The following is a 57,671-nucleotide window of genomic DNA, read 5'->3' on the forward strand; positions in this document are numbered from 1 at the left end:
ACGCCTCCTCGATGGCGTACTCGTCCATCTCGTTGATGACGTTGTTCGCCGAACCGCGGTCGACGGTGTTGTCGTCAGGACGCAGGTTGCGGTCCACGCCCGAATCGGGCACCTGCTTGACGAGTACGACGATGTTCATCACACTTTGACATCCTTCTCTGTATAACTCGCCGCGCCGGGCAGGGGCGCGTTACCTGGCTCAGTTGGACAGCGACTCTTCGCTTCCGCCAATGGACAGTTCGGCGAACGCCGGACGATGGCTGGCCGCCCCGCCGGCTTCCGCGACACCCTCCAGGGCGCGCACGATGTCCTCGACCCGCTCCCTGGCGTCGCCGAAGAGCAGTTGACTGTTGTCGCGGAAGAACAATGGGTTCTGCACCCCGGCGTAGCCTGTGGCCATCGACCGCTTGAAAACGATCACATGGCGGGCGTTCCAGACCTTCAGCACCGGCATGCCGGCAATCGGCGAGGAAGGATCCTCCGACGCCGCCGGATTGACCGTGTCGTTGGCGCCGATCACCAGGACCACGTCGGTGGTGTCGAAGTCGTCGTTGATCTCGTCCATCTCGAACACGATGTCGTAGGGCACCTTCGCCTCGGCCAGTAGAACATTCATGTGACCAGGAAGGCGGCCCGCCACGGGGTGGATACCGAACCTCACGTCGACGCCCTTGGCCCGAAGCTTCGCGGTCAGGTCAGCGACGGGATGCTGGGCCTGCGCCACCGCCATGCCGTAGCCGGGAGTGATGACGACCGAGGACGCGCCAGCCAGCAACTCGGCGACGGCGGCGGCCTGGATCTCGTGGTGCTCGCCGTAGTCCGTGTCACTTACGGGGCCGGCCGCGACGCCGAACCCGCCGGCAACGACGGAGAGGAAGGAGCGATTCATCGCCCTGCACATGATGTAGGACAGATAGGCGCCGGACGAGCCGACCAGCGCACCGGTCACGATCAGTAGATCGTTGCCGAGCAGGAACCCCGAGGCCGCCGCCGCCCACCCCGAGTAGCTGTTGAGCATCGACACCACGACCGGCATGTCGCCGCCACCGATCGAGGCGACCAGGTGCCAACCCAGGGCCAGCGCGAGTACCGTCAATGCGACGAGGACGGTGTCCTGGCCGGCGGTGTCGACGTCCATGGCGCAGTACACGACGGTGAGGATCACGAAGAGGACCAGCGAACCGACGTTGATGACGTTCTTGCCCGGCAGCGTGAGCGGGGCGGACCTCATCCTCGTCGAGAGCTTCAGGTTGGCGACGATCGAGCCGGTGAACGTGACCGCGCCGATGAAGATGCCGATCGAGACCTCGGCCTCGTGGATGTTGTCGAGGCTCGCCAGGCCGTGGTGCGAGCCCTTGAGGTGGCCGTTCCAGCCGATCGCGACGGCCGCGAGGCCGACGAAGCTGTGCAGCAGGGCGATGAGCTCAGGCATTCCGGTCATCTCGACGGCCCTGGCCCGCCACAGTCCGATCCCGGCACCGATCGTGATCGAGGTCAGCATGATCGGGACAGCGATCATGCCCCCGTCGAGATCGGCGGTGACGCCGGCGACCAGGGCGACGGTCGCGACGAGCGCCATCGCCATGCCGGCGATGCCGTAGACCAGCCCGCCCTTGGCGGACTCGTGCTTCGACAGCCCTGCCAGCGAGAGAACGAACAGCAGCGAGGCGACCAGGTACGCCGCGCCAGTGGCAGACACGATGCCCATGCCTCAGGCTCCCTTGGTGAACATGCCGAGCATGCGCCGCGTGACCGCGAAGCCACCGAAGATGTTGATCGAGGCAAGCAGGGTCGCCGCGGCGGAGAGAATCCGGATGGTGGTGTTCGTCGACGCCACCTGGATCAACGCGCCGACCACGACCACGCCGGAGATGGCGTTGGTGACCGCCATCAGCGGCGTGTGCAGTGCGTGCGCGACCTTGCCGACGACGTAGTAGCCGATCACGATCGAGAGCATCAGCGTCGTGAAGTGCCGCGGGATCGGGTCGGGCGCGGTCGCGTTTACCAGCCACAACAAGACGACGCCGCTCAGCACCAGACCGATCTTCGCCCCTGTGGGAAACGCCGCCTTCCCGCCTCCGCTGGCAGCCGCCGTGGGAGCCGCCGCCGGAGCCGCCGAGACCCGCACGGCCGGCGGGGGCCAGGTGGGCTCGCCCTCCCTGACGACGGTGATGCCACGCTGTACGACGTCGTCGAAGTTCAGCGTCAGGTTGCCGTCTCTCCCGGGGGTCAGCAGCTTGAACAGGTTGACGATGTTGGTGCCATACATCTGCGATGTCTGCGGGGCCAAGCGCCCGGCGAGGTCGGTGTAGCCCAGAATCGTCACACCGTTATCGGTGACGACCCTCTGATCAGCCACCGTGCCCGCGACGTTGCCACCGGCGGCTGCGGCCATGTCGACGATCACGGAGCCGTTCCGCATCCTGGCCACGGTCTCGGCGGTGAGCAGGCTCGGCGCGGGGCGTCCCGGGATCAGCGCGGTGGTGATGACGATGTCGGCGGCACACGCCTCCGCGTCGTACAACGCGGCGGTCGCGGCCTGCTGCTCCTCTGTCATCTCCTTTGCATAGCCGTCGGAGGACGCCTCCGCCTCGAACGCGGACCTGCCCAGCTCAACGAAGTGCGCGCCCATCGACTCGACCTGCTCGGCCACCTCGGAGCGCACGTCGAAGGCGCGTACGACCGCCCCCATCGCCGATGCGGCGCCGATCGCGGCCAGACCCGCGACACCGGCACCCACCACGAACACCCGGGCCGGCGGGATCTTGCCTGCGGCGGTCACCTGGCCGGTGAACATGCGGCCGAACTCGTGCGCGGCCTCGACCACGGCGCGGTAGCCGGCGACGTTCGCCATCGAGGACAGCACGTCCATCGCCTGGGCGCGGGAGATCCGGGGCACCGCGTCCATCGCGAGCGCGGTCACACCCTGCGCTTGCAGTTTCTTCAGCAGGTCAGGGCTGCGGGCCGGTGCCATGATCGAGATGATCGTGGCACCCTGCCGGAGCCGGCCGATCTCCTCGTCGGTGGGGGCGTCGACCTTCACGACGACATCGGCCGCCCACACCTGCTCGGTCGTACCGATGCGGAGACCAGCATCGGCGAAGGCGCTGTCGGGCTGGCCGGCGAGAGCGCCGGCGCCCGACTCGACGAGCACGTCGTAACCGAGGTCGGTCAGTTGGGTAGCGGTCTTGGCGGTCGCCGCGACAAGAGCGCTCTGCTTCGATTCGCTCGGAATACCGATGAGCATCGATACCATCCTTCTCTCGTGCCACCGCGACCACTGCCGTTCCGGGGGCGGAAAGGCAGCGGTGGGTGAGGCGGGTGTCGGGGCTGGAGAGACAGCTAGTAGAGCGCCTTCCCACCATCGAGTCGGATGACCACGCCATTCAGGTAGGACGAACACGTCGAGAGGAAGAGCAGCGCCTCCGCGACATCGTCCGCGTCCCCGTTGCGGAACTCGTACCGCGTGCCGACCCGGTAGCTGTCACCCTCGACGAGCGGTTCGCCGCGATAGCGCCGCAGCGCGTCATTGGTGCCGTCGTCCGAGCGGAAGAACTGGGTCGGCGCCACCGCGTTGCACTGCACCGTCGGCGACAGCGCGACGGCGAGCTGCTCCATGAGCCTGATCAGGGCCGTCTTGGACAACCCATGCGGAATGAGGTTCGGCCACGCCTCGTTGGTCGAGTTCCCCACCAGCGCGATGATCCTGCCGTGCCCCTGCCTCTTCATGACCGCCGCCGCAGCCTGGCTGAGGAAGAACGGACCCCGGATGTTGACCCCGAACGAGGCGTCGAAGTCGTCCTCGGTCACGTCTTCGAACTCCTTCGAGCGCAGGGAGCTCGCGTTGTGGATCAGCACGGAGAGATCGCCACGCCAGGCCACCGCCTGATTCACGAGCTGACGGGCGTCCGCAGTGTTCGACACGTCCGCCTCCACGGCGATCGCCTTGCCGCCCTCGGCGCGGATGAGCTCGACGGTCTCGTCGGCGAGCTGCGCCTGCTTCCAGTGGTTCACCACCACGGCCGCCCCGGCCGCTGCGAACCTGCGCGCGAACACGCGGCCCGCACGTTCCGCCGCGCCGGTGATGAGGACGGTTCGGTCGGTGACGGTTGAATTCATGACATGTCCAATCAGTCAGTGTGAGGGGTGGGTGCCGGTGGCCCCCGCGACGGCGACGGGCCACGAGCGGAATAGAGCTGTTGCGGCGGAAGCAGCGTCAGATCTGACGGACGCCGGCCCGCCACACGGCGCACGTGAGCGGAACCCCGGGACGATAGGCGAGGTGAGTTGCCGAGGGGGCGTCCAGCACCTGGAGATCCGCGCGTCGGCCAGGGCCGAGCACCCCGACTGCCGGCTGCGCCGCACCCCTGGGGTCGAGCCAGCCCGCTTCGTCCATCCCCAACGCGACCGCTCCTCCCAGCGTCGCCGCGCGGACCGCCTCCCGCACGGTGAGACCCAGTTGCAGCACTGCGGTGGCGACCGAGAACGCCATCGAGGTGGTGAAGGACGTCCCGGGGTTGCAGTTCGAGGCGATCGCGACGACCGCGCCGGCGTCCAGGAGCCGCCGGGCGGGTGCGAGGGGCATCCGGGTGGACAGGTCGCAGGCCGGGAGAACCGTCGCGACTGTGCCTCGCCCCGCGCCTGCCCAGGAGGAGGCCAGGGCCGCGATGTCGTCGTCGGTCAGGAAGCCGAGGTGGTCCACGCTGAGGGCGCCGTACTCGACAGCGAGCCGCACCCCTGGCCCGTGCCCGAGCTGGTTGCCGTGCACTCGACGCGCCATTCCCCGCGCCCTGGCTGCGTCGAGGATCCGGCGGGTGGCCGCCTCGTCGAAGGCACCGGCCTCGCAGAAGACGTCCACCGCCGTCACGAAGGGAGCGACGGCATCGAGCATCGGGCCAGCGACCAGCGCGACGTACTCGTCCCGGTCGGCGCCCACGGGCACGACGTGCGCGCCGAGGAACGTCACCGCGTCCGCGTGTCGACCGGCCAGGCGAGCTGCCCGCACCTCGTCGGTCAGGGTCAGGCCGTACCCGGTCTTCGTCTCGATCGTCGTCGTCCCGCCCCGGCGTGCCTCCGCGACGAGCCGCTCGAGATTCCCCTCGAGGTCCGCGTCGCTCGCCGCCCGCGTGGCCTGCACCGTCGCGTTGATGCCGCCCGCCGTGTACGGCTCGCCGGCCATCCTCGCCTCGAACTCGGCGGTGCGATCCCCGGCGAAGACCAGGTGGGTGTGGGAATCGACCCAGCCCGGGAGCACAGCCCGTCCGGCCAGGTCCACCCTTTGATCGGCGGGAGGCGCCGCACGGGAAGGTCCGACCCAGGCGATCCGATCCCCTTCGACGACCAGCGCCGCATCGGGGATGCGCCCCCCGTTGACCTCGTCGTTCGTGGTCAACTCCGAGATGCCGTCGATGAGGACGGTCTGCGGTGGCTCAAGCGCGTCCGGGACTGCCCTGTTCGGTGGGTACGCCTGCGGGCCCCTCATCCCCGGGACTGCCCCTGGCGCGGATCACGCAGCCGGGAGAACTGCGCGGTCGAATAGGCACGCCCGCTGGTCGGGGCGAGGAAGGGCTCCGCGGTGTGGTCGCGACCGTCCAACTCGGTCTCGATGACATGACGGAGCAGCTCGCCCACGATCGGCGCGGTCTTGAACTGCGTGCCCGAGGTCGCCATCGCGACGAACAGCCCGTCGAAGCACGTCCGGTCGTAGATCGGCAGCCAGTCCTCCGCCGCGTCGTAGAGCCCGACGACGCCGGTTCGAGCACGCGGGATGCCCAGCGTCGGGATGCGCCGCGCCAGTCGCAGAGTGGCGCGTTCCCAGCCGCCGGGTGTCACCATCGGGTTGAACTCGTCGGGGTCCTCGATGACCGTCTGCTCCTCGGCGAGATCACCGTTGCTGCCACCGAGGAACGCGTTGCCCGACTCCGGGCGGAAGTTGATGTTGAGATCGCCGTCCACGAGATGCACCCCTTGCAGGGCGAGGTCCAGCCCGGCGGGCGCGGGAACGTGGACCAGCTCCTCCCGTATCCGCCGGGTCCTGACCCGAAAGTCAGCGGTAGCGCCGATCGCGCTGGCAAGCGAATCGGAGTGCGGCCCGGCAGCGAGGAGGACAGCCTCCGCTCGCAGCCTGCTCCCGTCGGCCAGCGTGGCCCCCACGGCACGGGCGCCCTCGACATCGATCCGCGCGACCGTCGTCGAGGGCCGCAGGCGCGCGCCCTCCCTCCGGGCCGCCTGCATCAGGTTGACTGCCGCGAGGGTCGGGTCACCGACGTACCCGGACTGGGGGGTGTAGAGAGCGCCGCGCAGGAACTCCGTCGGCTCCGACCAGAACTCGTCGTCGTCGATGGGTCCAGGCGGCCCGAACCGGTGGAGGTCGAAGTACGGAAAGTTCTCCTCCACCTCGCCGGACGACCATTCCTCGAACGAGACCTCCGCGGCCCTCATCGCCGCTGCGGCCCGGTCGACGAACCCGGTCCCGGCGTCGAGGATCAGCGAGCCACACCGGACGAATCGCGCGAGCGCCTCGGCGCTGTCCGCGCCGAGGAAGTCGCGCCAGTTGTTCCACGCCGTCAGGGAGTCAGCGGCGAGCGCCGAGCTCTGCATGTCGCTCGCGTGGACGCGGATGATGCCCGCCGACGACCCGGTCGAACCGTCTCCGACCCCGCTGTTGCGGTCGACCACGAGCACGTCGTGGCCGGACTTCGCCAGGGCGAAGGCGGCACTGGCGCCGATCACGCCGGCCCCGATGATCAGCACTTCAGCGCGATTCTCTACCTCGGTACCCATGTTCCCTCACAGTCCGGATCAGCACGGCGCTCGACGACCGTTGACAGCCGAAGGCTCAGAGGCCCCAACCGTCGTGGGGCGCAAGAGCGCCCTTCTGCTTGACGAAGGACTCGCGCAGGTCCGCAACCCTGTCGCCGGCGAAGGTCAGCAGGAAGTTGCCCGCCAGGGTGTATTCATCCCCGCCCGAGCGAAGGGTCGCCCACCATTCGACGCCCACCCGGTCTCCCTCGATGACGGGTGTCCCGTAGCGAAAGTCGACGTCGGAGACGCCGGCGAGCGCCGCCTCCCAGAAGCCCGCGATGGCGTCGTGGCCGACGAACGGCTGCTCCAGGAACGGGCTGTTCCGGTAGCTGGCGTCCTCGGTCATGATCGCCGCCGCCCCCTCCACGTCGCCTTCGCGCCACACCCGCCCGAACTCCTCCAGCCAGGCCTTGACGACGTCAGCCGAAACGCTCACTCGATCTTCCTCACTCCTGTCGGCGACGGGCCGCGTCGGTCACGGTGCGGCCGGCGTCGCGGCTGGCGGTCAATCCAGCCGGCACAACTCTATGCGAACTTCCGCTTCCGGCATAGTATTATGCGAGCGGCGGGCGGACCAGCCCTGACACCGCGCAGGAGTGTCGTCCCGCGATACCTACAGACGAGGGGTAGCACCCGAATGGCACCAGCTTCCAGACCTGATGCGGACGGGGTCGATCGGTTCGACGACCTCTACGAGGTCTCCCGGTCCGAAGCGATCGTCGAGGACGACGAGTTCCTCGCGCGGGTATCGGCCGACTCGGAGCTGCCCGTCCTGCTGGCCGCGCTGGCGGCAGCTCTCGGCGACACGTCGATCCTGGCCGCGGACCTTCAGCCTCCGCTGACACCGATCGACACGCAGCCCCACCCGCACGGGGGGATGTCGGAGGAGCAGAAGAAGAAGGCGGTCGCCGTCGCCTGCTCCGCGCTGGCCCTCCTGCGCGACAAGGGGGTCACGACGGTCGACGTGCTGCCGGACGAGACCGTTCGGGAGATCCTCCACTACCTCAGCGGTGGTCGAGAGGAGTGGCGTCGGATGCTGACCCATGAGCTCGACCTCGCCGCCGACAAGGGCGGCCGGCCCTCGTGGAGGTTCGGTGACGTCGCGAACGGCCGGCCGTTCCCCACTCTCATCGTCGGCGCGGGCGTCGCGGGCATCGCCGCCGCTCACCGATTCGCCCAGGCGGAGGTGCCGTTCACCCTGATCGAGGCGGGCACGTCCGTGGGAGGCACCTGGGCGAAGAACACCTATCCCGGGGTCCGTCTCGACACCCCCACGTTCGGATACTCCTACTCGTTCGCGCAGCGTGGGGACTGGCCGCACCAGTTCGCGCAGGGCGGCGAGATCCTCGACTACCTTCGCGACGTGGCCGAGCGGGCCCGGATCACCGACATGATCGAGTTCTCGACCAGGCTCCTCCGCCTCCGCTGGGACGACGACGGCCGGTTCTGGGAGGCGGCCACCCGCGGGCCGGACGGCAGCGAGCAGACCCGCCGGTTCGCCGCGGTGGTCAGCGCGTTGGGCCAGCTCGACAGACCCAACGTCCCGGAGTTCGAGGGCCAGAGCCTCTTCCGCGGAACGACGATGCACTCACAGGAGTGGGACCACGCAGTCGACCTGAGGGGCAAGCGGGTTGCGGTCATCGGCACCGGGGCCAGCGCCTACCAGATCGTGCCGGCCATCGTCGAGAAGGTGGACGCCCTCACCGTCTTCCAGCGCAGCGCGCCGTGGATGCTGCCCGCACCGAACTATCACCACCCGACGACCGAGGCGTTCAGTTGGCTCGTGCGGAAGGTTCCGCACTATGCGCAGTGGTATCGCCTCTGGACGATACTCACGGGCATCCCCGGCCGGACCCACACCGTCACGGCGGAAACAGACTGGCCCGGTGCGCCCCTCAGCGTCTCGGCCAAAAACCAGGAGCTGCGGGAACACCTCATCGCCCGGATCGAGGCCCAGTTCCAGGATGCCCCGGAGATCCTCCGGCACGTCGTTCCGCCCTACCCGCCCGGCGCGAAACGCATGCTGCGGGACAACGAGGTGTGGGCCGCTGCGCTGCGCGCCGAGAAGACGACGCTCGTGACCTCCGGGATCGAGCGGTTCGCCCCGGAAGGGATCGTCGACAAGGACGGACGTCTGCACGAGGTCGACGTCATCGTGTACGCGACAGGCTTCAAGCCGTCCGACTATCTCGACGAGGTCGAGGTCCTGGGACGGAACGGGCTGGATCTCCACGAGTTCTGGGACGGCGACGCACGCGCCCACAACGGCGTCATGGTGCCGGGGTTCCCCAACCTTTTCCTGATCTACGGCCCCAACGTGGGCGGCGTTGTCGCCGGCAGCCTCCACTTCATGCTGGAACGCGCGGTCGAGTACTCACTCAAGGCCATTCACGAGGTTCTCCGCAGGGGGGCCGCCGCGATCGACGTACGCGGGGAGGCGCTCGACCGCTTCGTCGCGTACGTCGACCAGGGGAATCGCAGGATGGCGTGGGGCCAGCCGTACGTGAACACGTGGTACCAGAACCGCCACGGGCGGGTGTCCCAGATCTGGCCCTACACGAACGTGGAGTACTGGGAGATCACCGAGTCGGTCGTCGAGACCGACCACGAGTTCCTCGACTAGACCGACAGATCCGTGACGACCCCCGGCACCGTGCACCGCGACAGGAGACACCGACATGTCGGCAATCAGGCGAGACCAGATCAGCGTCGGCGGGCTTGTGACAAGCTTCCTGTCGGCGGGGCCCCCGGCCGCACCGCCCGTGTTGCTGCTGCACGACGGGGCATGGGGTGGTTCGGCCGAGGCCAGCTGGATCAACGTGATCCCCACCCTGGCGGAGCGCTACCACGTGATCGCCCCGGACCTCTACGGCTTCGGGGCCTCCAGCAAGATGGTGCAGCTCGACGTGGCGCCATACGAGTTCCGCCTCCGCCAGATGGCGGCGCTGCTCGACGCGCTCGGCCTGGGGGACCGCCCCGCCCATCTCGTCGGGAACTCCTTCGGCGGCGCCATGGCACTGCGGGCGACGACCCTGCCCTGGTTCTCCTGGCGCGTCGGCGCCGCCGTGTCGATCGCGGGAACGGGTGGTCCGTACCGCACCAGGGAGGCGCTTGCCGCGCTCTCCCACTTCGACGGCTCCCACGCGGACATGCTGCGGATCGTGCGTCTGCTCACCGGCCACTTCCCGGCGATCGACGACCACGTCGCGCTCCGGCTACGCGACGCGCGCAACCCGGGCCACTACCGTGCCGTCGCCGCCGCGGGACTCGCCACCCCGTTCCCGGGCGCGACCAACTTCCGCGACGACTACCCGGGGAGCCTCCGAGCGGTCCGGACGCCCCTGGCACTGGTCAGCGGACGCCAGGACGATCTTGTCGAGCCGGGCTGGGCGCACAGGATCGCCGAACACGCGCCCGACTGCCAGGTCTACGAGATCGATGGAAGGCATTCGCCCAACATCAGTGACCCCGGGCCGACGGGGGCTCTCCTCCTCACCATCCTGGCGAAGCTCGAGGGCGCTGCGGCAAGGCAGGACCACTCCGCGCCCGCGCCGAGCCGGTGACTGCGCCCCGTGCGGACGGCGGGCCGCCGGCTCCGATGCGCCGATTCAGCCAACTCCGGCCGACGCGGTGGATCACGGGTGCGGGTGTCACCCGCGAAGTGGTGTCCTACCACGAGAGTCAGGAGCTGAGCGTCGGCCGGCCGCCCTGGCGACTGAGCATCGCTGACCTGACCGGACCGGGCCCGTTCTCCCGCCTGCCGGGGATCGCGCGCACCTTCGTTCCGATCGACGGCGCCGTCGAGCTGCGGGTGGATGGGGAGACCCACCGCGTCGCCGAGGCCACACCGTTCTCGTTCGCCGGTGACTCCGACACGACGCTGGTCCGACTGACGACGCCGTGCCGCGCCGTCAACCTCATGGTCAACGCCGACGACCCCGAGCCAGCCGAACTCCTGCCCTGCCGGTCTCCGGGCGCGGAGTTTCCGACGGCCGCCGTCGTCATCGCGCTCACCGCTGGCCGTGGGACCAGCAGGTTCGACGTCTGGCGACCATCGACCGCCCTCGACGGGCTGGGGATTCGGCGGTGGCTCGCGGTGCGGTGACCTCAGCGGCCGGGACGGGTCAGCCGACCGCCGACGATCGTTGCCCGCACATCGCAGGCACGCGCCGCGAGTGGCAACTGCCACGGGTCGACGCCTCGGAGTCTCGCCGACGTCGTGTCGATCTCGACAGCGTCCCAGGGCTCCCCCACGCGCAGTCCGGGGGGAGATCCCAGGCTCCCCGACAAGCCGAGGGACTCGTACCCGCTGACCGTCCCCGCCGCCCAGAGCGTGTCTGGCGGAAAGACCCCACGCCGCTGCAACCGCAGGCGCTGGTCGAACTCCAGACGGCTGAGTTCCTCCAGCGGGTCGATCACCACATGCTGGTCCGAACCGATGGCGAGACGTGCACCCGCTGCCTGGAGTTCGGGTGCGGGGCCGATCCCGTCGCCGAGATCAGCTTCGGTCGTAGGACACATCACGATCGTCGCGCCCGCCTCGCCGAGCAGGCTGATGTCGCCTGTGCTGAGGTGCGTCGCGTGAACTGCGGAGAACCGTCCGGACACCAGTCCGTGCTCCGCGAGCAGTGCGATCGGGGTGAGACCGTACGCCTCAAGGCACGCCTGGTTCTCCGCCGGCTGTTCGGACACGTGGGCGTGCAGCGGCACCTCCCGGGGAAGGCCGCCGGCGATCACGGCCAGGTCGGAGCGGGACACGGCTCGGACCGAGTGGATGGCGGCGCCCAGGGTGACGAGTCCGTTGCCCTGTCCGGATAGGACGTCGCGCAGCCGGTGCCAACGGTCCAGCCAACGATGGGCGTCTCCATCGCCGAACCGCTGCTGTTCCTCGCGCAGTGGCTCGTTGACGCCGCCGGACAGGTAGCAGGCGTCCAGCAGCACCAGCCGAACACCGGCGGAAGCCGCCGCCGCCGCGAGCGCCAGTTCCATCTCGTGACCGCCGTAGGGCGTGCCGTCAGGCTGGTGGTGAAGATAGTGGAACTCGCCGACCGCCGTGTAGCCCGCGTCGCGCATCTCCGTGAAGACCCGCTCGGCGACGAGGTGATAGCCGTCGGGCGTCAGGCGGTTGGCGACGTCGTACATCCGGTGACGCCACTGCCAGAAGTCACCTCCGCTGGCGTGCGTACGACCGCGCAACTCCCGATGGAACGCATGGGAGTGAGCGTTCGCGAATCCCGGCACGACCGTCGTGAGCACGACGTCGCCGGACTGCGGTGGCACGCCTGCGGCGATCCCGACGACCGCCCCGTCCAGCACCTCCACCCGCACCCGCTCGGCCAGCCTTCCCTCCACGAGCGCGACCTCGCAGTGAAAGCGCTGCCGGCCACCGCTCATCGGGAGGCCTCGCCGGCGAGTTCTCGCAGGACGGCGGCGAGGCCCTGCGCTCCGGCCTCGCAGTCCTCTTCGCGGGCGGTCTCCTCCGGGGCGTGCGAGACGCCGGTCGGATTCCGGACGAAGATCATCGCGGCTGGGACGTACGCGGAGAGGACCCCCGCGTCGTGCCCGGCGCCCGTCGGGATCGACGGCACGCCGCCGAGCAGGCCGGCGACCCTCGCCGTGAGCGGCTCGTCGAAGACGACCAGTGGCGAGAACGACTCCTCGTGGACCTGGAGAGCACAGCCCTCGGCCGCGACCCGCTTCTCGATGAGCGCGAGCGTCGCATCCAGCTGCGCACGTACCTCCGAGTCCGAATGAGCCCGGATGTCGAGCCAGGCGTCGACCCGGGAGGCGATGACGTTCGTGCCGTTCGGGGTCACCGCGATGCGGCCGACGGTGCCACGGGCGGACGGCCGTTGCAGTGCGACCTCACGGACCGCAAGAGCTGCCGACGAGGCCGCGACCACCGGGTCTCGGCGTCCGTGCATCGGCGTGCTCCCGGCGTGGTTCCCCTCCCCGACGATCGAGATCCGCCACCTGCCGTGCGCCATGATCGCCGAGCCCACGGCAAGGGGAAGACCACGGTTCTCCAGGTCGAGGCCCTGTTCCACGTGCAGCTCGAGGAACATGTCGATGCCGGCGAGCCGGTCGGGGTCCGGGCCGATGTCGCGGACCTCCAGGCCCGCCTGCCGCCAAGCCTCCTCGAGGGTGACGCCCTGGTGGTCGACGCGGGCGAGCGCGTCCTCCGGCGCGATCTCACCGACCATCAGCCGAGAACCCAGGCAGGGCGCGCCGAAGCGGGATCCCTCCTCCTCCGCGAACGCGCACACGGCGATGGTCCGGGTGGGACGCCACCCCTCGGCCGCGAGGATCGCGACCGCCTCCAGCGCGCTCGCCACACCGAGAGGTCCGTCGTACGGGCCTCCACCGGGGACGGAGTCCAGGTGGCTGCCGGTAACGACAGCTCCCTGCCGGGACTCGCCCCACCAGGCCCACAGGTTCCCGTTCCCATCCACCTCGACGGAGAGGCCCAGCCTCTCCGCCGAGCTTCTGAACCAGCCGCGAAGCGCCACCTCCGCCGGGTCCAGCAGGTGACGTGAGTAGCCGCCACGGACGCCGTCCCGCCCGATCGCGCTGATCTCCATCAATCTGTCACGAACCGACACGGCGTCCGCTCCTTGCGTCGACGTGCGCTGTTGGTCGCCGTCGGCCGATTGCAATGTGGTCATGGAAGGCTGTACTGGGCATGAGTTCTGTCAACGTCGTTTCTGTCGGGGACACGGTCCTCTGCGGCATCCGGAGGTCGTCAACCAGCGCGTTCTACATGCTGGCCTCCGACACCCGGCCTGGCCGCGCCGCGGAGGGCGGGGGTGCGGTCCTGCGCGTTCGAGATGCGGCCTCACCCACGGTCAGCCTCAACGCCGAGGAAGAAGTCGACCAGCAGGCGTGCCACAGTCGAGGGCTGCTCAAGGGGTGCAGCGTGGGCGGCCCCGGGAACGCGCTGGACAACCCCCCGCGGCAGTTCCCGGGCGAGTTCCGTCGACTTTTCCCCGGGAACGATCCGGTCGTACTCGCCCCAGAGCGCGAGGGTACGGACATTCATCCCGGGCAGATCGGCAGAGAGGTCGCGGTCGGCCAGCGCCTCGCACGCCCACGCGTAGCTCCGGTCGTCGGTGCGACGAAGCGCCTCCACCATCGACGCGGCCCGCTCGCCGCGGCGCCGCAGCGTCGCCGGAGCGAACCAGCGCTGCAGCGACCCCGCCGCCAGCGGTTCGGTTCCCGCCAGACGCACCTTGGCGGCGCGCTCAGCCCAGTCCGCTGGGGCGTCGACACGGGCCCCGGCGGAGATGACCGCGAGCCCGTCGACGCGCCCGGCATGGCGGAGGGCCAGGTCCATCCCCACGGTGCCACCGATGGAGACGCCCGCGTACAGGAACGAGGAGACCCCCCGTGCGTCGAGCTGGCCGACCACGATGTCGGACAGGTCGCCGATCGTGAACGCACCGTCGGCGGCAGGCGACGCGCCGTGCCCGGGAAGGTCCCAGGTGATGACGCGGAAGTGCTGTGCGAGCAGCACCGCCGCGTCCGACCAGAGGTCGGATGACGTACCCAGGGAGTGGCCGAGGACCAGGCGCGGAGCATCCGCAGCGCCGAGCGGCTCACCGAACGCGATACGCAGATTTCCCATGACGACCCTCAGTTCACGTGGTTCAGGAAGTTCTTCGTGCGCTCGGATGTCGGCGCATCGATCAGCTTCTCGGCCTCGTCGATCTCGACGATTCGTCCCTGGTCCATGAAGGCGACCCGATCGGCCACATCCCGCGCGAACCGCATCTCGTGGGTCACCACGATCATGGTCATCCCCCGTTCGGCCACGCGACGCATCACCGACAGCACCTCCCCGACGAGTTCGGGGTCGAGGGCGCTCGTCGGCTCGTCGAACAGCATGAGCTTCGGCTCCATGGCCAGCGCGCGGGCGATGGCGACACGTTGCTGCTGACCACCGGAGAGGTGACGCGGATACGAGTTCTGCAGGTGCTCCAGTCCGACGTCGGACAGGGCCGTCCGCGCGCGGACCACCGCCTCGCTCCTGGCGAATCCCCGGACCTTGACCAGCCCAATGGTCACGTTCTCGAGCGCGGTCAGGTGGGAGAAGAGGTTGAAGTGCTGGAAGACCATCCCGATACGCTGGCGGTACTTCGCGATCGCGGCCTCGCTGGGCTCGTGTAGCTCGCCCTTCCTGATCGTCGCGCCCGCGAAGTCGTTCTCCACCTGGATGTAGCCACCATCGATTTGTTCGAGGACGTTGACGCAGCGGAGCAGCGTGCTCTTTCCCGAGCCTGACGGTCCGATCAGGCACAGCACCTCCCCGGGCATGACGTCCAGGTCGATTCCCCTCAGGACCTCTGTCTCGCCGAAGCGCTTCCGTACGTCCCGGATCGTCACAAGTGGCCGCTGCTTCACTTCGACACCTCCCCGACCTTCGATTTCATCACTTTCCGCTGCGGCCCTGCGGACAGGGAGTACTTCTTCTCGATGAAGTGCTGGCCCATTGTCGCCACCATGACGATCACCAGATACCAGAAGCTGACCACCAGGAGAAGCGGGATGACCTTGAAGTTGGAGCCATAAATCTGCTGGGCCCGGGTGAGGAGGTCACCGCCACCGATCACCGCGACGAGCGAGCTCGCTTTGAGGAGGCTGATGAACTGGTTTCCCGTCGGCGGGATGATCACCCTGATCGCCTGCGGGATGACAATGGTCCGCATGGTGAGACCGCGCTTCATTCCCAGGACCTGAGCAGCCTCCAGTTGACCAGCCGGAACCGACATGAAGCCCGCCCGGATGATCTCGACCATGAACGCGCCCTCATGCAGGGAGAGGCCAATGATAGCGGCCGTGAATCCGGTTATCAGCGTGTTCGTATCCCAGCCGACTCCACCGAATTCGATCCGGGGAACGAAGAGCGCCGCGTTGAAGCAGAGCAGCAGAAGGACGAGGAGCGGCAGCCCTCGAAACAGCGCGACATAGGCCTTCACGAACGCGCGGAAGACAGGATTCCGGGACTCACCGAGAAGGGCGAGAAGGCAACCGATCAGCACTGCGATGACCTGGGAGATCAACGAGAGCTTGATCGTCATCCACAGCCCTTCCAGGATGGGATCGGCGAAGAGATAAGCGCCTACGACACCCCATTCCAGGTTGTCGTTCGTCACGAAGCCGTAGACGAGGATGCCCAGGAGCACAGCCGCGACCAGGCCGCTTATCCAGTAGCTCGGGTGCTTGCGCGGCCGAGGCTTTGCGAAAGGATCTCGCACTTCGACATCGACTGCCGGATTTACCACAGTTCACCTTCTCCTGTTTCTCGCTGGCGATGATCCGAGACGCCTGGGTGAGGTCCGAGGCCAGGGCGCCTCGCCGCGCTCGCAGCCCCCGGCCGACGCGGTCGACCCGTCTGCGCCAGGGGCAGTCCGGCGGCAGGTCTGGTGCGGCGGGCCTGTCGGCGCCGCACCAGACGCCGCGCTCCGCGAGCCCACCGTCGAGACGCCGCCGATCAGCTCGGGGCGGCACTCGGGGTCAGCGCGTGCCTCCGGTCAGGACCCGCACGCCCCGCAGATCTTCGGCAGCTCCAGGGGACGCTCGGTCGCCAGGTTGATGCCGGGCTCGGTCAATGCGATGTCCTTCAGTTCCCACTCCGACATGATCTTGTCGTAGGTGCCGTCCTTGATGATCGCCTCAAGCGCACCGAGCAGGGCCTTGGCAGTGCCGTCGGCATCGAGGCCCACCACGATGCCGACGTAGGTGCGCGACAGGAGGGGGCTCGGAACGATCTTGAACTGGCCGTTGCTGGCCTTCGCCTGCCACACTCCGGTCGCGGTGTTGGTGAAGGCGAAATCGATCCGGCCGGACTGCAGTGCGGTGTTCTGGTCGCCGGCGGTCGGAAAGTTGGTGACCTGCAGAGCGCCCTTGCCCACCGACTGGCAGTTCTTCGAGAACAACTCGGCGTCCTCGACGAACTCGGTCCCCGTCTGAACGCCCGCCTTCAGCCCACACGTGGTCAAGGGGTTCGCCGTGATGTTCTGCTTATTCTCCGAGGTCGTGATGACGCTCTTGGTGGCGTAGGCGTAGTCGACGAACTGCACCGTCTTCTGGCGTTCCGCGTTGTCGGTGATGCACTCCATCGCAGCATCGAACCGACCACTCTGGACCCCGGGCAGAAGGCCGTCGAAGGCGATCGCCTGCTGGCGGATCTCGATGCCGAGTCGCGGCGCCATGGCCATCAGGATGTCATGGTTGAATCCATCGATTTTCCCGGCGTCGTTGGTGAAGTCGCACGGCGGGTACTGCGGATCGGTCCCCACGGTGAGGAATCCCGCGTCGCGCACCTTCTGCGGCAGCAGCTCATTCAGTCCCGGAACGCGCTGGGAGTCGTCTTTCGAAGTTTCGGCCTCTGCCCCGCAACCGCTCACGAGGAGCGCGGTGGCGGCAAGCAGGGAGAGGGTGGCAGTCACTACACGGCTTCTCGGCATCGGGGCTCCTAGGGGATGCTCAAGACTGGAGCTGAAAGAAAGCATTCAACACTGGCGGAACGGTATCGCCTTCCATGCAGCACGGCAACCCCCTCAGGCACAGGATCCGAAAACGCACCACAACCGAAACACGACCGACTTCATGCCTCCTCCCGGGAGGCCGCCCGGTAACCGGATCCGCGCGACGCGTAATGACGAAATACGTCGATACTCGACTCCGTTCCGTCACTCTGGCCCCAGGAATACCGGAATTCGACTCCCATGACGGCGACCCGCCCGCGAGTAGCGGGAACGCCCGTCCCTCGGCTCGGTTCGCCAAGCCCCCGACGAGCCCCACCCAACGGGCCCGGGTGGCAGCCTGAGGTCATGAACATCGCCGCTCAGCGACGTCGCGGGGGGGGGGGCGGGCCCCCCCCCCCCCCCCAACCCCCCCCCCCCCCCCCCCGGGGGGGCCCCCCCCCCGGGGGCCCCCCCCGCCCCCCCCCCCCCCCCCCGACCACACCCGCCGCCCGCCCCCCCCCAGCGCGCGGGGTGGGTCGTCTCGGGGCCGATCACGCGCCCCCCCCGGGGGGGGGGGGGGGCGGGCCCCCCGCCCCCCCCCCCGCGACGAAGCCCACCAGATGACAGCAGCGGGGGACCACCGGTCAGGCGGCAGCCTCCAGCCGACCACCGACGACCTCGACGAACACCCCGTCGAGCACCTCTGCGGCAACGGCCTCCATCTCCCCCGCCATGATGCGGTCGTCCTCGAGGAATCCGGCCTTGGAGCGGACAAGGTCATAAGTGGGACGATTCGCCGGCGCCGCAGCGCCGCCGTTCCTCAGGTCCAGACCCTGAGCCGCGCACAGCAGCTCGATCGCGACGATGTACGCGGCATTGCGCACCATAGGGCCGAGGCGCACAGCAGCATGCGTCGCCATGCTCACATGGTCCTCCTGGCCTGCGGAGGTCGGAATGCTGTCGACGCTGTTCGGAGTCGCCTTGGCGCGATTCTCCGCCACCAGCGCGGCACTGGTGACCTGCGCCATGATGAACCCCGAGTTCAGCCCCGCATTGCCGACCAGGAACGGCGCCAACCCACTCATGGACGCGTCCATGAGCATCGCCTGACGGCGCTCCGAGATCGATCCGATCTCGCAGACCGCCATGGCGATGATGTCCGCCGCGTACGCGATGGGCTGGCCGTGGAAGTTCCCACCCGACAGGATGACCCCGTCGTCGGGGAACATCAGCGGGTTGTCGGAGACCGCGTTGACCTCCTGCTGGATCGTGTGTGCAGCGAACGTCAGCAGGTCCAGCGCCGCCCCCATCACCTGGGGCTGGCAGCGCAGGCAGTAGGGGTCCTGGAGCCGACGTCCCTCGAACTCCACGTCGAGGACCGCGCTGTCGGCGACCAGGCGCCGCAGGAGCCCCGCAACCCGGATCTGTCCGGCGTGCCCGCGGATCTGCTGGATGCGGTCGTCAAGAACGACCTGTCTGCCCGCCGTCGCCTCCAGCGTCAGCGCGCCCGCGGCCAGGCCGGCGTTGAACACGGCCTCGGCGCCGAACAGTCCGCGCAGGGCGATGGCGGTGGATGCCTGGACGCCGTTCAGGAGAGCGACCGCCTCCTTGGGGCCCAGTTCGACGGGAGCCAGTCCGGCCTTCGCGAGGCCGTCGACCGCGGTGTAGTCGACGCCATCGATCCGAACGCGGCCCTCTCCCATCAACGCGCCGGCGAGGTGCGCCAACGGCGCCAGATCCCCTGAGGCTCCGACAGAGCCCTGCGTCGGGATGACGGGGAGCACGTCAGCGTTGATCAGGTTCACGAGCAGCTCGGCGGTCTCGACGCGGATCCCGGAGTGCCCACGCGCAAGACCGATGAGCTTGATCACCATGATGGCGCGGACCGTCTCGTCGGGAAGCGGATCACCCACCCCGACCATGTGCGACAGCACCGAACGACGTTGCAGCTCCACGAGGTCCGAAGGTGAGATCCGCCGGTCCGCCAGCTTCCCAAAGCCGGTGTTCACGCCATAGACCACCTCTCCTCGGCTGATCGCGTCCAGGATCACCTGGTGCGCGCGCCGCAGGTTCTCCACTGCCTTGGGGGCGAGCGCCACCTGGACGGGGCCCCGGAATACGGGACGAAGCGTCTCCAGGCTTACATGTTCGCCGGTGACCGTGATGGTGCTCACGATGATCGATCCTCCTGTTGGCTGGCCTCTTAAGGATCACCTTCGACGGCCGCTCTAGCGACGGGAGCGACGGTGGCGACAGGCCGCCCGGTGACTCACGCCCTCGACGTCGACCGAAGACCTGACACTGACTGCAGAGAAGTATTCAGCTGCACCGGCAGCGTATGCCCTCTATGCAGAAGGGGCAACCTTCAGTTAGGTTGCCCGGGTGACCCAGTCCCGCGCCGTCGTCCTCGCCTCCCGCCCCGTCGGCGAGCCCGTCCACTCGAACCTTCGCCTCGAGACGCGCACGCTCCCGGCCGTCGGACAGGGTCAGGTGCTGCTGAGGACGATCTACCTCTCGCTGGACCCCTACATGCGGGGCCGGATGAACGCGTCGCGCTCCTACGCCAAACCCGTGGAGGTCGGCGAGGTGATGGAAGGCGGCACCGTCTGCGAGGTGATCGAGTCGGCCTCGCCCTCCTTCCGCCCCGGCGACATCGTTCTCGCGCACTCCGGCTGGCAGACGTACGCCGTGCAGGACGGTCGGTCCCTGCGCAGGATCGACCCGGCCAGGGGGCCGGTCTCGACCGCGCTCGGCGTGCTCGGCATGCCCGGTTTCACGGCGTATGTGGGACTTGTCGAGATCGGCCGCGTTCGCCCGGGCGAGACGCTCGTGGTGGCAGCCGCGACGGGGGCGGTCGGCTCGGTCGTGGGTCAGATCGCCAAGATCCAGGGCGCCCGCACGGTCGGCATCGCGGGCGGCGCCAGCAAGATGGCCTGGCTGCGCGAACTAGGGTTCGACGTCGCACTCGACCATCGCTCACCCGCCTTCAGGAGCGAGCTGAGCCAGGCCGTCCCAGCTGGGGTGGACGTCTATTTCGAGAACGTCGGCGGCGCCGTGTGGGACGCCGTCTTCGATCATCTCAACGACTTCGCGCGGGTGCCCGTCTGTGGCCTGATCTCCCAGTACAACGAGACCTCCGCGCCCGCTGGGCCCGATCGGCTCCCGCGGCTCATGAGCGCGATCAACACCAAGCGGCTCGTCGTCCAGGGCTTCACGCAGCGAGACTTCGTCTCGACCCACTATGCCGCCTTCCAGCGCGACATGTCGGCGTGGCTCTCGACCGGTCGGATCAAGTACCGCGAGGACTTTGTCGACGGGCTCGACAACGCCCCGGAGGCATTCTTCGGCCTCCTGAAGGGGAGGAACTTCGGGAAGCTCATCGTCAGGATCGGCGACGACCCCACCCGCCCGACGCCGTGACGGCCCCACCAGCGGCCTCGGTCACTCCTCGAAGACCACGAGGTCGGCGGCGTGTCGTTCGAAGCGCTCAAGCCCGTCCTGTGAGGCTCCAGGATTGGAGTCGGCCATGGCGTGCAGAAGCGCGGACGAGGCGATGTTCATCGCCGCGGACGTGTCGAAGAGCAACCCGCTCCCGAGCCTGACGGTGATGAGCTCATCGGTCTCGTGCCCGACGGTCCCGAACGATTCGTCACTGAGAACCGCGACCTTGATCCCGATCTGCCTCGCGTAACGCACCAGGTCGCAGGCCTCCCTCGGGTAGCGGGGAAGAATGAACGCCAAGCACCAGGTGCACCCATCCGCTGCGGCACGGGCGAGGCTCTCCTTCGCCTCCGTGTCACCGCTGTCGATCACGGAGATGCTCGGATGCACCTTGGCGCCGAGATAGGCGAAATGTTGGGCAAAGGAACGCGAGATCCGCAGCCCGATGACCGGCAGCCGCTTCGACGACATGAGAGCAGAACCGACCCTCGAGATCTGCTCTTCGAGGGTTGCCGACTGGCTGAGCCACTGAAGATTGGCCACCTCGGCCCCGATCGCCTCGGCCAGTGGACTTGCGCTCTCCACCGCCGGCGACCGGGTCGACATCTCGGAGCGGGCCCATTTCTGGAGCGCCCGCTTGAAGTCCGAGAATCTGGCGTAGCCGAGCGCCGCCGCGAAGCGTGAGACCGAAGGCTGGCTGACCCCGACCTGCCGCGCGATGCTCTCGCTGGTGAGAAAGGCAGCAGCGTCACGGTTGTCGATCACGTAGCGCGCCACTCGTCGTTGCGCTGGCGACAGCCGGGCACTGGTCAGACGCTCGTAGACGTCAGCCGATGCCGCGGCCACGGTGGCGGTCATTTCAAGCATCTCCTAGCGCAGATCACACGATCGGGCCGGTATGGCGCCTCGCCGACAAGGAGGGCCAGACTTCTGAAGCAAGCAACACAGGCGATAGGCCCACCGAGCCAATCTGTATAGCTTCATGCATGGTATCAGGAATCGGTATGCACCACTCCTGCGGACGGCCCGCCACCCAACACCATCCGGGCGAAGACCGCACATGGTGGCGCAGGTGGGCATGGGCCGGGGCGACGTTCTGATCGTCTTCTGGCACCGCGACCCCTGCACGCGACCTGGGACACCGTGGGAGACGGGCTGGCATCAGTGCCCGGGCCCGCCCCGCCAGGAGCCGCTGCGGTAGACCGTTCCCCGGTACTCCCCCGTGCCGCGCTCCGGGGCGTCCGGCGACCCGGCCGCGCTGCCGACGGCCGAACCACCCACGGACGGACCCGTGGCGGACGAGCCCGCGGACGTGGGAGACATGGCGGCGTCGCGGCGCGCGGCGCGGGACCGGCGTACCCGGGTGACGACGAACCACGCGACCGCGAGCGCGGACACCGCGATGACGACGTTCTGGAACGTGCCGGCGTACCCCTCGACCACGTGCCAGTTCTCGCCGAGCAGGTAGCCCGCCATGACGAAGACCGTGTTCCAGATGAGGCTGCCCAGCGTCGTGTACAGCAGGAACGTCAGCACCGGCATCCGCTCCACGCCGGCCGGGATCGAGATGAGACTGCGGAACACCGGGATCATCCGGCCGAAGAACACCGCCTTGACGCCGTGCCGGAGGAACCACGCCTCCGTGCGGTCGACGTCCTCGAGCTTGACCAGCGGCAGCTTGGCGACGATGGCCCGCATCCGGTCCCGGCCCAGCATGGCGCCGATCCAGTAGAGCGCCAGCGCGCCGACCACCGAGCCGAGGGTGGTCCAGCCGATCGCCCCGACCAGGCTCATCCGTCCCTGGCTGGCCACGAATCCCGCCAGCGGCAGGATCACCTCGCTGGGGATCGGCGGGAAGAGGTTCTCCAGCGCCACCGCCAGCCCGGCGCCGGGGCCGCCCAGCCGTTCGACCAGGCCCGTGACGAATCCGACCGGTCCGTCGGACCCGGGTTCGGGACCGGCGGCGACCGTACGAGGGAAGGGCAGGAGCGGCTGCGTGCTGATCATCCGACAACGTTAGTGACCGTTCGCGCCGGCTGCCACGCCCCGGTCGGCGGTAGGAGGGCGGGGAGGGCCGGTGCGTACATCGTGGACGGCCCGCGTCGGTGCGGCCCGTCAGCCCGCCGCGTCGTCGCGCGCCCCCGGGTATCCGGTGAGCAACTCCCGGAGCCGGGCGGCGGTCTCCGCGCCGATCCGGTCGCGCTCGGCCGCCTCGGCGATCTCCTCGTGCAGTTTCCGCAGGTGTTTCGCCCGGTCCTTGAGCTTGCCCCGGTCCAGCTCGGCGACCTCCTCGCGCAGCTTGTCGGCGGTCTTGCGGTCGATGTCGCCGCGCGCCTGCGCCTCGTCGATCAGGGCGGTGAACTCGGCGGCGAGCTGGCGCAAGGTGACCGGCCACGGTCGTGCGGTGGTGGGCGGGGCGGCGGCCGACGGGGGCGGATCGGCCGGCTGCTCGTCGGCGGGCGCGACGGTCTTGGGCGACCCGGACGGCGGGTCCGGGGCGCCGTCGTCGAGGGCGAGCAGCGCGACCACGACGACGAGCAGCGCCATCCCGGCGGCGACGAGGACGCCGAGCAGGCGGTTGCCCTGACCCGGGCCGCGCGGCGCGCGCCGAACGGGCTCGGCCGCCGGAAGGCGCTCGGCCATCGGGACGGGCGGGAGCACCGGGACGGGCGACCGCCCGGGTCGGGCGGGGGCTGCCCAGGTCCCGGCGCGATCGATCAGGGTCGGCGGATGCTCCGTGGGCGTCGGGACGGCGGGCCGGGTCGGGGCCGACGCGCCGGCAGGCCGGGTTCCGGCCGCGGGTTGCGTGGCCGGCGTCGAGCCGAACCGGCGGGCCAGTTGGGCGGCGGTGGGTCGCCGGGCCGGATCGGCGTTCAGACAGGCGAGGGTGAGCGCGGCGACGTCCGGGGGCAGCCCGGGGACGCGCAGCGGCGGGACCTGCCGACGCTGCGTGTGCGCCTCGATCGCGTCCGCCCAGGTCTGCACGGGCAGCGGGGCACGGCCGGCGAGGGCGCGGTAGAGCAGGGCGCCGAGGGCGTACACGTCGCTGGCCGGGTCCGGCGGCCCGGGGCCGAACCGCTCGGGGGCGAAGTATGCGGGGGTGCCCATCATCGGCTCGTCGCCGGGACCGACGCGAGGCTGGTGCGGACCGACGCGAGGCTGGTGCGGACCGACGCGAGGCTGGTGCGGACCGGTGCGCGGCTGGGGTGGCCCGGGAAGGGCGGCGATGCCGAAGTCGAGCACCTTCGCGCCGCTCTCGGTGAGCATGATGTTGGCGGGCTTGATGTCGCGGTGCACCACGCCGATGCGGTGCGCGGCGGCCAGGGCGGCGGCGACCTGCCCGGCCAGCCGAACGGCTTCGGGCCAGGGCAACGGGCCGGAGGCGAGCCGGTCGGCGAGGCTGCGCCCCTCGACCAACTCCATCACCAGGTACGGCACCACCGTCCCGCCCCCGAGGGCGGCCTCGCCGTAGTCGTACACCTGGGTGACGTGCGGGTGGGTGAGCCGGGCGGCGGCCCGGGCCTCGCGCTGGATGGTGGCGCGCAGGTGCGGGTCGGCGGCGAGCTGGGCCGCGAGCGCCTTGACCGCGACGGGGCGGTGCAGGACGTCGTCGTCGGCGAGCCACACCTCGGACATTCCGCCGAGGCCGATGCGCTCGCGCAGGACGTAGCGGTCGTGCAGCCGGAGGGCGGGCGTGAACGGCGACATGGTGGTCCAGTCTGCCTGCCGGCCGGTGCCGGGCACCAGTCGCGGTGCCCGGCGCCGCCCGGTGGGATCAGGGCTTGCGGGCCACGGCCCCGTACATGCTGACGTCGACCACCGAGGGCCGGGGCTGCGGCTCCCGCTCGGCGCGCCACTGCGCGATCGAGACGATGCCCGGGTCGACGAGCTCCAGGCCGGCGAAGAAGCCGGCGAACTCGTCCCGGCTGCGCAGGCTGATCATGTCGCGCGACCCGCCGGTCCGCGTCGCCACGATGGACTGCTGCGCCACCTGCTCGGGAAGGTGGTCGTAGGTGGCGTGCGAGGCGGCCAGGTAGCTGCCGGGGGGCAGCGCCTCCAGCAACCGACGGACCACCGCGTACGGTTTGTCGGGGTCGGGCAGAAAGTGCAGGATCGCGACCAGCATCAACGCCACCGGCTGCCCCAGGTCGAGGGTGCGGAGCAGGTCGGGGTGACGCAGGATCCGCTCCGGGTCCCGCAGGTCGGCGTCGATGTAGGCGGTGGCGCCCTCGGGCGAGCTGGTCAGCAGCGCCCGGGCGTGGGCGAGCACGATGGGGTCGTTGTCGACGTATACCACTCGGGCCTGCGGGTCGGCGGCCTGGGCGACCTCGTGGGTGTTGTCGGCGGTGGGGATGCCGGTGCCGATGTCGAGGAACTGCCGGACGCCGGCCTCGCGGGCGAGGTAGCCGACGGCCCGCTTGAGGAAGCGGCGGTTCTCCAGGGCGGCGGTGCGGATGGTCGGGAAGGCCGCGGCCATCGCGTCCCCGGAGTCGCGGTCGGCCTGGAAGTTGTCCTTGCCGCCCAGCAGGTAGTTGTAGCGGCGGGCGGGATGGGCCACCGAGGTGTCGATCCGGTCGCTGGGGTGGGCGGGACCGCTCGAGGTGCCGGGGGCATCGGTGGTCAAGGGGTGCCTCCATGGCTCTGCGCTGACCTGTTACGCCGGCGTCCGTCCACTGTCGCCGATGTCGACCATGGTAGAGGCAGTGCGGGCCGCCGCCCCGACCAGGGAACCCGCTACTGCGGGTAGAGCTCGTCGCGCAGCCGGGTGAGGAGTTCCGGGGTGCGCTCCGGGGGCTCGGCCTCGACGCAGAGCCGTTCCATGGCCGCCGCGTAGTAGTCGAGGTCCTCGCGCTTGTCGAGGTAGATGGCGCTGGTGAGCTGCTCGATGTAGACGATGTCGGGCAGGTCCTGGTCGCCGAAGCGCAGGATGGTGAACGCGCCACCGGCGGCGGCGTGGCCGCCCGCGTCGAACGGGATGATCTGCAACCGCACGTGCGACGCCCGGGTCGCCTCGATCAGGGCGGTGAGCTGGTCGCGCATGACCTGGGCCCCGCCGATCGGCCGGCGCAGCGCCGCCTCGTCCACGACGGCCCACAGTTGCGGCGGCCGCGGGCGGTGGAGCAGCTCCTGGCGCTGCATCCGCAGGCCCACCCGGCGGTCGATCTCGTCCGCCCCGGCCCCACGGTGCCCGAGCAGGACGACGGCCCGGGCGTACTCCGGGGTCTGGAGCAGGCCCGGCACGAACTGCACCTCGTAGCTGCGGATCAGCGCGGCGGCGGCCTCCAGGCCCAGGTAGGACTGGAACCACGACGGCAGCACGTCGCCGTAGCGGTGCCACCAGCCGGGGCTGTTGGCGTCGCGGGCGAGCTTGAGCAGGGCCTCCCGCTCGGTGGCGTCGGTGACCCCGTAGAGACTGAGCAGGTCGGCGACGTCGCGCTCCTTGAAGCCGACCCGACCGAGCTCCATCCGGCTGATCTTCGACTCGGATGCCCGGATCTCCCAGCCGGCGCCCTCCCGGGTCACCCCGCTGGCCTCCCGCAGGCGGCGCAGCTGCGCGCCGAGCAGCATCCGCAGCACGGTTGGGCCGGTGGCCGGGCCACCCTCCGTGGGAACCATCGTCACGCGCCGACCTCCGCTTGCTGCCTTCGTCGCACCGGGCCCCACCCCGGCCGACGTGTAAGCATGCCATGGACCGACAGTGAGGTGAACCCGGCCGGCCGGCGTTTCGGTCCCGTTGACGGGACGCAGCCGAGAGGTGACCCAGGGTCAGTCGATCAGGTGGTCGAAGTCGCCGTCCCTCGCGCCGAGGACGAAGGCCGCGATCTCGTCGTGGGTGTAGATCAGCGCCGGACCGTCGGGGTAGCGGGAGTTGCGGACGGCGATCCCGGCGCCGCCGGGAAGCTCGGCCAACTCGACGCAGTTGCCGCTGGGATTGCTCCGTCGACTCTTCAACCAGGTCAACGGGGGGAGCTGCGCGGTGGGAACGCCGTTGCGGGGCTGCTGCATGGGGCATCTTTCTTGTCAAGAGCCTGCCGATGCCGCGGGGAGGAGCGGTGTGCTGGCGGGGGGCGGGGTTACGACGGGATTCGCTGCACGTGCATCTGCTATTGCATCTGCACCGGACAGCGAGCATGATAGCTCAACGAGGGTGTACCCAGGTGTTCACTTTGGGTTACCTCACCTGGGGCTGTACCAGGGAAAACAGGAGCCCCACGGGCACCGGACGGCAGCGGTCGGGCGCGTGGGCAGACGCGGTGAGGAGGGTTCGTGCCGGATCCGTTGACCATCGCGTCCGGCATCTCGGCTGCCGGAGCCCTGGTCTCCGCGTGGCAACTGCGCCGCCGGGCCATGCTGGCCGAGGCCGAGATCGAACACCTCCAGGCGGAGCTGGCCGCCGAACGACACGCCGCCAGCCACGACCCGCTGACCGGGCTGCCCAACCGGCGGGCCTTCTTCCGGCTGGCCGCGACCCTGCTCACCGACAGCGCGGGCCAGCCGCTGATCGCCATCGTGCTGGACCTGGACGACTTCAAGCAGGTCAACGACCGCTACGGGCACGCCGCCGGGGACCAGGTGCTGATCAGCGTGGCCCAACGACTGGCCGCCTTCGCCGGGGACAACCTGGTGGCCCGCCTCGGCGGCGACGAGTTCGCGGGCCTGCTGGCCACCCCGACCGTCGACCGGCGCTGGATCGAGCACGCCTCCCGCCGGCTCTGCGAGTCACTCGCCGCGCCGATCCCCCTCAGCGGCCTGAGCCTGCGGGTCACCGCTTCCGTCGGGCTCGCCCCGGTCACCTGTTCGACCCAGCTCACCGAGGCGCTCGACCGCGCCGACGCGGCGATGTACCGGGCGAAGAGCGTCGGCGCCTCCCGCTCCGCCCGCCAGCTCGTCGACAGCGCGCGCCTCGCCGAGTGCTGACGCTCGACCAGAGGGCCCCGCGGCGGGGCGGCGCGGCTCAGCGCCAGCCGTAGCCGGCGCGCAGGGCCTGGCCGACGCGGTCGAAGCGCGCCCGGTCCAGCACCGCGCCCTCGCGGCGGATGCTGTCCTCCCGCATGGTGAGGACGCGGTCGAGCCGCACCCAGCTGGGCCGGTTGTCCCGGTCCCAGGCGCCCGGGCCCAGCGCCAGCCAGTGCCGCTGGCCGTCCCGCTCGCCCTGGCTCGACAGCATCAGGCCGAACAGGGTCCGGCTGGACCGCCCGACCACCAGCACCGGGCGGTCCTTGCCCTGCCGGGGGTCGTCCTCGTAGGGGACCCAGGTCCAGACGACCTCACCCGGGTCGGCCTGCCCGTCGGGCTCGGGGGCATAGCTGAGCTCCCGGCGCTGCAACGCCGTGACCTGCCGACGCCGCGCCACCTGGGCCGGGATCGGACCGGGGGTACGCGTCGGCGCGGCCCCGCCGCGGGCCACCCGCCCCAGCCGGGACGCCACACTCCTCAACAGACCTGCCACGGCGGGCAGCCTAACCCGTCCCCCGGCCCGCCGCCCACCCGCAGCGGCCGGAGAAACGGCGCAGCCGCCCGCCGTGCGAACGGGCCCCTGCCGGGCACAGTGGGGGCATGACGACGAACCTGCACGCCCCGCTGGCCCGCTACGCCGCCCGGCTGCACGCCTCGATCGGCGACCGGCACCACGTCGCGTCCCCGCTGGGCGCGTGGCTGCTGCTCGCTCTCTGCGCGGCGGGCGGCCCCGACGAGCACGCCGCCGGCGCCGACGGACAGGCCGCCGACCTCGCCGAGGCCCTCGGCACCGACCCGGCGCGGGCCGCCCGGATCGCCGCCGCGCTGCTCGACGCGCCGCACCCCCTCGTGCCGGCGGCGACCGCCGTCTGGCACCGGCCCGGCACGGAGACCCCCGGGCTGGACGCCTGGCGGGCCGCCCTCCCCCGCGCCACCGGGACCGGCCCGCTGCCGGACCAGGCCGGCCTCGACGCGTGGGCCCGCGAGCACAGCCTCGGGCTGATCGAGCGGTTCCCGCTGACGCTCACCCCCCGGGTGGCGCTCGCCCTGGCCTCGGCCGTGGCCACCCGGATCTCCTGGGCCGCCCCGTTCGACCTCGCCCCGGCCGACACGCTCGGCCCGGACAGCCCGTGGGCCGGGCGGCTGACCCGGGTGCTGCGCACCCCGGCGCACGGGCACCGCGCGTGGATCGCCGCGACGCCGGAGGCCGGGGACGTCGCCGTGCACGTGGCGGCGGCGCAACCGGCCGGGGACGGCGCCGGCGGGCACGGGGCGGGCGGCGAGGACGGCAGCGGCGGGGACGCCGGGGCGGGGCTGTCGGTGGTCTCGGTGGCCGCCGCGCCCGGGACGTCCCCCGCCGACGTGCTCGCCGCCGCGTACCGGATCGCCGCCGACGTCGACGCCGACGAGCCCGCCGGCCGGCGGTCGCTGTTCGACCTGCCGCTGGGCGACACGCCGCTGTGGACGCTGCGCGAGGAGGAGGTGCGCACGTTCGCCCCCGACGGCCGGGAGCAGCGGCACACGGCGGCGCTGCCCTGCTGGTCGGCGCGCGACGAGCACGACCTGACCGGGCTCGGGTTCACCGCCGCCGGCCGGGTGCTGGCCCCGCTGGTCGGCGCGGGCGACGTGCGGGCCCGGCAGGCGGTCGCGGCCCGCTACCGCCGGTACGGGTTCGCCGCGGCGGCCGTCACCGGGATGTTCGCGCGGGTCAGCCTGCCCCCGCTGGGCGTGGCCCGCGTCGCGGAGCTGCGCTTCGGCCACCCGTACGCGGTGGTGGCCGTCGCCACCGACCGGCGCGGCGGCGGCACCGGGCCGTGGCACGGCGTGCCGGTGTTCTCCGGCTGGGTCGCCGAGCCCGACGACGTCGCCGCCGCCGACCTGGCGGACCCGCCGGCGGCCTGAGCGCGCGCCGGGGCCCGCGGCGGCAACCCGCCGCGGGCCCCGGCCACCCACCGGGCGGTCAGGCCGCCACGGACGCCCTCTCCTCCGGCCGCTCGGCGGCGCGGGCGGCGAGCCGCCGCTCGCGCTCCTGCGCGCCGATCAGGTCGTCGGGCAGCGAGTCCGGCACCTCCAGGTCGAAGCGGCGCAGCAGCCGGATCGCGAAGCCGCCGAGGGTGACCAGCACCAGCGCCGCGCCGAAGCAGACGTACGCGAAGCCGATGCCCCGGCCCGGACCGGTGCCGATGACCGCGCCCACCGACCCGGCGAGCGACCCGCCCTCGGCGAGCATCGGCTCGAACAGCCCGCTGGCCGCCGGCGCGAGCAGCGCGAACCCGATGGGCAGCGTCGACCAGGAGATGGTCTGGTTGAGGCTGAACACCCGGCCGTGGTAGCGCTGCGGCACCTTCACCTGCACGATCGTCGCGTAGATCGACTGGGCGGTGGTCATCGCCATGGCCAGCCAGAACGCCCCGACGCAGATCACCGCGACGGAGGCGTCCAGGCCGATCACGACGCAGCCCAGCGCGGTGCCGAGGTTGCCGAGCAGCACCCCGATCATCCGCCGGTGGCGCGGGCCGCCCCACAGCGACATCAGCACGCCGCCGGCCACCGCGCCGAGCGCCTCCGCCAGGGCCACCTGCGCCACCTGCGTCGCGGTGGCGAAGGAGAGCACCAGCGGGGTGGTCAGCACCAGCGCCGGGGCCAGGAAGATGTTGCCGATCGCGAAGTAGCCCAGCATGAGCCGGAATCCCCGGTGCTGCCACGAGTAGCGCAGCCCGTTGGCGATCGCGACGAGCAGCCGTTCCCGGGGCCGCCAGCCGAGCAGGTCGGGGAAGCGGACCACGGCCAGGGTCGTCACCGCCACCACGTAGCTGGCCACGTCGATGAGCAGGATGCCCTTGAGCTCGATGGCGGCCAGCAGGCCGGCGGCGAAGACCGGCATCAGCAGCATCGCGAAGCCGTTGGTGAGCTGGGTGACGCCCATCGCGTGGCCGAGGTAGCGCTTCGGCACGAGCTGCGGCACCGCCGACTGGAACGCGATGCGCTGGAACGACCCGGCGACCTGGCTGAGCGCCACCAGGGCGTAGATCATCCACAGCCGCAGGTTGTCCGTCCAGAGCAGGGCGGCCAGCACCAGCTGGATCGACCCGGCGGCGGAGCTGGCGATCATCATGATCCGGCGGCGGCTGACCCGGTCGGTCAGCGCGCCCGCGATGGGCAGCATCAGCACGCCGCAGATCAGCGCCAGCGCCCACAGCAGGCCCAGGTTCGCCACCGAGCCGGTCTGGGTGAACAGCCAGATCGGCAGGGCGAACGCGGTCAGCGCCGAGCCGGTGGTGGAGACGAGCTGGCCGGCGGTGACCGCGACGAACCGGCCCATGCTCGGCTTGACCACGGCCCGCTCGGGCCGGGGGTCGACGCCGACGCGCTGGTGGTCGGCGACGACCCAGCCGGCGTCCTCGCCCCGGGCCGCCGTCTCCAGGGCGGTCGTGTCGCCGGCGCGCACCGCCGGGTGCACCGAGGTGACGATCTCGGCCAGCTCGTCGGCCCGGTACTTGAGGAAGAAGTGCCCCGCCTGGTCGAGCACGACCAGCCCGACGGCGTCGGTGAGGAACTGCCACTCGGCGTACCGCTCGGTGAAGTAGTCGGTCACCGGGTCCTCGGAGCCGACCACCGAGACGATCGGGGCGCGCAGCTTCGCCGCGCCGGCGTCGAGCAGCCCGGTGAAGTACTCCTCGGAGGCGCGGGAGTCGGCCCGCATGTTGCTGATGATCCGGTCGGCCTGCTCCGGGTCCAGCTCGTCGGTGTCGACGCCCATCGACTTGAGCCAGCTCGCGTAGTGCTTGTTGCTGCGCAGCCGTTCGAGGCGGTTGCGGGCGGCGGCGAAGAGGCCCTTCGGGCGGGCGAACGGGAACATCGCGCCGATGTAGAGCGCCTCCAGCTCCCGGCCGGCCGCCTCGACCTTGCGGGCCACCTCGGCGACGATGGCGCTGCCGACGCCGCAGTGGCCGTACAGGACGATCGGGCCGGAGATCCGCTCGACGATCTCGTCGGCGACCCGGCGGGTCAGCTCCTCGAACGGCAGGCCCTCCTCGCTGAGGCCCACGTCGTGGCCGGGGATCGCCAGCGAGTACAGGGCGTTGCCGGCGGGCAGGGCGTCGGCGAGGGGCTGGTAGACGATGGCGCTGCCGCCGCCGTAGGGGACGCAGACGTACGTGCGGAGCCGCTGGCCCGCCGGGATGGGCTTGGTCAGCTCGTAGAGCAGCCGGCGCGGGCCGTCGTCGGCGGCGTCGCCGGCCATAAACGCGGCCAGCTCGCGGATGGTCCGCTGCTGGAACAGGTCCATCACGCCGACGGGCCGCCCGCCGTGCTCGGCCTTGCGGATCTTCGCCACGACCTGGGTGGCGAGCATCGAGTGCCCGCCCAGGTCGAAGAAGTCGTCGTCGATGCCGAGCGTGTCGACGCCCAGCACCTCCGACCAGATCCCGGCCAGCAGCCGCTCGGTGTCGTCGCGCGGCTCGACCAGCGCCACCGACGCCTCGCGGGTCACCACGGGCGCGGGCAGCGCCCGCCGGTCGAGCTTGCCGTTGGGGCTCAGCGGCAGCGCGTCGAGGGTGACGAACGCGGTCGGCACCATGTACTCGGGCAGCGTCTCCTTCAGCGCCGCCTTGGCCGCGGCGTGCTCGGCGTCGCCCACCAGGTACGCGGTGAGCCGCTTGTCGCCCGGGGTGTCCTCGCGGACGATCACCGCCGCCTCGGTGACGCCCGGCTGCTCCCGCAGGGCGCTCTCGATCTCGCCCAGCTCGATGCGCAGGCCGCGCAGCTTCACCTGGTGGTCGATGCGGCCGAGGAACTCGATGACCCCCGGGCCGTCCGGGGCGGCGACCCAGCGGGCCAGGTCGCCGGTGCGGTACAGCCGGGCCCCCGGCTCGCCCGAGAACGGGTCGGGCACGAACCGCTCGGCGGTCAGCGCCGGCCGGCGGTGGTAGCCCCGGGCCAGGCCGACGCCGCCGATGTGCAGCTCCCCCGCGACGCCGACCGGGCACTCGTTGCCGGCCGGGTCGAGCACGTGCAGCCGCAGGTTGGCGATCGGCGCGCCGATCGGCACGCCGGACAGGCCGGCGAGCGCCGCCGGGTCGCAGCGCCAGGCGCTGACGTCGATGGCCGCCTCGGTGGGGCCGTAGAGGTTGTGCAGCTCGCACCAGGGCAGCCGGGTGGTGAACTCCACCGCCGAGGCCAGCGGCAGCTCCTCGCCGGAGCAGATCACCCGGCGCAGGCCGGTGGCCGCCTCGATGCCGTCCTCGCCGAGGAAGACCGTCAGCATCGACGGCACGAAGTGGGCGGTGGTGATCCGCTCGGCGACCAGCAGGTCCCGCAGGTAGCCCGCGTCCTTGTGCCCGCCGGGCTTGGCCAGCACCAGCCGGGCGCCCTCGCGTAGCGGCCAGAAGAACTCCCACACCGACACGTCGAAGCTGGCCGGGGTCTTCTGCAGCACCGCGTCGTCGGCGGCGAGCCGGTAGGTCTGCTGCTTCCAGTGCAGCCGGTTGACGATGCCCCGGTGGGTGTTCGGCACGCCCTTGGGCCGGCCGGTGGAGCCGGAGGTGTAGATGACGTACGCGAGGTTGCCGGGCCCGGCCGTCGGCGCGGGGTCGGTGGTGGGCTGGTCGGCCCACGTCGCCGCGTCGTCGAGGGCGAGCACCGTCGCGCCGGTGTCGGGCAGCACGTCGCGCAGGTGCTCCTGCACCAGCACCACGGGCGCGTCGGCGTCGGTGACCATGAAGGACAGCCGGTCGGCCGGGTACTCCGGGTCCAGCGGCAGGTACGCGCCGCCGGCCTTGAGCACGCCGAGCAGCCCGGCGACCAGCTCCACCGACCGCTCGGCGCACACCCCGACCAGGGTCTCCGGGCCGACGCCGGCCGCGCGCAGCTGGTGGGCGACGCGGTTCGCGGCGGCGTTCAGCTCCGCGTACGTCACCGAGCGGCCCTCGAAGGTCAGCGCCACCGCGTCGGGCGTGGCGGCGGCCCGCGCCTCGAACGGGCCGTGCAGGGTCTGCTCCTGCGGGAACCCGGCAGTGGTGTCGTTCCAGGCGGCCAGCAGCTCCCGCTCGGCGGGGTCGACCATCGGCAGGGCCGAGACCGGGGTGTCCGGCGCGGCGACGACCGCCCGCAGCAGGGTGGTCCACCGGCGGGCGATCCGCTCCACCGTGGCCCGGGTGAACAGGTCGGTGTTGAAGACCAGCTTGCCCCAGAGGCCCTCGGTGGTCTCCACGGCGTGCAGCTCGAAGTCGAACCGGGTGGCCCGCAGCTCCATCGGCGTCCACTCGAAGCGCACGTCGGCGGCGTCGGAGACGCCGGTGAACCGGCCCATCTCGTAGTTCTGCAACACGAACATGGCCTGGAACACCGGGGACCGGCTCACGTCGCGGGGCAGGCCCAGCTCGTGCACGACCCTGGCGAACGGCACCTCGGCGTGCTCGAAGCCGTCCAGCACGCCGCGGCGGGTGCGCTCCAGCAGCTCGGTGAACGTCGGGTCGCCGGCCAGCTCGGCGCGCAGCGGCAGCATGTTGATGAACATGCCGACGACGTTCTCCAGCTCGGGGGCGGACCGGCCGGCCACGGACGCGCCGACGGCGAAGTCCTCCTGCCCGGCGTGCCGGGCCAGCAGCACCTGGTAGGCGGCGAGCAGCGTCATGAACAGCGTCGCGCCGCACGAGCGGGTGAGCGCGTTGAGCCGCTCGGTCTCGGCCGGGTCGAGCTGGAACTCGACGAAGTCGCCCCGGTAGGTCTGGGTGGCCGGGCGCGGGGCGTCCAGCGGCAGCTCCAGCGGGGTGATCCCGGCCAGCCGGGACTTCCACCAGTCCAGGTGCCCCCGGGCCGCCGGGCCGTCCAGCTCCTTGCCCTCCCACACGGCGAAGTCGCCGTACTGCACGGGCAGGGCGGGCGGCTCGCCGCCGTGGTAGAGGGTGATCAGGTCGCGCAGCAGCACGTCCACCGACCAGCCGTCGCCGACGATGTGGTGCTTGCTCAGGAACAGCACCCAGTCGTCGTCGACGTTCGCGAGGCGGATCAGCAGGGCGCGCAGCAGCGGCCCGGCGGCCAGGTCGAACGGCTCCGCCGACGCCGCCTCCACCAGCGCCTGCGCGGCGTCGGCGTCGGCGGCCTCCGTCACCGTCAGCGGCACCTCGACGGACTCCTCGACGACCACCGTGGGGCGGCCGTCGGCGTCGGCGGGGAACCGGGTGCGCAGCGACTCGTGCCGCGCGGTCAGGGCGGCCAGCGCGCCGCGCAGGGCCGCGACGTCGAGCGGCCCGCGCACCCGCAGCGGCACCGCGATGTGGTACGCCGCCTCGCCCGGGGCGATCTGGTCCATGAACCAGACCCGCTCCTGGGCGTACGACAGCGGCACCTGCGCGCCGGGGGGTCGGGGGGTGATCCGGGCGGCGGGGGCGGCGGTCCGCTTGCGCAGGCGCTTGGCGATCAGCGCCTGCCGGGCCGCCTCCCGGGCCGGATCCTTCAGGTCGGTCATGCGGTGGGTCCCTCTTCCGTCGCCAGCAGCTCGGCGACCTCGGCGTCGGAGAGCGCGTCGAGTTCCTCGGCGATCAGCTTCTCGATCTGGGCGGCCAGGTCGGCCACCACCGGGCTGCCGAACAGCGCCCGCATGGGCAGGTCCACGTCCACCTCGGCCCGGATGCGGGCCATCGCCCGCATGCCGCGCAGCGAGTTGCCGCCGAGGGCGAAGAAGTCGTCGGCCGCGCCGACCTTCTCCACGCCGAGGATGTCGGCGTACACCTCGGCCACCAGGGCCTCGGCGTCGGTGCGCGGGGCGACGTAGGCGTCCTCGACCGCCGCCGGGGCGGCCGGGGCGGGCAGCGCGGCCCGGTCCAGCTTGCCATTGGGGGTCAGCGGCAGCGCGTCGAGCGTGACGAACGCGGCCGGCACCAGGTGCGCGGGCAGCTCCCGGGCCAGGTCGGCCGCGAGGGTGGCCGGGTCGGCGTCGCCGACGAGGTAGCCGACCAGGGTCGGCTCGCCGGAGTCGACGCGCACGGCCGCCGCCGCCGCGCGCACGCCGGGCCGGGCCAGCAGCGCCGACTCGATCTCGCCCAGCTCGATGCGCATGCCGCGCACCTTCACCTGGTCGTCGCGGCGGCCCAGGTATTCCAGCGTCCCGTCGGCCCGCCAGCGGGCCAGGTCGCCGGTGCGGTACATGCGCTGCCCCGGCGGCCCGTACGGGCAGGGCAGGAACCGCTCGGCGGTCAGGCCGGGGCGGCGCAGGTAGCCGCGGGCGAGCTGGTCGCCGGCCACGTACAGCTCGCCGGCCACGCCCGGGGGCACCGGGTGCAGCGCGGCGTCGAGCAGCAGCGCCCGGGTGTTCCAGGTGGGCGTGCCGATCGGCACCGGCCCGGCGGCCAGCTCCTGCCCGGGGGCGATCCGGGCGGCGACGCAGCCGACGGTGGCCTCGGTCGGGCCGTACTCGTTGGTGACGGCCACGCCCGGGTGGGCGGCCCGCCAGGCGGCGAGCTGCTCGCCGGTGAGCGCCTCGCCGCCGACGACCAGGTCCGCCGTCGGGGACAGGGCGTCGTCGAGCAGCGGCAGGTGGCTCGGGGTGGCCTTCAGGAACGCCGGCTTCCCGCCCGCGCGGGCGGCCAGCTCGTCGATCGCGGCGAGCCGGACGACGCCGCCGGCGGTCAGCGGCCCGAGCAGCCCGGTGACGGTCAGGTCGAACGACACCGGCGAGTGCAGCAGCGCCGTCCCGGCCAGCCCCGGGTAGGCGTCCCGGGCCCAGGCCAGGTAGGCCGCCACCGCCCGGTGCTCCACCACGACGCCCTTGGGGCGGCCGGTGGAGCCGGAGGTGTAGAGCACGTACGCGGGGTGGTCGGGGCGCAGCGGGGCGACCCGGTCGGCGTCGGTCAGGTCGGCCGCGTCGAGGTCGGCGGCGGTGCCCGGGTCGAGCACCAGCGCGTCGCCCGGCACCAGGGCCGCCGTGTCGGCGGCGGCCAGCACCAGCGCCGGCTCGGCGTCGTCGAGCAGGTAGGCGATCCGGGCCGCCGGGTAGCCGGTGTCGACCGGCACGTACGCCGCGCCGGACTTGAGCACCGCGAGGACGGCCACCAGCAGGTCCGCCGAGCGGGGCAGGGCCAGCGCGACCCGGGTCTCCGGGCCGGCCCCGCGCGCCACCAGCAGCCGGGCCAGCCGGTTCGCGGCGGCGTTCAGCCCGGCGTACGTCAGCTCGACGCCGTCACAGACCAGCGCGGTGGCGTGCGGGGTGGCGGCGGCCTGCCGTTGCACCGCGTCGACGACGGTGCCGGCCGGCCGGGGGTGGTCGGTGGCGTTCCAGGCGTCGAGGACCAGCCGCCGCTCGGCGTCGTCGAGCAGGGGCAGCTCGCTGACCCGCCGGCCGGGGTCGGCGACGGCGGCTTCGAGCAGCCGCACGTAGCGGGCGACGACCGCCTCGGCGGTGGCCCGGTCGAACAGGTCGGTGCGGTAGACCAGCCGGCTCTCCCCGGCGGTGACGTCGAAGGCCAGGTCGTCCTTCGTGGCGCCCAGCGGCACCGGGTCCAGGCCGGAGTCGGGGATGAAGTTCAGCGCGGTCTGGAAGATCGGCTGCACGGACGGGTCCCGCTGCGGCGCGACCGCCTCGACGATCTTCTGGAACGGCGTCTGCCCGTGCTCCATCGCGTCGAGCAGGCCGCCCTTCACCCGGCCGAGCAGCTCGGCGACGGTGGGGTCGCCGGTCAGGTCGCAGCGCAGCGCCACCGGGTTGACGAACATGCCGATCAGCGGGGCCACCTCGGCGGTGTCCCGCCCGGCGGTGGAGACGCCGACGACCACGGTGTCGTCGCCGGAGATCCGCGACAGCAGCGCGGCGAACCCGGTCAGCAGCACCATGTACGGGGTGGCGGCCGACGCGGTGGCGAGCGCGCCGACGGCGTCGAGCAGCCCGGCGGGCAGGTCGAAGCGGACCTCGTCGCCGGCGAAGCCGAGCTGGGCCGGGCGGGGCCGGTCCAGCGGCAGGCCGGTCACGGCGGGCGCGCCGGCCAGGTGCGCCTTCCAGAAGTCGAGCTGCCGGTCCAGCTCCGGGCCGGCGAGCTGGTCGCGCTGCCAGGCGGCGAAGTCGGCGTACTGGATGGGCAGCTCGGGCACGGCGGCGGGCGCGCCGGTCAGCGCGGCCGTGGTGAACGCGGACAGCTCGCTGGTGAACAGCACCGCCGAGTGGGCGTCGAAGACGGCGTGGTGCACCACGAACTGCACCGACCACGCCTCGTTGACCTTGACCAGCCGGGCCCGCCACAGCGGCGGGGCGTCCAGCGGGATCGGGGTGCGGGCCAGCTCCTCGCGGATCGCGTGGTAGCGGGCGAGCCGCTCGGCCTCGGGCAGGCCCGACAGGTCCTCCGTCGGCAGGCGGACCGGCTCGTGCTCCCGGACCACCTGCACCAGCGTCCCGTCGTCGGAGCGCAGGTGGGTGCGCAGCGCCTCGTGCCGGGCGACGACCTGGTTGAACACCTCGGTCACGGCGTCGGCGTCCAGCTCGGGCGGGAACGGCCACGGGTTGGACACGTTGTAGACCGGCGAGCCGGGGTCGAGCTGGTTGGCCAGCCACACCCGCTCCTGGGCGAAGGAGGCGGGGAAGGTCCACTCGCGCGTCATGAGGCTGCCTCGCGTACGGAGCGGGGGCGCATGTCGGTCCAGACGGTGTCGATGTGGGCGAGGCACTCCTCGCGCGATCCGGCGAAGCCGGTGTCGTGCCAGCCCGCGGGGAGCTCCCGGTCGGCCGACCAGATCGAGTACTGCTCCTCGTCGTTGCGCACGACCAGGAATCGGGTTTCGGCCATCAGTTGTCTCCAGTGCTCTCGGGGGTGTGCGGCTCGGCCATCGCGACGGCGATCTTGCGGGGGCCGGTGAACGGCTCCCGCGCGTGCGCGGCCGTCATGTTGTCGACCACCAGCACGTCGTCGCGCTGGTAGTCGAAGCGGACGCTGGCGGCCCGGTACGCGGCCCGCAGGTGGTCCAGCACGTCGGCGGGGATCTCGCCGCCGTCGCCGTAGTAGGTGTTCGACGGCAGCCCGTCGGGGCCGAACATCGCCAACAGCCCCTCCTGGTATTCCTGCGGCAGGGTGCTCAGGTGGAAGAACGTGGCGTGGTTGAACCAGCGCGGGGTGTCCGAGCCGGGCCGGTGGTGCACCGGCTCGCGCACGGCGCGGGTGCGCAGCCCGTCCGCGCCCACCCACTCCAGCGTGATCCGGTTCGCCGCCGCGTACGCCTCGACCTCGGCGCGGTCGTCGGTGTTGAACACGTCCTGCCAGCGGGTGCCGAAGTCGGCGTGGAAGTTGCGCACCAGCATCCACCGGCGGCGCACGAACTCCTCCCGCACGGCCGGGTCGATCAGCTCGTAGACCCGGCGCACGTCCGCCAGGGGCGTCGCGCCGAGGGTGTCCGGCGGGGTGACGCACCAGAAGAACAGGGTCAGCGGCCAGCGCGCCTGGTACGAGTTCTCGTTGTGCAGGAAGATCTCCTCGTCCGGCGGGTAGTCGGTCGAGGTGTAGACCCGGCCCTTGATGGCGTGCCGGGGCGAGGACCGCTCGGTGTAGACCAGCGGCTCACCGGCCAGCGCCCGCACCACCGCGTCGAAGCCGTCGACGCCGCCGACGTCGAAGCCGCGGAACAGCAGCCCGCCGTGGTCGACGAGGGCGGCCCGCAGCTCGGCGCGGCGCTCGCCGATCAGGTCGGTCAGTGCCCGGCCGTCGCTTTCGACGACCACCGGCAGCGTGGCGATCGTGTCGCTCATTGCTCTGTACTCCCTTGCTTGCTTGAAGCCACGACTCCTGGTGCTTCCGTGGTGCTCACGCGCGGGACCGCTTCCCTGGTGCTCACGCGCGGGGCAGCCGCGGGATGCTCGTGGTCGGAGCCGGGGCCGGGGGCCCGTCGGCGGCGGACGCCTCGGCGCGCAGCTCCTCGATGCGGGCGGCGAGCCCGGCGACGGTGGGCGTCTCGAAGAGGCTGCGCATCGGCAGCCGCACCCCGGTCGCCTTGCGCATCGACGCGATGAGCTGCACCGCGACGAGGGAGTTGCCGCCGAGGGCGAAGAAGTCGTCGTCCACGCCGACCACCGGCACGCCGAGGCCGTCGCGCCACACCTGGGCGATGGTGGCCTCCAGCTCGGTGCGCGGCGCGGCCGACGCGCCGGCCTGCGCCGTGGCCGTCGACACCGCCGGGTCGGCCTCCGACTCCAGGCTTCCGGTGGTGACCCGGGCGGCGCGGGCCCGGATGTCGGCCACCGACCGGGTGGTGATCACCACCTGGGCGCCGAGGCCGGCGGTGAGGCTGCGGCGGAACGCCTCCGCGCCGTCGACCGGGCGGATGTCCTCGCTGGGCGCGCCCGCCGCCGGTGCGTCGGCGTCGGCGGTCCTGCCGTCGGCGGCGAGCCCGCCGGTGACCGCCGCCGCGTCGACCCGGCGCAGCACGAAGTCGCTGATCGAGACCAGTTCCCGCCCGTCCGGGTCGGTGAGGGTCAGGTCGGCGGAGACGACCTCGTCGGTGCCGCCGTCGCGGTGGCGCAGGTGGCTGTAAAGCCGCGCGGGCAGCGGCCCGCGCACCACGATCCGCCCGTACGACAGCGGCAGGTAGGTGCCGGAGCCCTGGCCCCGGCCGAACGCGGTGGCCACGTCCAGCAGGGCCGGGTGCAGGCCCCACGCGCCGAGGTCGGCGGCGGCCTCGGCGGGCGCCTCCACCAGCGCCAGCTCCTCGCCGTCGGCGAGGTGGTGCGCGGTCAGCGACCGCCAGCGCGGCCCGAAGGTGAGCATGCTGGCGCGGCCCCGGCCGAACGACGCGTCGTCGTCGACCCGGCGGGAGCGGGCGGCCACCGCCGCCACGTCGGCCGCCGCCGGGGCGGGCTCGGTGGTCCAGCCGGCCGCGCCGCGCACGTGGGTGCGCAGCACCCCGGCGGCGAGGCTCTGCACCACGAACTCCGTGGCACCGTCCTCGGCGGCGGTGAGCGCCACCCGGTACTGGGCGATCGTGCCGTCGGGCACCGAGAACGGCTCCAGGAACACCACGTCGCGCAGCTCCACCGCCGCGTCGGGGCCGGGGGCCGCGACGGCGGCGGCCACGGCGGCGCGCACCGACTCCAGGTGGGCGGTGCCCGGCACCACCGGCACCCCGCCGATGCGGTGCTCGTCGAGCAGCCAGTGGGTCGCGGCGGAGACCAGCCCGTGCAGCACCGTGCCCTCCGGGCCGGTCACCCGCGCGGTGAGCACCGGGTGGTCGACCGTGGCGGTGACGGTGTCCCGGGTCACCGCCCGGAACCCGGCCGGCGCGGTGCTCTCCGCCGCCATGCCGACCTCGGCCCAGCCGCCCCAGTTCTGCGACACCACCGGCGCGGCCCAGCCGGCGCGAGCGCGGGCGTGCGCGTCGAGGAAGTTGTTGGCCGCGCAGTAGTCGACCTGTCCGAAGCCGCCGATCACGGCGGTGATCGAGGAGCAGAGCACCACGAAGTCCAGCGGCAGGTCGCCGAAGACCTGGGCCAGGGCGAGGGTGCCGGCGAGCTTCGGGGCGAGCACCCGGTCCGCCTCGGCGCGGTCCTTCACCTCGGCCATGCCGCCGCCGGGCAGGCCGGCGGCGTGCACGATCCCGTCGATCCCGCCGAACTCGGTCTCGGCGGCAGCCCGGACCCGGCGCAGGTCGGCCGGGTCGGTGACGTCGGCGGCGAGGACCAGCACCGACGCGCCGGCGGCCTCCATCCGGCGGATCGCGGCGATGGCCCGGCCCGCCCGGTCGTCCGCGCCGTGCACGGCGAGGTGGTCGTCCCACCGCTCGCGCGGCGGCAGGCCCGAGCGGGCCAGCAGCACCAGCTTCGCCTTCGCGCGGGCGGCGAAGTCCTCGGCGAGGGTGATGCCGATGCCGCCGAGGCCGCCGGTGATGACGTACCGGCCGCCGTCGCGCAGCGCGCCCGGCTCGGCCTCCGCGTCGACCGTCACCTGCTCGTGGCCGGTGACCCAGCGGCGGGAGCCGCGCAGCGCCACCTGCGGGTGCTCCGGGTCGACCGGGCGGCGCAGCTCGGCGACCAGGGCGTCCGCGCCGGTCGCGGCGGGGTCGGCGTCGAGCAGCCGCACCGTCAGCCCGGGCAGCTCCACCGGCAGGACCCGGGCCAGGCCGGCGAGGGTGGCGTGCTCGGGGCGGGTCAGGTCCGCACCGGTCACGTCGCCGATGCCGGCGGTCACCAGGTCCAGGGCCAGCGGGCGCTCGTCGCCGGTGCGGCCGGCCCCGGCGAGGGCCTGCACCAGGTGCAGGGCGCTGAAGAAGCCCCGGTCCTGGGCGGCGAGGGTGGCGGCGATGTCGGTGCCGGCAGGCTCGCCGTCGAGGGCGAGGGCATGCACCAGCCGCCCCGGCAGGTCGTCGCCGAGGGCGGCGACCAGCGCGTCGAAGTCCTCCCGCGCGGCGGGGCGCAGCGTGAAGCTGCCGGTCCCCGTGCCGGCCGCGCCGGGGGCCTCGGAGGCGGCGGCGAACGCGTCGCCGGGGCGTACCACGACGGGGTCGGCGCCCGCGGCGCGCAGGCCGGCGACGAGCGCCTCCCCGCGCGGGCCGTCGGCCAGCACCAGGCACCGGCCGAGCGGCGCGGTGGCCGGCGCGGGCGCGGCCTGGCGCCACACCGGCACGGCGAACCACTGCGGCAGCGGCCGGGGGCCCGTCTCGGCGGGCGCGGCGGCTGCCGCCTCCACCGGGTCCGGGTCGACCCAGTAGCGGCGGCGCTCGAACGGGTACGTCGGCAGCGGCACCCGCCGGGCCGCCGGGTCGGAGCCGGTGCGCACCGGCAGGCCGGCGCACCACAGCGCCCCGGCGGTGGCCAGCAGCGTCGCCAGGTCGCCAGCCGGCTCCCCCGGGCCCGGGAGGCTGCCCAGCGGCACCAGGGCCCGCTGCTGCGTCGAGCCCTTGGCGACCTGCATCCGGGCCAGGTTGGCCAGTTGCCGGCCGGGGCCGCACTCGACCAGGGCCCAGGTGCCCTCGGCGAGCACGGCGGCCACCGCGTCGCCGAAGCGCACCGGCTGGCGCAAATGCGCCGCCCAGTACGCCGGGTCGGTGGCCTGCGCGTCGGTGATCCAGGTGCCGGAGACGTTCGACACGAACGGGACGCGCGGCGCGCGCAGCGCCACGGCGGCCATCAGCGCGGTGAACTCGGCAAGGATCGGCTCCATCATCGGCGAGTGGAACGCGTGCGAGGTGCGCAGCGCCTTGCTCTTGACCTTGCGGGTGGCCTTCAGCGTCTCCGCGAACGCGGCCACCGCGTCGGCCTCGCCGGCCACCACGCAGGTGCCCGGCCCGTTGACCGTGGCGATCGACACGCCCTCGGGCAGCAGCCCGGCGACCACCGACTCGTCCAGCGGCACGGCCAGCATCGACCCGGCCGGCAGGGACTGCATGAGCCGGCCCCGGGCGGCCACCACCTTCAGCGCGTCGGGCAGGTCGAGCACCCCGGCGACGGTCGCGGCGACGTACTCGCCGATGGAGTGCCCGACCATCGCCGCCGGCCGCACGCCGAAGCGCTGCCAGGTGACGGCCAGGGCGTACTCCACGACGAACAGGGCGGGCTGGGTGTAGCGGGTCTGCGCCAGCAGCTCGGCCGCCTCCGGGTGCCGGCCGAGGATCACCTCCCGCAGGTCCAGGCCCAGCTCGGGGCGGAGCAGCTCGGCGCACTCGTCGACCACGGCCGCGTAGGCGGGCTCCTCGGCGTAGAGCTGCGCGCCCATCCCGACGAACTGGGAACCCTGGCCGGAGAAGAGGAAACCCACCTTCGGGGCGGGCCCGTCGGTCACCCCGCGCGTCGCGCGCCGGGGGTTGCGCAGCGCGGCGACCGCGTCGGGCAGGTCGGTGGCGGCCACGGCGAGGCGGTGGGCGTACTGCTGGCGGCCCACCCGCAGGGTGTGCGCGACGTCGGCGAGGTGCGCGGCCCCGCCGTCGGGGTTGCCGGCGAGGTGCTCGGCGAGCCGGTCCACGGCGGCGTCGAGGGCGGTGGCGGTCTTCGCCGAGACGTGCAGCAGCTGCGCCGGGCGCACCCGCCGGTCGACCGGCTGCGCCGGCGGGGCCTCCTGGAGCACCACGTGGGCGTTGGTGCCGCCGATGCCGAAGGAGCTGACCCCGGCGCGGCGCGGCGCGCCGTCGGTGTCCCACTTGGTGAGGGTGTTCGCCACGTAGAACGGGGTGTCGGCGAACTCGATCGCCGGGTTCGGGGTCTCGTAGTTGATCGTCGGCGGGATCAGCCCGTGCTCCATCGCCAGCACCGTCTTGATCACGCTGACGATGCCGGAGGGCTGGCTGAGGTGGCCGATGTTGGACTTGACCGACCCGATGCCGCACCAGCCCCGGTCGTCGGTGTCCTTCGTGTAGACCGCCGACAGGGCGGCCACCTCGATCGGGTCGCCCATCGCGGTGCCGGTGCCGTGCGCCTCGACGTAGCTGATGGTGCGCGGGTCGACCCCGGCCATCCCGACGGCCTGGGCGACGGCCTCCATCTGCCCGTCCACGCTGGGCGCGGTGAAGCCGACCTTGCCGGCCCCGTCGTTGTTGATGGCGTTGCCGAGCACCACGGCCCGGATGTGGTCGCCGTCGGCGATCGCGTCGGAGAGCCGCTTGAGCAGCGTCACCCCCACGCCGCTGCCCCACACGGTGCCGTTCGCGGCGGCGTCGAACGGCCGGCACCGCCCGTCGGGGGAGGTGAAGCCGTCCATGCCGAGGTAGCCCGCCTGCGGCAGCTCGATGTTGACGCCGCCGGCCAGGGCCATGTCGCACTCGCCGTTGCGCAGCGCCTCGCACGCCAGGTGGAACGCGACAAGCGACGTGGAGCAGGCGGTGTGCACGGTCAGGCTCGGCCCCCGCAGGTCCAGCCGGTACGACACGTTCGTCGCCACGTAGTTCGGCGAGTTGCTGGTGGCGATGGAGACGGCGCTGTGCGGGTTGCCGCCGACCTTTTTGTTGCGCAGCACGTTGCGGTTGAGGTACGACGCCGCGCCGGTGCCCGCGTAGACGCCGACGGCGCCGTCGTAGCGGGCCGGGTCGTAGCCGGCGTCCTGGAGCGCGGTGTAGCAGGTCTCCAGGAACAGCCGGTGCTGCGGGTCGGTGACCTCGGCCTCCCGGGCGGTCATCCCGAACAGGCCGGCGTCGAACTCGTCGTAGCCGTCGACGAGCGGGGCGCGGCTGACCCAGCCCGGGTCGTCGACCTCCTCGGGCGACACCCCACGGGCGATCTGCTCCTCGCGGGTCAGCTCGGTCACCGACTCGACGCCGTCGACGAGGTTGCGCCAGAACTCGTGCACGTCGGCCGCGCCGGGCAGCCGGGCGGCCAGCCCGACGATCGCGATCGGCTCGATGCCGTCGTCGGCGGGGTGGTCGGTGTCGATCGCGTTGTCCATCAGGTCGTCCTTCATGCGGTGCCGCCGGGGCGGCGGGGAGGGATACGTCGGGCGCGGCTGCGGCGGGCGGCGGCCCGCAGCGCGGCGCGGGCCAGCTCCGGCCGGTCCGCCGCGCCGTCGAGGTGCGCGGCGAGGGCCCGGACGGTGGGGTGGCGGAACAGGTCGAGCATCGCGATCGACCGGCCGGTGGCGGCGGTCAGCCGGGCGTGCACGGCGGCCAGGGCGAGCGAGTGCCCGCCGATGTCGAAGAAGTTGTCGGTCACGCCGACGCGGTCGCGGCCGAGGACCTCCCGCCAGATGCCGGCGACCAGCTCCTCGGTGTCGGTGAGCGCGTCGGGCCCCGCCGGCAGCGCCACCGGCCGGGCGGGCTCGGCGGACGCGGCGACGGTCATCGCGCCGAGCCCGGCGGTGCGCACCGTCGGCCGGGGCAGCTCGGCGGCCACCTCCCCGGCCGGGGACTGCGGCGCGGCGGCCAGCGCGCCGACGAGGGCGGCCAGGTCGGCCAGCAGCGCCTCGACGCGGTCGGCGTCGAACAGGTCGGGGTTGAACACCACCTCGACGCCGAGCCGGCCCGGCCCGTCCGCCCCGGCGACCGCCCGCTCCACCACGTAGACGGTGAGGTCGAACGGCGAGCCCGGCTTCGGCACCGGCACCGGCCCGCCGGCCAGCCCGGGCAACGCCAACCGGGGCTCGGCGAAGTTGAGCACGTTGAACAGCACCTGCACCAGCGGGGCGCGGGAGGTGTCCCGGCCCACGCCGAGGGCCTCCACGATCCGCTCCAGCGGCGCGCCGGGGTGGGCGGTGGCGTCGTGCAGCTCGGCGGCGCACCGGTCGACCAGCTCGGCGAAGCTCGCCCCGGCCGTGCGGACCCGCACCGGGACGGTGTCGATGAAGAACCCGACGACGTCGTCGAACGCGGCCAGCCGCCGGTCGGCGACGATCGCGCCGACGACGTGGTCGTCGCCGCCGGTGAGCCGGGTCAGCAGCTCGCCGAACCCGGCCAGCAGCACCGCCGCCACGGTCGTCGAGCGGCGCTCGGCCAGCGCCCGCACCGCCCGGTCGGCCCCGGCGGAGAACGTGACGGCGGCCTCCACCCCGGCGTACGTCTGCACGGCGGGGCGGGGCCGGTCGCGGGGCAGCTCCAGCACGGTCGGCGCGCCGGCCAGGTGCGCGGTCCACCAGGCGAGGTCGGCGTCGCCCCGGCGGCGGTCCCGCTCGGCCCGCCACACGGCGTAGTCGGCGTAGCGGGCCGCCGGGGCGGGCAGCGTCGCCTCGGCGCCGGCCACCGCGCGGGCGTACGCGACGGCGAGGTCGGCGTAGAACACCGCCTCGGACCAGCCGTCGAACACGGCGTGGTGCCAGGTGACGGCGAGCACGTGCTCGGCCGGGCCGAGCCGGTAGACGGTCACCTGCCAGGGCGGGCCGGTGGCCAGGTCGAACGCGTGGGCCGCCCCGTCGGCGAGCATCCGGGCCAGCTCGGCGTCGGGGTCGTCGCCGCCGGTCAGGTCCACCACGGGCACCGCCACGTCGGTGGGCTCCGCGCAGACCGCGTAGGGCACCCCGGCGGTCTGCGGGATGCGCCAGCGCAGCACGTCGTGCCGCTCGGCCACCGCCCGCAGGGCCGCGCCGAGGGCCGGCACGTCCAGCTCGCCGCGCAGCCGGTGGGCCACCGCGATGTTGTACGGCGCGCTGCTCGGCGCGAGCTGGTCGACGAACCACAGCCGCCGCTGCGGCGGGGACAGCGTCGGCGGGTTGCCGGTGGTCAGCCCGTCCCCGGCGTCAGGGGCGGCGGCGGTGATCCGCTGCACCAGGCCGGCGAGGGTGCGGCCGGCGAACACGTCCCGGGTGTCCACGGCGCGGCCGAGCTCGGCGCGCAGCGCCGCCACCAGCCGCATCGCGGCGATGGAGTTGCCACCGGCGGCAAGGAAGTCGGTGTCGGGGCCGGGAGCCGCGCCGAGCAGCCGCGCCCACACCCGGGCCACCGCCCGGGTGACCGGGTCGCCGCCGGCCGGGCCGTCGACGTCGGCGGGCCCGGGCGCGGACCGGGCGGCGGCAGCCAGGGCCCGCAGCGCCGGCCGGTCCAGCTTCCCGGTGGTCGGGCTGACCGGCAGCTCCGCCAGGCGCAGCACCCGGGCGGGGCGCATCGCGGCGGTCAGCCTCGGCTCGGCGTACGCGCGCAGCGCCGCGTCGTCGGGGGCGTCGGCGGGGGTGAGGAACGCGACCAGCTCGGCACCGGCAGGTCCGTCGACGGCCTCCGCCACCACCCGGTCGACGCCGGGCAGCCCGGCGAGGACGGCCTCGACCTCGCCCAGCTCGATGCGCTGCCCCCTGATCTTCACCTGCCGGTCGGCCCGGCCGAGGTAGACGATCCGCCCGTCGGGGGCCTGGGTGACCAGGTCGCCGGTGCGGTACAGCCGCTCGCCGGGCAGGCCGGAGAACGGGTCGGGCACGAACCGCTCGGCGGTCAGGCCGGGCCGGTTGAGGTATCCGTCGGCCAGGCCGGGGCCGCCGATCAGCAGCTCGCCGGTCTCGCCGGGCGGCACGGGGCGCAGGTCGGCGTCGACGACGTACGCCCGGTGGTTGGGCAGCGGCCGGCCGATCGGCACCGGGTCGGTCTCGGCGGCGGTCAGCTCGGCGGTGACGGCCAGCACGGTGGTCTCGGTGGGGCCGTAGCCATTGACGAAACGCCGGCCGGGGGCCCAGCGGGCGGCCAGCTCGGCGGGCACGGCCTCGCCGCCGCAGAGCACGGTGCGCCAGCCGGGCAGCTCGGCCGGGTCCAGCATGGACAGCACGGTCGGGGTGATGAAGCCCCAGTTGACCTCGTGGGCGGCGACGAACCGGGCCAGCCGCGCCGGGTCGGACCGGTCGTCGACGCCGACGAGCTGCACCGTGCCGCCGAGCAGCAGCGGCACGAACAGGTCCATCGTGGCGGCGTCGAAGCCGAGGGAGGCGATGCCGAGGCTGCGCACCGACGCGTCCGCGCCGGTCAGGGCCGCGCAGCCGGTGACGAACTCGACGACGTTGCGGTGGGTGGTGAGCACGCCCTTGGGCCGGCCGGTGGAGCCGGAGGTGAACAGCACGTACGCGGGGTCGCCGGGCCGGGCCGGGCAGGGGGCCAGCGGCGCGGGGCCGGGCAGCCCGAGCGCCGTCACGCCGGGAACGTCCCCGAACTCGGCCTCGGCGGCGTCGCCGACGACGACGCGCACCCCGGCGTCGGCGGCGATCTCCCGCAGCCGGCGGCGGGGGCCGCCGGGCTCCAGCGGCACGTAGCACGCGCCGGCGAGCAGCACGCCGAGAACCGTCACCACCAGGTCCGGCCGGCGGTGCCCGCACACCCCGACCCGGCTGTGCCGGCCGACGCCGCGCTCGCGCAGCGCGGCGGCCACCCCGGCGGCCCGGCCGACCAGCTCCCGGTAGGTGAGCCGCTCGTCCCACTGCCGCACCGCCACCGCGCCGGGGGTCCGCGCGGCCTGCGCGGCGACCAGCTCGGCGACCGTCGCGTCGGGCCACGGCAGCGGCTCGCCGTGCGCGGCGCTGATGGACAGGATGTCGGTCACCCGTGTTCCCCCCGGTAGGTGGCTGGATCGGTGATCTGCAGGCGCAGCTCGCTGACGTAGCCGCGCCCGGCGGCGTCGGCCACCCAGGCGTCGGCGGGGGCCGGCAGCAGCTCGCTGACGGTGAGCGTGACGGCCGGGTCGGTGCGGGCGGCGGCGTCGGCCATGGCGCACAGCGACTGGGCGTACAGCGGGCCGGTGAGGTCGACGTAGCAGGGCTTGACCTCGGTGCCGACCTTCACGAAGACCCGCTCGGGCAGGCCGAGGCGGGCCCGCCAGCGGCGCACCGCGAGGTAGCGCGCGGACTCGCCGGCGGCCCCGGCCAGGCCGCTGTCGGCGACCGTGGTGCGCCAGGTGCGCCGGGCCACCACCAGCCGGTCGATGGTGATCCGGGGCGTCGTCGGCGCGGGGGCGAGCAGCTTGAAGCTGTCCAGCAGCAGCGCGCCGAGGAGGTTGGCGAACACCTCGACCAGCGGCCAGCGGGCCCCGTCGGGCAGCACCGCGACGAGCCGGCCGGCGACGGACTCGACCCGTACGGCGCTCGCGGCGACCAGGTCGGTGACGTCCGCGCCCCGGGCCGTGTCGACGCCGACCTGCCGGTCGGCCGGGCCCCGCAGGTGCCAGGTGGTGCGGGTGGTCTGCCGGGGGAACCCGACCGGCGGCAGCAGCCGCAGCCGGGCCGGGCCCAGGTCGGCGTCCACGGCGGCGCGCAGCGCGGCCGGGTCGGGGTGGAACGGGGCGAACACGGCGCTGTCGAACGGCGTGGTCGCCGGGTGCAGCTCGCCCAGGACGAGCTGGAACTCCCCGGCGTTGAGCGCGTCGACGCCGGCCGCGGCGACCTGCACGTCGGGGCTGTGCACGCGGGCGGTGGGCCAGCCCGGCGCGGCGGCGGGGAACAGCGCCTCGGCCGGCCCGGCCAGGTCGGCGCTGCGCAGCCGCAGCTCCGGTTGGTCGGCGGCGACGTCGGCGAGCCCGAACAGCTCGGCCCAGCGGGCGGTGAAGCCGGCGCTGGCCACGGCGACGGGGCCGTCCGGGGCGAGGATGAGCCCCTGCGCGAGGGACCACATGTCGGCCAGCCGCACCGGCCCGTCGGCGGCCAGCTCGGCGTGCAGCTCGCCGAGGACCCGCTCGCAGGCCGCGCCGATCTCGGCGGTCAGCCAGCGGGCGGCCCGCAGCACGATCGCCAGGGGCGCGGCGAGGGCGTCGAGGACGGCCGACCCGACGGCGAACTCCAGGTTCCGCGTCGTCTCCTCGTAGACGACGGTGCGGCCCGTGTACATCTGCCCGCCGTGCCGGGTCGCCGGCTCCCCGGTGGCGGCGGTGAACGCGGCGTTGAGGGCGGCGAGGGCGGCGGCGAGCCGGTCGGGGTCGCCGGCGGCGGCGGCCACGGCGTCGCGGGCGGCGGTGAGCCGGTCGAGGCCGGCGGCCAGGTCGGCGCGCAGCTCCGGGTCGCCGACGGCGGCGATCCGCGCGGCGAGCACCCGCACCGCCCGCGGGTTGTTGGGCAGGCCGGCGTCCCAGGTCAGCAGGCCCCGCTCGACGAGCCGGTCGAGCAGCAGGTAGCCGTCGTCGGCGCGGCGCAGGCCGGCGTCGCCGTCGGCGCACAGCCGCGCCACGATCTCCCGGGCGGGGGTGCGGCCGTCGCAGCCGGCGAGCAGCCGGGCCTCCACGGCGGTCAGCTCCACCGCCGGGGCCAGCGGCGGGCACAGCCGGCGGCCGTCGAGCCGCAGGTGGGGCGGCAGCACCGGGGCCCACCAGCGGCGTACCGCCGGGTCGGCGGCGAGCCGGTCGGCGTACGCGGCGAGCGCCCACGCCTCCAGGTGCACCTCGCGGCGGGCGACCAGCCCCGGGCCGGGGGTCAGCCGGGTGTGCGGGGTGTCCGGGTCGAAGGTGCCCCAGCAGACCGGGCCGAAGAAGCCGATGGTCTCGGCCTTGCCGCAGTAGCGCTGCCAATAGCGCAGCACCGCGATCTCCCGCTTGCGGCGGGGCTTGTTGCGCACGGCCGGGTCGGTGCGCAGCAGCCCGTCGAGGGCGACGAGCATCTCCGGGTTCTGCCAGGTAACCGCCTCCCGCACTCCCGGGTCGGCGCAGATCCCGGCGAGCGCGGCGGAGGAGCGGGCCAGGGCGGCGGCCAGCTCCTTGTCGTACCCCTCGGTGGTGGCCTCGCCGGCCAGCAGCGCGTCGGCCGCCGCGGCGGCCTCGGGCGCGGCGAGCAGGTCGAGGCCGGCGGCGGGGAACCCGGCGGTACGCAGCAGCACGTCCCGCCACACCGACCAGCCGGTGTCGCCGAGTGGCAGCAGGTGGCTCACGGCGCGGCCCGCCACTGGTCGTCGACGATGTGCAGCCGCAGCTCGCTGAAGTAGCGGCGGCCGGCGGCGTCGGGCACCCACGCGTCCTCGGGTGTCGGCAGCATCTCGCTGACGGTCAGCGACACCGCGTCGCCGCCGTCGGTGCGGGCGGCCCGCACCATCGCGGCGAACATGGCGGCGTACGCGGGGCTGGACAGGTCGACGAAGCAGGGCTTGGTCTCGGTGCCGAGCTTGACGTAGACCCGCTCGGGCAGGCCGAGGTCACGCCGCCAGCGGCGCACGGCGAGGAACCGGTCCCGCTCGGCGGTGACGTCGGCCAGGCCGCTCTCCCCCACTGTGGTACGCCACGTCTGCCGGGCCACCACCAGCCGGTCCAGCGTGATCCGGGGCGTGTACGGGGCGGCGGCGACCAGCTTGAACCCGTCGACGGCGTGGGCGCTGAGCAGCCCGGCGAACACCTCGGTCAGCGGCCAGCGCGCCCCGTCGCGGGCGGTGACGACGAGCCGGCCGTCCTCGTCGGAGACGGTGAGGTCGACGGTGGGCAGCACCCGGTCGGGGTCGACACCGGGGGCGGGCAGGAACGCGAGCTGTCGGTCGGTGGGGCCGGTCAGCGCCTCGGCGGTGCGGCTGGTGCGCCGGGGCCAGTCGGCGGGGAACAGCAGCCGGATCCGGTGCTCGCCGAGGTCGGCGGCGAGCGCCGCGCGCAGCCGCGCCACGTCCGGATGGGACGGGGTGAACACCTGGCAGTCGAAGGACGGCCAGGCGGCGTGCAGCTCGCCGAGCACGGCGGTGTAGTCGCCCCGGGCGAGGGCGTCGGCGTCGGCGGCGCAGAGCTGGAGGTCGGGGCTGTGCAGCCGGCCGCTGGTCCAGTCGCTGGGCCGGTCGGGGAACACCTGCGCGACCCGGTCGGCCAGGTCGGCGACGGCCAGCCGCACCTCGGTGGCGCCCTCGGGCAGGTCGGCGAGGCCGAACAGGCCCGCCCAGCGGGCGGCGAACTCGGCGGCGACGGCGTCGACGGGCCGCTCGCCGGCGCCCCAGAACAGGCCCTGCACGAGGAACCACAGGTCGGCCAGACCGACGGGGCCGTCCCCGGCGTCGGCGCGCAGCTCGTCGTAGAGGTCGCGGAACGTCGCCCCGTACGCCTGCTCCAGCTCGCCGGCCAGCCACCGGGCGGCCCGCAGCAGCACGGCGAGGGGTGCGGCGAGGTCGGCCAGCAGCGGCGCGCCGAAGCTCACGTCGAGGTCGCGGGCGGTATCCTCGTAGCAGAGGGTGCGGCCGGCGTACATCTGGCCGGCGCGGCGGCGGGCGGGCTGGCCGGTCAGCTCGGTGAACGTGGCGTCGAGCCGGTCGAGGGCGGCGCGCAGCCGGTCGGGGTCGCCGGCGGCGTCGGCCACCTCGTCGCGGGCGGCGCGCAGGCGGTCGAGGCCGGCGCGGGCGGCGAGCCGGGCCGGCTCGTCGCCGATGGCGTCGATGCGGGCCGCGAGGGCCGCCTCGGCGTCGGGTGCGACGGGCAGGTTGGCGTCCCAGGTGATCAGCTCCCGCTCGACGAGGCGGTCGAGCAGGGCGTACCCGTCGTCGGGGCGGCGCAGCCCGATCGCCGGGTCGGCGACCAGGTCGCGGGCGCTGCGGTGGCCGTCGGCGGCGGCGAGCAGGGCCGCCTCGACGGGGGTGAGGGTGACCGGCGGTCGGCCGGGGCGCAGCACCGACCGGTCGCGCAGGCTCAGGTGCGGCTGGAGCAGCGGCGGCCACCACTGCCGCACGGCCAGGTCCGCGCCGACGCGGTCGGCGTACGCGGACAGCGCCCACGACTCGAACCACACCCAGCGCCGCCGGGTCAGGGCCGGGCCGGGGCGCACCCGCGCGGTGTCGGCCTGCCCGGGGTCGAGGGTGACCCAGCAGCTCGGGCCGAAGAACCCGACGGTCTCGTTCTTGCCGCAGTAGCGCTGCCAGTACTTCAGCAGGGCCCGCTCGCGGTCGCGGCGGCGCACGTTGCGGGGCGCGTCGGCGTCGGCGCGGGCCAGCCCGTCGAGGGCGAGCAGGGCGTTGCGGTTCTGCCAGGTGACGGCCTCGCGCAGCAGCGGGTCGGCGGCCAGCTCGTTGAGCCGGCCGGCGGCGGCGGTGAGCGCCTCGGCGAACTCCTTGTCGAACCGTTCCGCGCCGTCGCCGGTGGCGAGGAGGTCGTCGGCCGCCGCGGCGGCCTGCGGCGCGGACAGCACGGTGAGCCCGTCGGCGGGGAACCCGGTGGTACGCAGGATCGCGTCGCGCCACACCGACCAGCCGGTGTCGCCCAGCGGCACCCGGTGCGCGCCGGCCTCGTCGGCCCCGTCCCCCGTCGTGGCGGTCGCCTGCTCCGCCGGGCCGTCCGGGGCCGGCACGGTCCCGTGTGCGCCGGCGACCCGGACGGCGGCGGCGCCCCGCAGGGCGTCGGTGAGGTCGGCGCGGATCGCGGCGACCAGCTCGGGCAGGCGCTCGTGCAGGAAGAAGTGCCCGCCGTCGATCTCGTGCAGGGTGAACCCGGCGGCGGTGTGCCGCTCCCAGGCGGCGTTCTGCGCGGGGCTGACCGCCCGGTCGGACCGGCCGCTGAACGCGACCACCGGCACCGGCAGCGGCTCGCCCGGGACGTACCGGTAGCTGTCGACCCGGCCGAAGTCGGCGCGCAGCAGCGGCAGCAGCAGCTCCACCAGCTCGGGGTGGGCCAGCACCTCCGGCGGCAGCCCGCCGCCGTCGCCGAGGCGGCGCAGCAGCTCCTCGTCGTCCACCGTGGACAGCCCGTCGAACAGGCTCGCGTCGTCGACGTGCGGGGCGCGCGCCCCGCCAACGTACAGCCGCAGCGGCAGCGGCCCGCCGGTGCGGCGCAGCTCGCGGACCACCTCGAAGCCGACCCGCCCGCCCATCGAGTGGCCGTAGATCGCGTACGGGCGGTCGACCCGCCCGGCGATCGCGGCGGCGACGTCGGGGACGGTGAAGTTCGGGTCCTCGCTGATCCGGTTCTCCCGCCCGGGAAGCTGCACCGGCAGCACCTCGACGTCCGCGCCGAAGGCCCGCTGCCAGTCGCGGAACGCGCTGGCCCCGGCCCCGGCGTAGGGCAGGCAGAACAACCGCACCGGCGCCTGGGGTCGGCTTCCGGCGGAGAGGAACCAGTTCACCGCGCGCCTTTCTGAGGGGGGTCGATCCAGTGCCGCTGACGTTGGAAGGGGTACGTGGGCAGCCCGGTGCGCCGCACGCCGCCCTCGGGGTGCAGGGCCGCCCAGTCGACGTCGCGGCCGGCGACCCAGTCGAGGGCCACGTCCCGCAGCTCGCCGTCCGGTCCGGCGACCCGGGCGTCGGCGGCGGGCAGCTCGGCCGGCCCGGCGGCGGGCAGCTCGGCCGGGCCGGCGGCGGCGGGCAGCTCGTCCAAGCCGACGGAGTCGAGCAGCTCGTCCAGGCCGGCGAGGGCGGCGGCGAGGTCGGTGGCGACGACCGCCGCCCGGCAGCCGAACTCCCGGCGGCCCAACGCGAGGGTGGCGGCCACCTCGGCCAACGCCGGGGACGCCCCGGCCAGGTGCTGCCGCAGCCGGCGCAGCGCCGCCCGCAGCGCCACGGGGGTACGCGCCGACACCGGCAGCAGGTGCGCGACCGCGTCCGGGGCGGCGGCTGCATCGGGGTCCCCGGCGTCGACGGGGGGCGGCTGCTCGACGACGACGTGGGCGTTGGTGCCGCCGAGCCCGAACGAGCTGACCCCGGCCACCCGGCGGGCGGCCTGCGGCCAGTCCCGGGCCTTCGTCGGCACGTAGAACGGGCCGCCGGCCAGGTCGATCTCGGGGTGCGGGCGGGTGAAGTGCAGGTTCGGCGGGATGACACCGTGCTGGACGGCGAGCACCGCCTTGATCAGGCCGGCGATGCCGGCGGCGGCGTCGAGGTGGCCGATGTTGGTCTTCACCGAGCCGAGCGCGCAGCTCTCGGCGGGCGCGGCGCCCCCGTACACCTCGTGCAGGGCGGCGACCTCCAGGGCGTCGCCGAGCGGCGTGCCGCTGCCGTGCGCCTCGATGAGGCGTACCTCGCCGGGGTCGACCTCGGCGGCGGCGAGCGCGCCGGCCACGGCGGCGGCCTGCCCCGACGGCCCCGGGACCGCGAAGCCGGCCCGGTCCGCGCCGTCGTTGCTGACCGCCCAGCCGGGCAGCACCGCGTAGATCCGGTCCCCGTCGGCCTGCGCGTCGGCGAGCCGGCGCAGCGCGACGACCCCGACGCCGGAGCCGAAGCCGGAGCCGTTGGCGGCCTCGTCGAAGGCGCGGCACCGCCCGTCCGGGGACGCCATGCCGCCGGGGGTGTGCCGGTAGCGGGGCCAGGTCACGTTGACCCCGCCGGCCAGGGCGATGTCGCACTGGTAGTCGGCGAGACTCTGGGCGGCGACGCAGACCGCGACCAGCGAGCTGGAGCAGGCGCTCTGCACGGCCAGCGCCGGCCCGGTGAGCCCGAGGCGGTAGGCGACCTGGCCGGGCAGGTGGTCGGTGAACTGCCGGCCGACCAGCCGGGCCTCCCAGTCGTCGGGGTCGACATCGCCGACGACCGCCGGGTTGTCCATCAGGTGGAACAGGAAGTAGCGGTTGGCGGAGGTGGCGGCGTAGACGCCGACCAGGCCGGGGAACCGGGACGGGTCGTGCCCGGCGTCTTCGAGGGCCTCCCACGCCGTCTCCAGGAACAGCCGGTGCTGCGGGTCGGTGCGGGCGGCCTCCTGCGCGCCGAAGGCGAAGAAGTCGGCGTCGAAGTCGGCCACGCCGTCGAGCCGGCCGGCGGCCCGCACGTGCCGGGGGTCGGCGAGCAGCCGGGGGCCGATGCCCAGCGCGGCCAGCTCCTCGTCGGTGTGGTCGTGGATGGCGTCGACGCCGGCGCAGAGGTTCCACCAGAAGGTGGCGGGGTCGGGCGCGCCGGGGAAGCGGCCGGCGAGCCCGACGACGACGATCTCGTCGCCGGTGTACTCGCGGGCGGCCGTGGCCGGCGCGGCCGGCGCCGGCCCCACGGGCGCGCGGTCAGGCGCGGCCGGCGCGTCGACCAGGCGGGCCTGTGCCTCGATCGTCGGGTTCTCGAACAGCCGCAGCAGGGGCACCCGCACCCCGAACCGGGCGGCGAGCCGCTGCTGTACCACGCCGAGCAGCAGTGACTGGCCGCCGACGTCGAAGAAGCCGGCGGTGCGGGCGACCGCCTCGCGGCCCAGCACGGCGCACCAGATGTCGTGCACGGCCCGCTCGGTGGCGGTGGCCGGCGCCTGGTCGGCCGCCTCCGCTGCGGCGGTGGCTTCGGCGGCCGGGTCGGGCAGCGCCCGCTCGTCGATCTTGCCGGTGACGGTGAGCGGGAACTCGTCGACCACGACGACGGCCCGGGGCAGGGCGTAGTCCGGCAGCCGCCGGGCGAGGGCGGCGCGCAGGGCCGCCGGGTCGAGGACCCCGCCGGCCGGGCGGGCGTACGCGATCAGCTCGCCGCCGCGGGCGATCGCCCGGACCGCGCCGACGCCCGGGCAGGCGGCGAGGACGGCCTCGATCTCGGTCAGCTCGACGCGGAACCCGCGCACCTTGACCTGCCGGTCGAGCCGGCCGAGGCAGACGAGGTCGCCGCCGGGCAGCCGCGCCCCGAGGTCCCCGGTCCGGTACGACCACACCCCGTCGCCGTCGCGGGCGAACCGGTCGTCGGCGCGGTCGAGGTAACCGGGCGCGACGTGCCGCCCCCGCACGACGATCTCCCCGGTGGCGTTGGTGTCGGCGCTGTCGCCGGCGGCTTCGGCTGTGTCGGCGGCGACTTCGCCGGTCTCGGCGGTGGCCAGGTGCAGCTCGTAGCCGGGCAGCGCGCTGCCGATCGGCAGCGGGCCGGTGGCGGCCGGGTCGGCGTCGGCCAGCGGCAGCGCGTACCGGGCGGCGAACGTCATCTCGGTCGCGCCGTACCCGTTGACCAGCACGCAGCCCGGGGCGAACCGGTCCCGGCCCCGGGCGGCGTCGGCGTGGGTGGCCTGCTCGCCGCCGAGCAGCACCGCCCGGACGCTGGTGAGCCGCCGGTCGCCGAGGGCGTCGAGCAGGAACCGGTAGACGGTCGGGGTGGAGTGGTAGACGGTGACCCGGTGCCGGTCGAGCTGGTCGACGGCGTGGGCCAGCCCGTGCCGGCGCAGGTCGACGGGGACGACGGCGGCCCCGGTGAGCAGCGCCGGGTACAGGTCGGGGATGGCCGCGTCGAAGCTGAACGAGGCGAGCAGGCTGAGCCGGTCGTCGGGGCCGATGCCGAGGGTGGTGATCTGGTTGTCGACGACGTGGGCGAGGTTGCGGTGGGTCTGCCCGACGGCCTTCGGCAGCCCGGTCGAGCCGGAGGTGAACAGCACGTAGGCGAGGGCGTCGGGGTCGACCGGCACGGGGCGCAGCGGGGCGGGGGTGACCACGTCGGTGGTCAGCACGACGGTCCGAGAAGGGTCGACCGGTCCCTGGTGCTCGGGGCCGGGCCGGCCGGCGGCTTCCTGACCCTCGGCGCTTTCCTGGCGCTCGGCGGTCAGCCGGTCGGCCAGGTCCCGGTGCTCGGGCGCGGTCAGCACGGCGCGCACCCGCGCGGCGGCGAGCATGTGGCGCAGCCGGTCGGCGGGGAAGCCCGGATCCAGCGGCACGTACGCGGCCCCGGCGGCGAGCGCGCCGAGGATCGCGGCGACGGTGGGCGCGCCGTGCGGGGTCAGCAGGGCCACCCGGTCGCCGGGGCGGACCCCGGCGGCGGCGAGCAGCGCGGCGTGGCCGCCCGCCGAGGCGGCGAGGCTCGCGTAGCTGACCGATTGGCCGTCGCCGAGCAGGGCCGGTC

At 73.4% G+C, this 57,671-nt stretch carries 35 protein-coding genes and 1 pseudogene (1 of these 36 running past the window's edge); 6 read left to right on the forward strand and 30 right to left on the reverse strand.

The window, feature by feature from the left end; all coding sequences use genetic code 11:
* The 7 genes and pseudogenes from ACFYWL_RS14265 to ACFYWL_RS14295 all read right to left on the reverse strand — a co-directional run.
* Positions 1 to 139, reverse strand: a pseudogene (locus ACFYWL_RS14265) (electron transfer flavoprotein subunit beta); the annotation flags it as partial.
* A 60-nt stretch (positions 140 to 199) separates the two neighbouring features.
* The gene (gene pntB / locus ACFYWL_RS14270) at positions 200 to 1,708 is read right to left on the reverse strand and encodes a Re/Si-specific NAD(P)(+) transhydrogenase subunit beta (RefSeq protein ID WP_386972038.1); all 1,509 of its coding nucleotides are present in this window, start codon (positions 1,706 to 1,708) and stop codon (positions 200 to 202) included.
* A 3-nt stretch (positions 1,709 to 1,711) separates the two neighbouring features.
* A complete protein-coding gene (locus ACFYWL_RS14275) occupies positions 1,712 to 3,247 on the reverse strand; it encodes a Re/Si-specific NAD(P)(+) transhydrogenase subunit alpha (protein ID WP_386972041.1) in 1,536 nt (511 codons plus the stop codon).
* A gap of 95 nt (positions 3,248 to 3,342) precedes the next feature.
* Entirely contained in the window at positions 3,343 to 4,119 is a 777-nt protein-coding gene (locus ACFYWL_RS14280; RefSeq protein ID WP_386972043.1) for an SDR family NAD(P)-dependent oxidoreductase, read from the reverse strand.
* Positions 4,120 to 4,216: 97 nt separating this feature from the next.
* Positions 4,217 to 5,392, reverse strand: coding sequence for an imidazolonepropionase (hutI, locus tag ACFYWL_RS14285; protein WP_386972046.1), 1,176 nt, complete (start codon positions 5,390 to 5,392; stop codon positions 4,217 to 4,219).
* An 86-nt stretch (positions 5,393 to 5,478) separates the two neighbouring features.
* On the reverse strand, positions 5,479 to 6,783 hold the full coding sequence (locus tag ACFYWL_RS14290; RefSeq protein WP_386972049.1) for an NAD(P)/FAD-dependent oxidoreductase: 1,305 nt from the start codon (positions 6,781 to 6,783) through the stop codon (positions 5,479 to 5,481).
* A gap of 55 nt (positions 6,784 to 6,838) precedes the next feature.
* The gene (locus tag ACFYWL_RS14295) at positions 6,839 to 7,240 is read right to left on the reverse strand and encodes a nuclear transport factor 2 family protein (RefSeq protein ID WP_386972052.1); all 402 of its coding nucleotides are present in this window, start codon (positions 7,238 to 7,240) and stop codon (positions 6,839 to 6,841) included.
* Positions 7,241 to 7,360: 120 nt separating this feature from the next.
* Here ACFYWL_RS14295 and ACFYWL_RS14300 point away from each other — a divergent pair, with 120 nt between their 5' ends.
* From ACFYWL_RS14300 to ACFYWL_RS14310, 3 genes are read left to right on the forward strand one after another with little or no spacing between them, the layout of a single operon-like run.
* Entirely contained in the window at positions 7,361 to 9,427 is a 2,067-nt protein-coding gene (locus tag ACFYWL_RS14300) for a flavin-containing monooxygenase (protein ID WP_386972055.1), read from the forward strand.
* A 55-nt stretch (positions 9,428 to 9,482) separates the two neighbouring features.
* Positions 9,483 to 10,367, forward strand: coding sequence for an alpha/beta fold hydrolase (locus ACFYWL_RS14305; protein WP_386972058.1), 885 nt, complete (start codon positions 9,483 to 9,485; stop codon positions 10,365 to 10,367).
* 35 nt (positions 10,368 to 10,402) lie between these two features.
* On the forward strand, positions 10,403 to 10,909 hold the full coding sequence (locus tag ACFYWL_RS14310) for a HutD family protein (RefSeq protein WP_386972060.1): 507 nt from the start codon (positions 10,403 to 10,405) through the stop codon (positions 10,907 to 10,909).
* A 2-nt stretch (positions 10,910 to 10,911) separates the two neighbouring features.
* Here the strand turns inward: ACFYWL_RS14310 and ACFYWL_RS14315 are convergent, their stop codons facing one another.
* The 7 genes from ACFYWL_RS14315 to hutH form a co-directional block, all read right to left on the reverse strand.
* Complete coding sequence (locus ACFYWL_RS14315) at positions 10,912 to 12,198, reverse strand: formimidoylglutamate deiminase (RefSeq protein ID WP_386972063.1); 1,287 nt, start codon at positions 12,196 to 12,198, stop codon at positions 10,912 to 10,914.
* Positions 12,195 to 13,406: an allantoate amidohydrolase gene (locus tag ACFYWL_RS14320; protein WP_386972065.1), complete on the reverse strand. Its 1,212-nt coding sequence runs from the start codon at positions 13,404 to 13,406 to the stop codon at positions 12,195 to 12,197. The genes ACFYWL_RS14315 and ACFYWL_RS14320 overlap by 4 nt, the downstream gene beginning before the upstream one ends.
* 233 nt (positions 13,407 to 13,639) lie before the next feature.
* Positions 13,640 to 14,428 (reverse strand): alpha/beta fold hydrolase, encoded by a 789-nt coding sequence (locus tag ACFYWL_RS14325; protein ID WP_386972067.1) that lies wholly within the window; start codon positions 14,426 to 14,428, stop codon positions 13,640 to 13,642.
* 8 nt (positions 14,429 to 14,436) lie between these two features.
* The gene (locus tag ACFYWL_RS14330) at positions 14,437 to 15,204 is read right to left on the reverse strand and encodes an amino acid ABC transporter ATP-binding protein (RefSeq protein ID WP_386972070.1); all 768 of its coding nucleotides are present in this window, start codon (positions 15,202 to 15,204) and stop codon (positions 14,437 to 14,439) included.
* Positions 15,201 to 16,085 carry an amino acid ABC transporter permease gene (locus tag ACFYWL_RS14335; protein ID WP_386972073.1) on the reverse strand — a complete coding sequence of 295 codons (885 nt, stop codon included), beginning with the start codon at positions 16,083 to 16,085 and terminating at the stop codon, positions 15,201 to 15,203. Before ACFYWL_RS14335 ends, ACFYWL_RS14330 begins: the two co-directional genes overlap by 4 nt.
* Before the next feature lie 249 nt (positions 16,086 to 16,334).
* The gene (locus ACFYWL_RS14340) at positions 16,335 to 17,252 is read right to left on the reverse strand and encodes an ABC transporter substrate-binding protein (protein ID WP_386972076.1); all 918 of its coding nucleotides are present in this window, start codon (positions 17,250 to 17,252) and stop codon (positions 16,335 to 16,337) included.
* Between the two features lie 662 nt (positions 17,253 to 17,914).
* Complete coding sequence (gene hutH, locus ACFYWL_RS14345; protein WP_386972079.1) at positions 17,915 to 19,444, reverse strand: histidine ammonia-lyase; 1,530 nt, start codon at positions 19,442 to 19,444, stop codon at positions 17,915 to 17,917.
* Positions 19,445 to 19,652: 208 nt separating this feature from the next.
* Between hutH and ACFYWL_RS14350 the strand changes: the two genes are divergently transcribed.
* Positions 19,653 to 20,690 carry an NADP-dependent oxidoreductase gene (locus tag ACFYWL_RS14350; protein ID WP_386972083.1) on the forward strand — a complete coding sequence of 346 codons (1,038 nt, stop codon included), beginning with the start codon at positions 19,653 to 19,655 and terminating at the stop codon, positions 20,688 to 20,690.
* Between the two features lie 21 nt (positions 20,691 to 20,711).
* Here the strand turns inward: ACFYWL_RS14350 and ACFYWL_RS14355 are convergent, their stop codons facing one another.
* From ACFYWL_RS14355 to ACFYWL_RS14380, 6 genes are all read right to left on the reverse strand, one after another.
* The gene (locus ACFYWL_RS14355; RefSeq protein WP_386972086.1) at positions 20,712 to 21,569 is read right to left on the reverse strand and encodes a MurR/RpiR family transcriptional regulator; all 858 of its coding nucleotides are present in this window, start codon (positions 21,567 to 21,569) and stop codon (positions 20,712 to 20,714) included.
* A gap of 303 nt (positions 21,570 to 21,872) precedes the next feature.
* Positions 21,873 to 22,718 carry a DedA family protein gene (locus tag ACFYWL_RS14360; RefSeq protein WP_386972088.1) on the reverse strand — a complete coding sequence of 282 codons (846 nt, stop codon included), beginning with the start codon at positions 22,716 to 22,718 and terminating at the stop codon, positions 21,873 to 21,875.
* Positions 22,719 to 22,826: 108 nt separating this feature from the next.
* Positions 22,827 to 24,419: a protein kinase gene (locus tag ACFYWL_RS14365; protein WP_386972091.1), complete on the reverse strand. Its 1,593-nt coding sequence runs from the start codon at positions 24,417 to 24,419 to the stop codon at positions 22,827 to 22,829.
* Between the two features lie 67 nt (positions 24,420 to 24,486).
* Positions 24,487 to 25,335, reverse strand: coding sequence for an SAM-dependent methyltransferase (locus ACFYWL_RS14370; RefSeq protein ID WP_386972094.1), 849 nt, complete (start codon positions 25,333 to 25,335; stop codon positions 24,487 to 24,489).
* Between the two features lie 110 nt (positions 25,336 to 25,445).
* A complete protein-coding gene (locus tag ACFYWL_RS14375) occupies positions 25,446 to 26,279 on the reverse strand; it encodes a helix-turn-helix domain-containing protein (RefSeq protein WP_386972599.1) in 834 nt (277 codons plus the stop codon).
* 198 nt (positions 26,280 to 26,477) lie between these two features.
* On the reverse strand, positions 26,478 to 26,717 hold the full coding sequence (locus ACFYWL_RS14380) for a DUF397 domain-containing protein (RefSeq protein WP_386972097.1): 240 nt from the start codon (positions 26,715 to 26,717) through the stop codon (positions 26,478 to 26,480).
* A gap of 261 nt (positions 26,718 to 26,978) precedes the next feature.
* On the opposite strand from ACFYWL_RS14380, the gene ACFYWL_RS14385 reads away from it, so the two are divergent.
* Positions 26,979 to 27,629 carry a GGDEF domain-containing protein gene (locus ACFYWL_RS14385; RefSeq protein WP_386972099.1) on the forward strand — a complete coding sequence of 217 codons (651 nt, stop codon included), beginning with the start codon at positions 26,979 to 26,981 and terminating at the stop codon, positions 27,627 to 27,629.
* Positions 27,630 to 27,666: 37 nt separating this feature from the next.
* On the opposite strand, the gene ACFYWL_RS14390 is transcribed toward ACFYWL_RS14385, so the two are convergent.
* Positions 27,667 to 28,161: a type II toxin-antitoxin system PemK/MazF family toxin gene (locus ACFYWL_RS14390; RefSeq protein ID WP_282326428.1), complete on the reverse strand. Its 495-nt coding sequence runs from the start codon at positions 28,159 to 28,161 to the stop codon at positions 27,667 to 27,669.
* 107 nt (positions 28,162 to 28,268) lie between these two features.
* Here ACFYWL_RS14390 and ACFYWL_RS14395 point away from each other — a divergent pair, with 107 nt between their 5' ends.
* Complete coding sequence (locus ACFYWL_RS14395) at positions 28,269 to 29,570, forward strand: hypothetical protein (protein ID WP_386972101.1); 1,302 nt, start codon at positions 28,269 to 28,271, stop codon at positions 29,568 to 29,570.
* A gap of 58 nt (positions 29,571 to 29,628) precedes the next feature.
* Here the strand turns inward: ACFYWL_RS14395 and ACFYWL_RS14400 are convergent, their stop codons facing one another.
* The 9 genes from ACFYWL_RS14400 to ACFYWL_RS14440 form a co-directional block, all read right to left on the reverse strand.
* Positions 29,629 to 35,136, reverse strand: coding sequence for an amino acid adenylation domain-containing protein (locus ACFYWL_RS14400; RefSeq protein ID WP_386972104.1), 5,508 nt, complete (start codon positions 35,134 to 35,136; stop codon positions 29,629 to 29,631).
* A complete protein-coding gene (locus ACFYWL_RS14405; protein WP_386972106.1) occupies positions 35,133 to 38,255 on the reverse strand; it encodes an amino acid adenylation domain-containing protein in 3,123 nt (1,040 codons plus the stop codon). Before ACFYWL_RS14405 ends, ACFYWL_RS14400 begins: the two co-directional genes overlap by 4 nt.
* Positions 38,252 to 38,440 (reverse strand): MbtH family protein, encoded by a 189-nt coding sequence (locus ACFYWL_RS14410; protein ID WP_386972109.1) that lies wholly within the window; start codon positions 38,438 to 38,440, stop codon positions 38,252 to 38,254. The genes ACFYWL_RS14405 and ACFYWL_RS14410 overlap by 4 nt, the downstream gene beginning before the upstream one ends.
* Positions 38,440 to 39,393 carry a TauD/TfdA family dioxygenase gene (locus ACFYWL_RS14415; protein ID WP_386972111.1) on the reverse strand — a complete coding sequence of 318 codons (954 nt, stop codon included), beginning with the start codon at positions 39,391 to 39,393 and terminating at the stop codon, positions 38,440 to 38,442. The genes ACFYWL_RS14410 and ACFYWL_RS14415 overlap by 1 nt, the downstream gene beginning before the upstream one ends.
* An 82-nt stretch (positions 39,394 to 39,475) precedes the next feature.
* On the reverse strand, positions 39,476 to 45,007 hold the full coding sequence (locus ACFYWL_RS14420; RefSeq protein WP_386972114.1) for an SDR family NAD(P)-dependent oxidoreductase: 5,532 nt from the start codon (positions 45,005 to 45,007) through the stop codon (positions 39,476 to 39,478).
* 11 nt (positions 45,008 to 45,018) lie between these two features.
* Entirely contained in the window at positions 45,019 to 48,564 is a 3,546-nt protein-coding gene (locus ACFYWL_RS14425; protein ID WP_386972117.1) for an amino acid adenylation domain-containing protein, read from the reverse strand.
* Positions 48,561 to 50,870, reverse strand: coding sequence for a lantibiotic dehydratase (locus ACFYWL_RS14430; protein ID WP_386972120.1), 2,310 nt, complete (start codon positions 50,868 to 50,870; stop codon positions 48,561 to 48,563). Before ACFYWL_RS14430 ends, ACFYWL_RS14425 begins: the two co-directional genes overlap by 4 nt.
* Complete coding sequence (locus ACFYWL_RS14435) at positions 50,867 to 54,016, reverse strand: thioesterase domain-containing protein (RefSeq protein WP_386972123.1); 3,150 nt, start codon at positions 54,014 to 54,016, stop codon at positions 50,867 to 50,869. The genes ACFYWL_RS14430 and ACFYWL_RS14435 overlap by 4 nt, the downstream gene beginning before the upstream one ends.
* A protein-coding gene (locus tag ACFYWL_RS14440; protein WP_386972126.1) for an amino acid adenylation domain-containing protein crosses the window boundary here: on the reverse strand, positions 54,013 to 57,671 show its 3' portion. Its footprint extends 58 nt past the window's final position; the window shows 3,659 of its 3,717 coding nt (coding positions 59-3,717); its start codon lies off the right edge, out of view; its stop codon occupies positions 54,013 to 54,015. Before ACFYWL_RS14440 ends, ACFYWL_RS14435 begins: the two co-directional genes overlap by 4 nt.

Source organism: Micromonospora sp. NPDC002575, assembly GCF_042889525.1.
In the GTDB taxonomy this organism is placed as follows: Bacteria; Actinomycetota; Actinomycetes; order Mycobacteriales; family Micromonosporaceae; genus Micromonospora; species Micromonospora carbonacea.

What these genes read in the sequence shown, in the direction of transcription:
- pntB (WP_386972038.1), bottom strand. Translation starts at nt 1,708, where the DNA reads ATGGGCATCGTGTCTGCCACTGGCGCGGCGTACCTGGTCGCCTCGCTG.
- ACFYWL_RS14275 (WP_386972041.1), bottom strand. Translation starts at nt 3,247, where the DNA reads ATGCTCATCGGTATTCCGAGCGAATCGAAGCAGAGCGCTCTTGTCGCG.
- ACFYWL_RS14280 (WP_386972043.1), bottom strand. Translation starts at nt 4,119, where the DNA reads ATGAATTCAACCGTCACCGACCGAACCGTCCTCATCACCGGCGCGGCG.
- ACFYWL_RS14290 (WP_386972049.1), bottom strand. Translation starts at nt 6,783, where the DNA reads ATGGGTACCGAGGTAGAGAATCGCGCTGAAGTGCTGATCATCGGGGCC.
- ACFYWL_RS14300 (WP_386972055.1), top strand. Translation starts at nt 7,361, where the DNA reads ATGCGAGCGGCGGGCGGACCAGCCCTGACACCGCGCAGGAGTGTCGTC.
- ACFYWL_RS14305 (WP_386972058.1), top strand. Translation starts at nt 9,483, where the DNA reads ATGTCGGCAATCAGGCGAGACCAGATCAGCGTCGGCGGGCTTGTGACA.
- ACFYWL_RS14310 (WP_386972060.1), top strand. Translation starts at nt 10,403, where the DNA reads ATGCGCCGATTCAGCCAACTCCGGCCGACGCGGTGGATCACGGGTGCG.
- ACFYWL_RS14315 (WP_386972063.1), bottom strand. Translation starts at nt 12,198, where the DNA reads ATGAGCGGTGGCCGGCAGCGCTTTCACTGCGAGGTCGCGCTCGTGGAG.
- ACFYWL_RS14325 (WP_386972067.1), bottom strand. Translation starts at nt 14,428, where the DNA reads ATGGGAAATCTGCGTATCGCGTTCGGTGAGCCGCTCGGCGCTGCGGAT.
- ACFYWL_RS14355 (WP_386972086.1), bottom strand. Translation starts at nt 21,569, where the DNA reads ATGACCGCCACCGTGGCCGCGGCATCGGCTGACGTCTACGAGCGTCTG.
- ACFYWL_RS14360 (WP_386972088.1), bottom strand. Translation starts at nt 22,718, where the DNA reads ATGATCAGCACGCAGCCGCTCCTGCCCTTCCCTCGTACGGTCGCCGCC.
- ACFYWL_RS14365 (WP_386972091.1), bottom strand. Translation starts at nt 24,419, where the DNA reads ATGTCGCCGTTCACGCCCGCCCTCCGGCTGCACGACCGCTACGTCCTG.
- ACFYWL_RS14375 (WP_386972599.1), bottom strand. Translation starts at nt 26,279, where the DNA reads ATGCTGCTCGGCGCGCAGCTGCGCCGCCTGCGGGAGGCCAGCGGGGTG.
- ACFYWL_RS14380 (WP_386972097.1), bottom strand. Translation starts at nt 26,717, where the DNA reads ATGCAGCAGCCCCGCAACGGCGTTCCCACCGCGCAGCTCCCCCCGTTG.
- ACFYWL_RS14395 (WP_386972101.1), top strand. Translation starts at nt 28,269, where the DNA reads ATGACGACGAACCTGCACGCCCCGCTGGCCCGCTACGCCGCCCGGCTG.
- ACFYWL_RS14400 (WP_386972104.1), bottom strand. Translation starts at nt 35,136, where the DNA reads ATGACCGACCTGAAGGATCCGGCCCGGGAGGCGGCCCGGCAGGCGCTG.
- ACFYWL_RS14405 (WP_386972106.1), bottom strand. Translation starts at nt 38,255, where the DNA reads ATGACGCGCGAGTGGACCTTCCCCGCCTCCTTCGCCCAGGAGCGGGTG.
- ACFYWL_RS14410 (WP_386972109.1), bottom strand. Translation starts at nt 38,440, where the DNA reads ATGGCCGAAACCCGATTCCTGGTCGTGCGCAACGACGAGGAGCAGTAC.
- ACFYWL_RS14415 (WP_386972111.1), bottom strand. Translation starts at nt 39,393, where the DNA reads ATGAGCGACACGATCGCCACGCTGCCGGTGGTCGTCGAAAGCGACGGC.
- ACFYWL_RS14420 (WP_386972114.1), bottom strand. Translation starts at nt 45,007, where the DNA reads ATGGACAACGCGATCGACACCGACCACCCCGCCGACGACGGCATCGAG.